This window comes from Lentzea sp. NPDC102401 (genome assembly GCF_044765805.1).
GTDB lineage: Bacteria > Actinomycetota > Actinomycetes > Mycobacteriales > Pseudonocardiaceae > Lentzea > Lentzea sokolovensis.
The window spans coordinates 1,034,244-1,091,914 of the sequence record NZ_JBIWKS010000002.1; the positions used below are offsets into that span (position 1 = coordinate 1,034,244).

The 57,671-nt window shown below is 69.5% G+C and carries 41 protein-coding genes (2 of these 41 cut by a window edge); 29 read left to right on the forward strand and 12 right to left on the reverse strand.

Annotated features, from left to right (window positions below):
* On the reverse strand, nt 1-1,719 hold the 5' portion of the coding sequence (locus ACIRG5_RS10285; protein ID WP_402902944.1) for an amino acid adenylation domain-containing protein. Its footprint begins 1,245 nt before the window's first position; the window shows 1,719 of its 2,964 coding nt (coding positions 1-1,719); it begins with the start codon at nt 1,717-1,719; its stop codon lies off the left edge, out of view.
* A gap of 184 nt (nt 1,720-1,903) precedes the next feature.
* Between ACIRG5_RS10285 and ACIRG5_RS10290 the strand changes: the two genes are divergently transcribed.
* Nucleotides 1,904-2,611, forward strand: a complete 708-nt coding sequence (locus ACIRG5_RS10290; protein WP_402902947.1) for a sulfotransferase family protein — start codon at nt 1,904-1,906, stop codon at nt 2,609-2,611.
* Here ACIRG5_RS10290 and ACIRG5_RS10295 read toward each other — a convergent pair.
* The 3 genes from ACIRG5_RS10295 to ACIRG5_RS10305 are packed head-to-tail and all read right to left on the reverse strand — an operon-like array spanning nt 2,592 to nt 7,911.
* A complete protein-coding gene (locus ACIRG5_RS10295) occupies nt 2,592-3,530 on the reverse strand; it encodes an acyl-CoA dehydrogenase family protein (protein WP_402902950.1) in 939 nt (312 codons plus the stop codon). The two genes, ACIRG5_RS10290 and ACIRG5_RS10295, sit on opposite strands and share 20 nt — an antisense overlap.
* Complete coding sequence (locus ACIRG5_RS10300) at nt 3,527-4,639, reverse strand: acyl-CoA dehydrogenase family protein (RefSeq protein WP_402902953.1); 1,113 nt, start codon at nt 4,637-4,639, stop codon at nt 3,527-3,529. The genes ACIRG5_RS10295 and ACIRG5_RS10300 overlap by 4 nt, the downstream gene beginning before the upstream one ends.
* Nucleotides 4,636-7,911, reverse strand: coding sequence for an amino acid adenylation domain-containing protein (locus ACIRG5_RS10305; RefSeq protein WP_402902956.1), 3,276 nt, complete (start codon nt 7,909-7,911; stop codon nt 4,636-4,638). The genes ACIRG5_RS10300 and ACIRG5_RS10305 overlap by 4 nt, the downstream gene beginning before the upstream one ends.
* 129 nt (nt 7,912-8,040) lie before the next feature.
* Here ACIRG5_RS10305 and ACIRG5_RS10310 point away from each other — a divergent pair, with 129 nt between their 5' ends.
* The 6 genes from ACIRG5_RS10310 to ACIRG5_RS10335 are packed head-to-tail and all read left to right on the forward strand — an operon-like array spanning nt 8,041 to nt 18,247.
* A complete protein-coding gene (locus ACIRG5_RS10310) occupies nt 8,041-8,862 on the forward strand; it encodes a GNAT family N-acetyltransferase (RefSeq protein WP_402902959.1) in 822 nt (273 codons plus the stop codon).
* Nucleotides 8,863-8,890: 28 nt separating this feature from the next.
* Nucleotides 8,891-13,984 (forward strand): MupA/Atu3671 family FMN-dependent luciferase-like monooxygenase, encoded by a 5,094-nt coding sequence (locus tag ACIRG5_RS10315; RefSeq protein WP_402902962.1) that lies wholly within the window; start codon nt 8,891-8,893, stop codon nt 13,982-13,984.
* On the forward strand, nt 13,977-14,183 hold the full coding sequence (locus ACIRG5_RS10320) for an MbtH family protein (protein ID WP_402902965.1): 207 nt from the start codon (nt 13,977-13,979) through the stop codon (nt 14,181-14,183). Before ACIRG5_RS10315 ends, ACIRG5_RS10320 begins: the two co-directional genes overlap by 8 nt.
* A complete protein-coding gene (gene cysD, locus ACIRG5_RS10325) occupies nt 14,183-15,091 on the forward strand; it encodes a sulfate adenylyltransferase subunit CysD (RefSeq protein WP_402902968.1) in 909 nt (302 codons plus the stop codon). Before ACIRG5_RS10320 ends, cysD begins: the two co-directional genes overlap by 1 nt.
* Entirely contained in the window at nt 15,091-16,893 is a 1,803-nt protein-coding gene (gene cysC, locus ACIRG5_RS10330) for an adenylyl-sulfate kinase (RefSeq protein ID WP_402902971.1), read from the forward strand. The genes cysD and cysC overlap by 1 nt, the downstream gene beginning before the upstream one ends.
* Nucleotides 16,894-16,912: 19 nt before the next feature.
* Nucleotides 16,913-18,247: a M20/M25/M40 family metallo-hydrolase gene (locus ACIRG5_RS10335; protein WP_402902974.1), complete on the forward strand. Its 1,335-nt coding sequence runs from the start codon at nt 16,913-16,915 to the stop codon at nt 18,245-18,247.
* Here the strand turns inward: ACIRG5_RS10335 and ACIRG5_RS10340 are convergent.
* Nucleotides 18,244-19,476 carry an MFS transporter gene (locus ACIRG5_RS10340; RefSeq protein ID WP_402902976.1) on the reverse strand — a complete coding sequence of 411 codons (1,233 nt, stop codon included), beginning with the start codon at nt 19,474-19,476 and terminating at the stop codon, nt 18,244-18,246. The two genes, ACIRG5_RS10335 and ACIRG5_RS10340, sit on opposite strands and share 4 nt — an antisense overlap.
* A 118-nt stretch (nt 19,477-19,594) precedes the next feature.
* Between ACIRG5_RS10340 and ACIRG5_RS10345 the strand changes: the two genes are divergently transcribed.
* From ACIRG5_RS10345 to ACIRG5_RS10400, 12 genes are all read left to right on the forward strand, one after another.
* The gene (locus tag ACIRG5_RS10345; RefSeq protein WP_402902979.1) at nt 19,595-22,135 is read left to right on the forward strand and encodes a penicillin acylase family protein; all 2,541 of its coding nucleotides are present in this window, start codon (nt 19,595-19,597) and stop codon (nt 22,133-22,135) included.
* A gap of 54 nt (nt 22,136-22,189) precedes the next feature.
* Nucleotides 22,190-22,615: a VOC family protein gene (locus ACIRG5_RS10350; RefSeq protein WP_402902982.1), complete on the forward strand. Its 426-nt coding sequence runs from the start codon at nt 22,190-22,192 to the stop codon at nt 22,613-22,615.
* Nucleotides 22,616-22,699: 84 nt separating this feature from the next.
* The gene (locus ACIRG5_RS10355) at nt 22,700-23,443 is read left to right on the forward strand and encodes a thioesterase II family protein (protein WP_402902985.1); all 744 of its coding nucleotides are present in this window, start codon (nt 22,700-22,702) and stop codon (nt 23,441-23,443) included.
* A gap of 77 nt (nt 23,444-23,520) precedes the next feature.
* Entirely contained in the window at nt 23,521-24,249 is a 729-nt protein-coding gene (locus ACIRG5_RS10360; RefSeq protein ID WP_402902988.1) for a 2OG-Fe dioxygenase family protein, read from the forward strand.
* Entirely contained in the window at nt 24,246-24,530 is a 285-nt protein-coding gene (locus ACIRG5_RS10365; protein ID WP_402902991.1) for a hypothetical protein, read from the forward strand. Before ACIRG5_RS10360 ends, ACIRG5_RS10365 begins: the two co-directional genes overlap by 4 nt.
* Nucleotides 24,530-25,072 (forward strand): hypothetical protein, encoded by a 543-nt coding sequence (locus ACIRG5_RS10370; protein WP_402902994.1) that lies wholly within the window; start codon nt 24,530-24,532, stop codon nt 25,070-25,072. The genes ACIRG5_RS10365 and ACIRG5_RS10370 overlap by 1 nt, the downstream gene beginning before the upstream one ends.
* Nucleotides 25,069-26,091, forward strand: a complete 1,023-nt coding sequence (locus tag ACIRG5_RS10375; RefSeq protein ID WP_402902997.1) for a BtrH N-terminal domain-containing protein — start codon at nt 25,069-25,071, stop codon at nt 26,089-26,091. Before ACIRG5_RS10370 ends, ACIRG5_RS10375 begins: the two co-directional genes overlap by 4 nt.
* Before the next feature lie 62 nt (nt 26,092-26,153).
* Complete coding sequence (locus ACIRG5_RS10380) at nt 26,154-29,567, forward strand: amino acid adenylation domain-containing protein (protein ID WP_402903000.1); 3,414 nt, start codon at nt 26,154-26,156, stop codon at nt 29,565-29,567.
* Entirely contained in the window at nt 29,567-30,271 is a 705-nt protein-coding gene (locus ACIRG5_RS10385; RefSeq protein WP_402903002.1) for a thioesterase II family protein, read from the forward strand. The genes ACIRG5_RS10380 and ACIRG5_RS10385 overlap by 1 nt, the downstream gene beginning before the upstream one ends.
* A gap of 64 nt (nt 30,272-30,335) precedes the next feature.
* Complete coding sequence (locus ACIRG5_RS10390) at nt 30,336-32,354, forward strand: condensation domain-containing protein (protein WP_402903004.1); 2,019 nt, start codon at nt 30,336-30,338, stop codon at nt 32,352-32,354.
* Nucleotides 32,341-37,518 (forward strand): amino acid adenylation domain-containing protein, encoded by a 5,178-nt coding sequence (locus tag ACIRG5_RS10395; protein ID WP_402903007.1) that lies wholly within the window; start codon nt 32,341-32,343, stop codon nt 37,516-37,518. The genes ACIRG5_RS10390 and ACIRG5_RS10395 overlap by 14 nt, the downstream gene beginning before the upstream one ends.
* Nucleotides 37,519-37,633: 115 nt before the next feature.
* A complete protein-coding gene (locus ACIRG5_RS10400) occupies nt 37,634-41,608 on the forward strand; it encodes an amino acid adenylation domain-containing protein (protein WP_402903009.1) in 3,975 nt (1,324 codons plus the stop codon).
* Nucleotides 41,609-42,289: 681 nt separating this feature from the next.
* On the opposite strand, the gene ACIRG5_RS10405 is transcribed toward ACIRG5_RS10400, so the two are convergent.
* Nucleotides 42,290-42,703, reverse strand: coding sequence for a hypothetical protein (locus ACIRG5_RS10405; RefSeq protein WP_402903012.1), 414 nt, complete (start codon nt 42,701-42,703; stop codon nt 42,290-42,292).
* Nucleotides 42,704-42,907: 204 nt separating this feature from the next.
* Nucleotides 42,908-43,204 (reverse strand): hypothetical protein, encoded by a 297-nt coding sequence (locus tag ACIRG5_RS10410; RefSeq protein WP_402903015.1) that lies wholly within the window; start codon nt 43,202-43,204, stop codon nt 42,908-42,910.
* 68 nt (nt 43,205-43,272) lie between these two features.
* Between ACIRG5_RS10410 and ACIRG5_RS10415 the strand changes: the two genes are divergently transcribed.
* Nucleotides 43,273-44,067 carry a hypothetical protein gene (locus ACIRG5_RS10415; RefSeq protein ID WP_402903018.1) on the forward strand — a complete coding sequence of 265 codons (795 nt, stop codon included), beginning with the start codon at nt 43,273-43,275 and terminating at the stop codon, nt 44,065-44,067.
* Between the two features lie 272 nt (nt 44,068-44,339).
* Here the strand turns inward: ACIRG5_RS10415 and ACIRG5_RS10420 are convergent, their stop codons facing one another.
* Nucleotides 44,340-44,888, reverse strand: coding sequence for a TetR/AcrR family transcriptional regulator (locus ACIRG5_RS10420; protein ID WP_402903021.1), 549 nt, complete (start codon nt 44,886-44,888; stop codon nt 44,340-44,342).
* A gap of 249 nt (nt 44,889-45,137) precedes the next feature.
* Between ACIRG5_RS10420 and ACIRG5_RS10425 the strand changes: the two genes are divergently transcribed.
* On the forward strand, nt 45,138-46,376 hold the full coding sequence (locus ACIRG5_RS10425; RefSeq protein ID WP_402903024.1) for a glycosyltransferase: 1,239 nt from the start codon (nt 45,138-45,140) through the stop codon (nt 46,374-46,376).
* A 190-nt stretch (nt 46,377-46,566) separates the two neighbouring features.
* On the opposite strand, the gene ACIRG5_RS10430 is transcribed toward ACIRG5_RS10425, so the two are convergent.
* Nucleotides 46,567-47,439: a MerR family transcriptional regulator gene (locus ACIRG5_RS10430; protein WP_402903027.1), complete on the reverse strand. Its 873-nt coding sequence runs from the start codon at nt 47,437-47,439 to the stop codon at nt 46,567-46,569.
* A complete protein-coding gene (locus ACIRG5_RS10435) occupies nt 47,436-47,726 on the reverse strand; it encodes a WhiB family transcriptional regulator (protein WP_402903030.1) in 291 nt (96 codons plus the stop codon). The genes ACIRG5_RS10430 and ACIRG5_RS10435 overlap by 4 nt, the downstream gene beginning before the upstream one ends.
* Nucleotides 47,727-48,028: 302 nt before the next feature.
* On the opposite strand from ACIRG5_RS10435, the gene ACIRG5_RS10440 reads away from it, so the two are divergent.
* The 7 genes from ACIRG5_RS10440 (at nt 48,029) to ACIRG5_RS10470 (ending at nt 54,657) form a co-directional block, all read left to right on the forward strand.
* On the forward strand, nt 48,029-48,622 hold the full coding sequence (locus ACIRG5_RS10440) for a lipocalin family protein (protein WP_402903032.1): 594 nt from the start codon (nt 48,029-48,031) through the stop codon (nt 48,620-48,622).
* Nucleotides 48,623-49,849: 1,227 nt separating this feature from the next.
* A complete protein-coding gene (locus ACIRG5_RS10445; protein WP_402903035.1) occupies nt 49,850-50,620 on the forward strand; it encodes a glycoside hydrolase family 16 protein in 771 nt (256 codons plus the stop codon).
* Between the two features lie 528 nt (nt 50,621-51,148).
* Nucleotides 51,149-52,123: a YHYH protein gene (locus tag ACIRG5_RS10450; protein WP_402903037.1), complete on the forward strand. Its 975-nt coding sequence runs from the start codon at nt 51,149-51,151 to the stop codon at nt 52,121-52,123.
* Nucleotides 52,124-52,514: 391 nt separating this feature from the next.
* Nucleotides 52,515-52,952: a hypothetical protein gene (locus ACIRG5_RS10455; RefSeq protein WP_402903040.1), complete on the forward strand. Its 438-nt coding sequence runs from the start codon at nt 52,515-52,517 to the stop codon at nt 52,950-52,952.
* Nucleotides 52,953-52,962: 10 nt separating this feature from the next.
* Nucleotides 52,963-53,547, forward strand: a complete 585-nt coding sequence (locus ACIRG5_RS10460; RefSeq protein WP_402903043.1) for a hypothetical protein — start codon at nt 52,963-52,965, stop codon at nt 53,545-53,547.
* Nucleotides 53,548-53,608: 61 nt separating this feature from the next.
* Nucleotides 53,609-54,217 carry a DUF1775 domain-containing protein gene (locus ACIRG5_RS10465; protein WP_402903046.1) on the forward strand — a complete coding sequence of 203 codons (609 nt, stop codon included), beginning with the start codon at nt 53,609-53,611 and terminating at the stop codon, nt 54,215-54,217.
* The gene (locus ACIRG5_RS10470) at nt 54,217-54,657 is read left to right on the forward strand and encodes a copper resistance protein CopC (protein WP_402903140.1); all 441 of its coding nucleotides are present in this window, start codon (nt 54,217-54,219) and stop codon (nt 54,655-54,657) included. The genes ACIRG5_RS10465 and ACIRG5_RS10470 overlap by 1 nt, the downstream gene beginning before the upstream one ends.
* Before the next feature lie 77 nt (nt 54,658-54,734).
* Here the strand turns inward: ACIRG5_RS10470 and ACIRG5_RS10475 are convergent, their stop codons facing one another.
* On the reverse strand, nt 54,735-55,877 hold the full coding sequence (locus tag ACIRG5_RS10475; protein ID WP_402903049.1) for a hypothetical protein: 1,143 nt from the start codon (nt 55,875-55,877) through the stop codon (nt 54,735-54,737).
* Between the two features lie 674 nt (nt 55,878-56,551).
* Here ACIRG5_RS10475 and ACIRG5_RS10480 point away from each other — a divergent pair.
* Nucleotides 56,552-57,328, forward strand: coding sequence for an IclR family transcriptional regulator (locus ACIRG5_RS10480; protein ID WP_402903052.1), 777 nt, complete (start codon nt 56,552-56,554; stop codon nt 57,326-57,328).
* 42 nt (nt 57,329-57,370) lie between these two features.
* Here ACIRG5_RS10480 and ACIRG5_RS10485 read toward each other — a convergent pair whose 3' ends face one another.
* On the reverse strand, nt 57,371-57,671 hold the end of the coding sequence (locus ACIRG5_RS10485) for a DeoR family transcriptional regulator (RefSeq protein ID WP_402903055.1). 641 nt of this gene lie beyond the right edge of the window; the window shows 301 of its 942 coding nt (coding positions 642-942); the start codon falls outside the window, past its right edge; it ends in the stop codon at nt 57,371-57,373.

Here is a 57,671-nt window from a genome sequence, read left to right on the forward strand (position 1 = left end):
CGAGGAGTGCGTCAGGATCACCGGCACGTTCGCGTCCTGGGCCATGTGCGCCACTCGGGACCGCGGGTAGCCGGGGTCGAGAGGCACGTATCCCGCACCCGCCTTGAGGATGCCGAGCGCCGCGACGATCATCAGCTCCGACCGCGGCAGCGAGATCCCGACCAGCTGCTCGGACCCGACTCCGAGGTCGAGCAGGTGGTGCGCCAGCTGGTTGGCGCGCGCGTCCAGTTCGGCGTACGTGAGCACGTGCCGGCCGGACACGACAGCGGTGGCGTCCGGAGTCCGGTCCGCCCACTGCTCGAACATCCCGTGCAGGGTCAGCGGGCCCTCGAACGGCGTGGTCGAGCCGCTGAGTTCCCGGGTGATCCAGGCGCTCTCGGCCTGCGTGATCAACGGCAGTGCCGACACGGGTTCGCCGGGCCGGGACACCCCGTGCCGCAGCAGCAGGACGAACGCGTCGGCCATCCTGGCCGCGGTGTCGCGGGCGAACAGGTCGGTGCTGAACTCCAGGCGCCCGTCGATGCCGCCGTCCGCGCCGGGCACGAGGTCCAGCGACAGGTCGAACCTCGTGGACACCGAACGGACCGGCAGTTCCTCGATGATCAGCCCACCGGCCTTCACGGGTGCCGGCGCCGCCGGGTGCAGCGTCAGCATCACCTGGACCAGCGGGGAGAGGCCGTCGGTGCGGTCGGCGCCGACGTCGGTGACCATCCGGTCGAACGGGTAGTCCTGGTTGGCACGGGCCGCGGTGCACGTCTGGTGGGCGGCCGCGACCAGGTCCGCGAACGCCGGATCACCGGACAGGTCCAGGCGCAGGGGCAGGACGTTCACCAGGAACCCGACCATCGGCTCGGTCCCGGCCGCGGACCGGCCGGGGACGGGGGAGCCGATCACCACCGCGTCCTGGCCGCTCCACCGCGACAGCAACGCGGCGAACGCGGCCAGCAGCACCGTGAACCGGGTCGTCCCTGCCTCGGCCGCCACGCCGCGGACGGACGCGACGAGGTCCGATGGCAGTCGGAAGGGTGTGGCGTCACCGCGCGAAGTCCGTGCGGCGGAACGGGCCTTGTCCGTCGGCAGCAGCAGTTCGCCCGCGCCCGCCAGCGCCGTCCGCCAGTGTTCTCGCTGAGCGTCCAGCTCACCGCGGTCGAGCCGGGCACGGTGCCACACCGCGACATCGCCGTACTGGACCGGCAGCTCCGGCAGCGGGGACGGCCGGCCGTCGCGGAAGGCTTGGTACAACGCGGTCAGCTCGGCGCGGATCACGCCGATCGACCAGCCGTCGCACGCGACGTGGTGCACCCTGAGCAACAGGACGTGGGCGCGGTCGTCGACGCGCAGCAGGCTCGCCCGCACCATCGGAGCGGTCGCCAGGTCGAACGCGGTGGCGGCCTCGCGGCGGCCGGCGTCGTCGATCGCCCGCTCGATGTCCGGTGCGTCCCTGATGTCCCGCACCGGCAACGGCACGGGCGCCGGCGGGCTCACCACCTGGTGGGGCGTGCCGGCCCGCTCGACGATGTTGGTCCGCAGCACCTCGTGCCGCCGCACGATCTCGTCCAGGCACCGGCTCAGGACTGCGATGTCGAGGTCGCCGGTGAACCGCACCGCGCCCGCGACCACGTGCGCCGGAGAGCCGGGGTCCACCTGATCGAGGAACCAGAGCCGTTCCTGCGCCGGCGAACACGGCAGCCGTCCGTCGCCGCGGTCGGCTCGCGGCACCCGGTGTCGCGATGACGGTGCGGCCGTCCGAATGTCTACTGTGGACTCAGCGTGCATGCGGCCGCCCTCCGACGTTCGGACCCGAGCATCGTGGCCGGGACGTGGCGTCCTCAAGTCAGGGACATGCCTGACTTATCCCGCCCGTGCGGCCCGGGAGAACGTGAGAATCCCAGGAAGGAGCGACATGATCATCGCCTTGTGGGCGGCCCCGCGATCCCGGTCGACCGCGCTTTTCCGTTCGATGGTCGAGCACGGCGGGCTCCTCGCCCTGCACGAGCCGTTCTGCAACATCTCCGACTACGGCTCCACCACCGTCGGCTCCCGCGAGGTGCACACCCACGCGGAACTGATCGCGGCGATCCGCGAGCTGTCCGCGACCCGCACGGTGTACTTCAAGGACACCACGGATCTCCGGTACGACGCGGTGCTGGCCGACCGCGGGTTCCTGGCCGAGGTGCGGCACACGTTCCTGATCCGCCGCCCCGACGAGATCGCGGCGTCGTTCTACGCGCTCAAGCCGGACATGGTGTGCTCGGACATCGGCCTCGAAGGCCTGTACGAGATGTACCAGGCCGTGCTCGCCGCGGGCGGGCGGACGCCCGTGGTGCTCGACGCCGCGGACGTGGTCGACGCGCCGGCGGAGATGCTCCGGGAGTACTGCGACCGCGTGGGGATCGCCTACCGCGCCTCGGCGACCACCTGGTCCTCCGGGGAGCGTGCCGAATGGGCGCAGTCCGCCCGCTGGCACAAGGGGGTCAGCGAAAGCACGGGATTCACCGCCACGTCGACGACGTACGCGGACACGGTGGACAACAACGAGACGCTTGCGGCGTTCAGCAGGCACCACGAGCCGTTCTACGAGTTGCTCGCGGCTAACCGCCTAGTGCCATGAGGAGTTCGGCGCGCAGGTCGGTCGCCGTGCCGTACCACTGGGCGTCGACCGCCGAGCGCCGGTAGAACACCTGGGCGTCGCTGCGTTCGGTCATCCCGTAGGCGCCGTGCAGGTGCACCGCCTCCTCCGCGCTCTGCCGGGCGACCGCACCGGCCAGCAACACGGCCCGCGCACCCGCCGCCGGGCTCGGCTCCGTGCCGATCAGCGCGAGGACGGCTTCGGCCTCGGCGTACAGCGCCGCCAGCCGGTACGCGAGTGCGGTGTTCTTCGCCAGAGGCTGGCCGAACGCCTTGCGCTCCTTCAGGTGCTCCGCGGTCAGCCGGATCGCGGCCTTGGCCGAGCCGGCGAGGTACGCGGCGTGCCGCATCCTGGCCCGCGCCAGCACTCCCGGGTAGTCGGCGGTGACGTCCTTGAGCTGAGCCGCCGCGTCCTGGATCTCGACGGTGTACAGGTCGCCGCGGCCGATGTCGTCCTGCCGGGACGTCCGCACGCCGGGCTGCTGTACGGCCACGAGTGCGGCCGTGTTCCCGCCGACGACGAGCAGATCGTCCACTTCGGACGCGAAAGCGACGAACCTCCGCACCGCGGTGACCCTGCCGTCCCGAACGGAGATGGGTGCGGGGGCGGCAGGGTTGTCGGTGCCCTTCTCCCTCAGGGCCAGAGCGACAGTGCGGCCAGGGGATGCGGGGAAGATCTCCGCGGCGGCCACGGTGTCCAGGAACGGGCTCTGGTACAGCGCGGCACCCATCAGCTCCGCGGCCCGCAGCACCTCCACTGTGGACTGTTCGGACTCGGTGAGCGCGGCCAGCACCTGCCGCCGGGCCTCCTCGTTCACCGGCGTGCTGTCGCCGCGCTGCCGTTCGCCCAGCCGGCGCAGCAGCGGGACGGTCTCGTCGTCGAACAGATCGCTCAGCGTCACAGCAGCCCCAGTTCACCGGTCGCGATGAGGTACAGCATGACTTCGGAGGTGCCGGAGGCGAGGCGGAGACTCGGCCCTGTCCGGTAGGCCGACTCGATGATCCCGTCCGCGGGTGCGGCACCGTCCCAGGAGGTCAGCACGGAGTCGAGGCCGTCGATCTCGGCCGCGGCCCGCAGGATCGGCCGGAACTGCTCGGAGGCGTACCACTTGGCCATGGCCGAGCCACCCGGTGCCGGCCGGTTCTCGGCGAGGTTGCGCACCTGCTGCCACGCCAGTGCGTGCGCCGCTGCCAGCCGCGCGTCGAGCTCGGCCAGTTCCGGCGACAGACGACCGGTGGCGCGTGCCCGCCCGATGACCGCGTCGAGCAGCACCCGCGCCTTGGCGTGGAAGTCGATGCCGGTGCGTTCCAGCAGCAGCAACGAGTTCATCAGGGTCCAGCCGTCGTGCAGTTCGCCGACAACGGAGTCCTCGGTGAGCAGCAGGCCGTCGATCGCGACCTGCGTGAACCGGTCGTTGCCCATCGACGGGACCACGGACACGTGCACGCCCGCGGACTTCAGGGGTACGAGGAACAGCGTGATGCCGTCCATCCCGACACCGCTGGAGCGGGTGCGTGCCGCGCACAGGGCCATGTCGGCGAACTGGGACTTCTGGTTGTAGATCTTCGTGCCGTACAGCCGCCAGCCGTCGCCGTCCTGCCGCGCCTCGGTCCGCAGCGCGGCGAGGTCCGAGCCGCACGAGGGCTCGGTGAACAGCACGGTGGCCATCCGGGTCCCGTTCGCCAGCGCGGGCAGGTGTTCCCGCTTCTGGGCCTCCGAACCGCTGTGCAGCAGGAAAGTACCGACGATGCCGATGCTCAGGGTGTGCAGGTCGTCCGGGACGCCCGCGTACAGCATCTCCTCGGTGAGCGCCGCCGCCTCGGCGGGTCCGAGGCCGAGGCCGCCGTACCGCTCCGGCCAGTGCGGGGCGAGCCAGCCGCGTTCGCCCAGCCAGGAGTAGACCGGAAGGCGGCCGGTTTCCGCGGTGGGTGGCAGAGCGCGCATCTCGGCGACCGCGTCCTGCACCCGTGGGGAGGCGAGGAAAGCGCGGACCTCTTCGCGGAAGTTCATGACGACTGCCGGTCGACGGCGGCCAGCAACTCGGCCAGCTCGTCCGGGGAGGCGGCCTCCAGCTCCCGTTCCTCCACCAGTGACGCGAGATCGCCGAGCGTGGCGTGCAGGAAGAAGTCGCGCAGCTCCAGCCGGACCCCGAAGTTCTCCAGGATCCTGGTGGCCACCTGGGTGATCTTCAGCGACGTGCCGCCGATCGAGAAGAAGTTGTCCTGCACCGTGATCGAGTCCGTGCCGAGCAGCTCCTGCCAGATCTCGGCGAGCGCGATCTCGGTGGCCGTCGTCGGCGGCGACGCGACCGGAAGAGCCGCTCCGGGCTTGGGCAGCTGGTTGCGGTCGAGCTTGCCGCTCGCCGCGCGAGGCAGCGACGGCAGCACGATGAACGTCGACGGCACCAGGTAGACCGGCAGCGACCTGGCCAGCTCTGCCCGCAACCCGGACGTGTCGACCTCCGCGCCGGAGGCACCCGCGACGTACGCCACGAGCTGGGCGTCGCTGCCGCTCCCGGACACCACCACGGCCGCGTCCTCGATCCGCGGCAACGCCAGGACGGCGTGCTCGATCTCGGCGGGCTCGACCCGCAGGCCGCGGATCTTGACCTGGTTGTCGATCCGGCCGACGAACTCGATGTTGCCGTCCGCGCGGCGGCGAACCAGGTCTCCGGTGCGGTACAGCCGGCCGCCAGACGTGCCGAACGGGTCCGGCACGAACTTCTCCGCGGTCAGGTCCGGCCGGCCCGCGTACCCGCGCGCCACACCCACACCACCGATCAGCAGCTCACCCGGCACGCCGACCGGCACCGGCTCCCCGAACCGGTCGACGACGTACGCCTGGTAGTTCGCCATCGGCACGCCGATCGGCGGCATCGCGTCGTGGTGCTCGTGCGGGCAGAGGTAGTCGACGCACGCCACCGTCGCCTCGGTGGGGCCGTACCCGTTGTGGAACATCCGGTTCCCGGTGTTCCAGGTGTTGACCAGCTCACCGGGGAACGACTCCAGGCCGACGAACAACGCCCGCAGGTCCGGCAGCGCGGCCGGGTCGAGCAGGCGCAGCACGGCCGGCGGCAGGTCGGTGACGGTGACCTTCTCGGACCGCATCAGCTCCGTCAGCCGCGCCGGGTCCAGCAGGTCCGCGCGGGGTGCCTGGACGAGCGTCGCGCCGCTGCACAGCGCGCCGAAGAAGTCGAAGAGACTCACGTCGAACGCCGGATTGGCGAACTGCAGCACGCGATCGCCGACGTCCAGGCCGAACAGCTCGATCACCGCGGGGGTGAAGCCCGCGATCGACCGGTGGGAGACCTGCACGCCCTTCGGCCGCCCGGTGGAGCCGGACGTGAAGATCACGTACGCGAGGTTGTCCTGGTGCACGGGGAAGTCCGGCCGCGAGTGCTCCCGCGCCGCGACGGCCGGATCGTCCAGGCACACCGCCCGCACACCCTCCGGCACGCCCCCGGCCAGATCCGCGGTCGTGACGACCACGGTCGCGCCGGCGTCGCCGAGCACGAGCTCACGCCGGGCGACGGGATGGTCGGGATCCAGCGGCAGGTACGCCCCGCCCGCCTTCAGGATGCCGAGGAACGCGGCCGGCAGCTCGGGGCCCCGCTCCAGCAGCACGCCGACGACCGTCTCCGGGCCGACTCCGAGCGAGGACAGGTGCCGGGCGAGCCGGTTGGCCCGTTCGTCGAGTTCCTGGTACGTCAGGGAAACACCGGCGAACCTGGACGCGACAGCGGTCGGTGCTCTGTCCACAACGGACTCGAACAGGTGGTGCAGGCAGCGCTCCGGCGGGCCGTACGACCTCTCCGTCCGGTTGGCGTCGACCACCACCTCGTCGTACTCGGCGTCCGTGAGCAGCCTCAGCCGGCCCAGCCGCAGCTCGGGATCGTCGAGGAACTGTTCGAGCGCGCGGTGGTAGTGCGCGAACAGGCGCTGGATCCGGGCGCGGTCGAACAGTTCGGTGGAGTACTCCGCCCACAGCCGCAGGCCGCTCCCGGCCACCTGGGTCACCTGGAACGCCAGGTCGAACCGGGCGGTGCCGATGTCGGGCGAGTACACCTCGGCGGTCAGGTCGCCGACCGTCGCGGACTCCGCGGACGCCTGCTGGAGGGTGAACGACACCTGGAACAGCGGGTTGCGGCTCGGGTCGCGCTCAGGACTCAGCTCGTCGACCAGCCGGCCGAAGGGCAGGTCCTGGTTGAGGTGCGCGTCGATCACGGTCCTGCCCGTGCGTGCCACCAGTTCCCGGAACGTCGGGTTTCCCGCGGTGGACGTGCGCAGCACCAGGGTGTTGGCGAAGAAGCCGATCAGCGGCTCGACCTCGGGCCGGGTGCGGCCGGAGAAGATCGAGCCCACCACGACGTCGTCCTGGCCGCTGTAGCGGGACATCACGGCGGTGAACGCGGCGAACGCGACGGTCAGCACGGTGGCCCGCTCGGTGACGGCGAACGAGGCCAGCTTGTGCGCCAGCGACTCCGGCAGCAACGCCTCTTCGATCGAGCCCGCCTGCGTGCGTTGCGCGGGCCGCGGCCGGTCCGTCGGCAGGTCGAGCGTGGGCAGGTCGTGCAACTGCTCGCGCCAGTACCGCAGCTGGTCCTGCGGCGCCTCGCCGGCCAGCCAGTCCCGTTGCCAGACCGCGTAGTCGGCGAACTGCACGGCGAGCGGGACGGCATCGACGGGCGCGCCGATCGCCCGCTGGTAGCTCGTGATCAGCTCGCGCAGGATGATGTCGACGGACCAGCCGTCCGTGGCGATGTGGTGCATGGCCAGCACCAGGACGTACTCCGCGGCGGTCACCCGGCCCAGCGCCGGCCGGCACACCGGGCCGGTGCTCAGGTCGAACGGCTCCCGCACGAGCGCTTCGACGTACGAAGGCACGTCGGCGGCGGAGATGTCCGTGACCGGGAGTGGGACGCGTTCGGGGGCGGGCTCGACCTCCTGGTACGGGACGCCGTTCTCGCTCGGGTAGCGCGTGCGCAGGATCTCGTGCCTGGTGACGACTTCGGTGAGCGCGCGTTGGAGCGCCTCCACGTCCAGGTCGGCCTTGAGCCGCAGCACCATCGGCGCGTTGTAGACCGGCTGGCCCTGCGACCACTGGTCGAGGAACCAGAGCCGCTGCTGGGCGAACGACAGCGGCAGCCGCCGGTCCCGTGCGGCGGGCTCTATCCGGGTGCCGCCTCCGTGGCTCGCGGTGTGCTGCCGGTTGCGCAAGGCCAGTACCGCCTTGCGCGCTTCAGCGAGTCCACTCGCCGCCGGTCGGGATGGCGGATTCGGCATGCTCGGCTCCTCGGCTGCGCGACAGACCAGCCTCCACCCTGTCCAGCCCGCCGGGGTGCGACGAGTCCGGCAATACCCCGACAGGCCTGGCGCACCCCTGTCGTGTCACGGTCCAGGGGGAGGTGTGGTGTGTCCACAACAGACACTCTGGTCGTCGCGCAGGTCGTCGCGCTCACCGATCGGCTGGCCGCCGACGTCGCCGCCGTGACCAGGCACGCCTACCGGGCCGGGGATCTGGTGCCGGGCCTGCCGGTCGCCGACGGCGCCAGGGAGACCGCGGACAGCGTGCGGGCCGACCTGGCCGCCGGACACCACCTGTGGACCGCGACGGCCGGTGGCCGCGTCGTCGGCGCGGTTCGCGCGCACAGCAGGGACTGGGTGGTGCGCCGGCTCGCCGTGTCGCCTGACGCCCGCCGGTTCGGCGTGGGCAGGCGGCTGCTGCGTGCGCTCGAAGCCGCCGCACGTGCGGCCGGAGCGTCACGGGTGGTGCTCGACGCGGTGGTCGAACGCGGCAACCCGGCGTTCTACGCCCGCGCGGGCTACCGGACGGTGCACCACTTTCCCGCCGACGACAAGCCGTTGTCCGAAGTGCACATGGAACTCCTGCTGGGCGAGCCGGTGCGAGCCCGTGACTACCCGGAGTTCGACCCCACACCGGGAACGGTCCGGTCCTGGTGGTCCGCGGACGGCGGCACGGTGTGCGTCACATCGCCCGCGCCCGACGGGGTCTCCGCCGAGGTGCGGCGACACCGTCACCTGGGTGTGTTGCGGGGCGTGGACTGGGCTCCGCTCTCGGATGCCCGGCCGCAGCGGCGCAGCTGGCCGCTGCCCGCCGCCGTGATCGGCTCGTTCGCCCAGCCCCGGCTGGACGAGCCGGAGTTCCTGGCGTGGTGGCGGGTAGGGGAATCCCCCGACTGGCCGACCCCTCCACCGGGTGGACAGGCTGCCTGAGTGTGGCCACGGAGCTTCGAGGAGCGCGATGCACGAGAGCACTGAGGAGCGGCTGGGCAAGCTGACAGCCGAGCAGCGTGCGGCACTCGTGGCCGAACTCCGGTCCAGGCGTGCGGCCGAACGCGAGACCGGCCGGATACCCGCTGTGGGCCGGGACGAGCCGTTGCCGTTGTCGTTCGCGCAGCAGCGGTTGTGGTTCATGCACCAGTGGGCGGACGGCAAGCCCATCTACAACACGCCGATGGCCATGCGCCTGCGCGGTGAGCTCGACGTGACCTTGTTGCGGCAGGCGATCTCCGCTCTGGTCGCGCGGCACGAGAGCCTGCGCACGCGCTACGTCAACACGCCCGGCGGCCCGCGCCAGATCATCGGCCCGCCTGCCGCGGACCTGCTCACCGTGTCGGACCTGCGGCCGTTCGAGGACCGTGAACGCCGCGCCGCCGACCTGCTGACCACGGCGGGGCGCCGCCGCTTCGACCTGGAGCGCGACCCGTTGCTGCGGGCGGACCTCGTGCGGCTGGCGGCCGACGAACACCTGCTCGTCCTCGCCCTGCACCACATCGCCACCGACGCCTGGTCCACCCAGATCCTCACCGGGGAACTGATCGAGCTCTACAGCGCCGCTCGCGAGGGCCGGCCCGCCGTGCTGCCTGATCTGCCGATCCAGTACGCCGACTACGCCGCATGGCAACACGGCGCTCAGGCCGCCGCGTCGCGCGAGTCGTCGATGGCGTACTGGCGAGAGGCCCTGGCAGGCCTGGAGACGCTGCGGTTCCCGGCCGATCGGCCGCGACCGGCCGCTCCGAGCTGGGCGGGCGACACCGTGCAGCACGTTCTGCCCGCCCGGTTGCACCGTGAGCTCCAGGCCCTGGGCGGCCCCGAACCGACCAGGGTGCTTCCCCTGGCGCTGGCGGCACTGGCCGCGGTGTCGGGCCGGTACACCGGGCAGGACGACATCGTCGCCGGAACGGCGTTCTCCGGCCGCACCCGGCCGGAGCTGGAGCAGCTGATCGGCTACTTCGCCAACACGGTCGTGCTGCGGATGTCCACCGCGGGCGACCCGAACTTCCGGGAGCTGCTGGCGCGGGCCAAGGACACCGTCTACTCCGCGCACCCGCACCAGGACGTGCCGTTCGACCAGCTGGTCAACGAGCTGCGGCCCGACTGGGACGCGGGCGCCAACCCGTTGTTCCAGGTGGCGTTGCTGCAGGTCGACGAGCAGCTCAAGGCGGCGCGGATGGGGGACGTGGAAGTCGAGGGCGTCGCGCTGCACACCGGCACCGCGCGCTTCGACATGACCCTCAGCGTCGCCGAGCGGTCCGCAGGAGGCGTCGAGCTGGGCCTGGAGTACGCGACCGAGCTGTTCGACCGCGACCGGATGCAGCGCTTCCTGCAGCACACCCGCCAGCTCCTGGAGTCCGCGGTCGCCCGCCCGGACGCGCGTCTGTCCGAACTGGACCTCCTGCCACTGGCGGAACGCGTGCGGCTGACCGTGCACTGGAACGACACCGAGGTGCCGGTCGCCCTGGAGACCGTCGACGAGGCTTTCGACGCCCAGGCCGAACGCACCCCGGACGCGATCGCCGTGGTGAGCGGGGAAGTCTCGCTGACGTACGCGCAACTGCAGCGCCGGGCGAACCAGGTCGCGCACCGGTTGATCTCCGTCGGCGTCAGGCCCGGCAACCTGGTCGGGGTCGCGGTGGGACGGTCGGCGGACACCGTCGCCGCCTTGCTCGGCGTGCTCAAGTCCGGTGCGGCGTACGTGCCACTGGACCCGAGGTACCCGGCCGCACGCCTCGGGTTCGTCCTCGAGGACGCGGCACCGGCGGCGGTCCTCGTCGACGCGGACAGCAGGGCCGCGATGGCGGAGCACGGCGTCACGCTGATCGACGTCGCGGACGTGGACGGCGAACCGGCCACCGCGCCCGAGGTCGCGGTGACGCCGGAGATGCTGTCGTACGTCTGCTACACCTCGGGCTCGACCGGGCAGCCCAAGGGCGTGATGGTCGACCACCGCAAGGTGATCACCCTGTACGCCGAGCTGGACCGCCGGATCGGAACCGACGAGCCCGGCGTGTGGCTGGCGGTCAGCAGCATCTCGTTCGACATCTCCGTGGTCGAGCTGCTGTGGACGCTGGCCAGGGGCTTCACCGTCGTGGTCGCCGAGGCGAACACGGACACCATGCTGGGCACCGCGCGGCCCGCGAGGAAGCTCGACTTCGGCCTGTTCTACTTCGCGAGCGACGACTCGAGCGCACCCGGCAGCGAGCGTTACCGGCTCCTGCTGGAAGGCGCGAAGTACGCCGACCGCAACGGTTTCAGCTCGGTCTGGACACCGGAACGGCACTTCCACGCGTTCGGCGGGCTGTACCCGGCGCCCTCGGTCGCGGCGGCGGCACTGGCCGTGGTGACCGACCGGATCTCGATCCGCGCGGGCAGTGTGGTGCTGCCGTTGCACAACCCGGTGCGCGTGGCCGAGGAATGGTCCGTTGTGGACAATCTGTCCGACGGACGCGTGGGCATGTCGGTCGCGTCCGGCTGGCATCGCAACGACTTCGTGTTCGCGCCGGACAACTACGCCGAACGCAAGAAGATCATGCTGGAGAGCGTCGAGACCGTGCGGTCGTTGTGGCGCGGGGAAAACGTCCACCTGCCCGCCGGCGAAGGCGCCGACGTCGAGGTCCGCCTCCGGCCGGCTCCCGTGCAGTCCGAGCTGCCGATGTGGCTCAGTGCCGCGGGCAGCCCGGAGACGTTCCGGGCGGCCGGGCACGCCGGCCTCGGCCTGCTGACGCACATGCTCGGCCAGGACCTGGAAGCGCTCGCCGAGAAGATCGCCGTCTACCGGGAGGCCTGGCGGGAACGCCACGGCGCCGACGGTGGGCACGTGGCGTTGATGCTGCACACGTTCATCGACCCGGACGGCGACCGCGCGCTGAGTGTGGCGCGCGACCCGTTCATCCAGTACCTGAGCACGTCGCTGGACCTGTTGCGCGGCCTGGCCAAGCAGATGGGCCTGGAGTTCGAGACGCTCGGCGAGGACGACCGGCTGGCGCTGCTGGAGCACGCCGCCGACCGGTACATGGACTCCGGTGGCCTGTTCGGCACGCCGGAGCAGTGCGTGCGGTTCGCGGAGCGGCTCGCGGAGCTGGGCGTCGACGAGATCGCCTGCCTGATCGACTTCGGAGTCGGGACCGACGACGTCCTCGCGTCCTTGCCGCACGTCGACACCGTCCGCCGGGCTTTCACCGGCGCCAAGCGGGACGCCGGTCTCGCGGCGCAGATCCGCGCGCACGGCGTGTCCCACCTGCAGTGCACTCCCACGCTCGCGGGGCTGCTCGCCGGGGACGCGGACGCGGCGGAAGCCCTGGGGTCGTTGAAGGTGCTCTTCGTCGGCGGTGAGGCGCTGACCGGCGACCTGGCCCGCAGGCTGGGCGAGATCACCCCCGCCGAGCTGCACAACATGTACGGCCCGACGGAGACCACCGTGTGGTCGACCGCGGACCGCGTCGCGGGCGAGGTGACCATCGGCACGCCGCTGGCGAACGAGACCGCCTACGTCCTCGACCGCCGGCTGCAGCCGCAACCCGTCGGCGTGGCAGGGGAGTTGTTCATCGGCGGGGACGGCGTCACGGCCGGGTACCACCGCAGGCCCGGCCTCACCGCTGACCGGTTCGTCCCGGATCCCTTCGCCGGTGGGGGCAAGCGCCTCTACCGGACGGGCGATCTGGCCAGGTGGCGTGGTGACGGCAGGCTGGAGTTCCTCGGCCGGGTGGACGACCAGGTCAAGATCCGGGGACATAGGCTGGAGCTCGGCGAGATCGAGGCCGCGCTGCTCGGCCATCCGGAGGTCCGCTCGGCCGCCGTCGCCGCCTGGGGCGAGCCCGGTCGCCATTACCTCGCGGCCTATCTCGTGCCCGAGAGCGGCACGCGGCCGGGCGACGCGGACCTGCGGCGGCATCTGCGCGACGTGCTGCCGGAGCACATGGTTCCGGCGCGATACACCTGGCTCGACGCGTTCCCCTTGACGCCCAACGGGAAGGTCGACCGCAAGAGGCTGCCCGAACCGGGCGCGGCCGCCCAGGACGTGCGGTACGAGCCGCCTGCCACGCCGGCGGAGGAGATCCTCGCCGAGATCTGGCAGGAGGTGCTCGGCACGGGACCGGTCGGCGTGCTGACCGGGTTCTTCGACCTCGGCGGCAACTCGATCTCCGTGGTCCTGGTGGTGGACAAGGCGAACCGGCGTGGTGTGCCGATCACGGCGCGCCAGCTGTTCCAGCACCAGACGATCCGTGAGCTCTGCGGAGTCGTCACCGCCGGGGACGCCCTTGCCGGAGCCGGATCGATCGTGACGCTGAACGAGTCCGGCACGTCGGCACCGTTGATCTGCCTGCACGCGAGTACCGGGTCCTCGTTGCCGTACGTGCCGTTGAGCAAGCACCTGGGCGACCGGCCGTGCTACGCCATCGAGCTGCCCGAGGACGCCCGGCGGGACGTGCCGGAACTGGCGCGCCGGTACGCGGCGGTGATCCGGCAGCGGTGGCCGGAAGGCCCGTACCACCTCGTCGGGTGGTCGCTGGGCGGGAGTCTGGCCGTGGCGGTCGCCGCCGAGCTCGGTGACGTCCGGCTGCTCGCCCTGCTCGACACGGTCGCGCCCGAGGTCCCCGGCATCCCGGTCCCGCTGCCGCTCGCGGTGGACGGGTTCGTGCGCAGCGTGGCCGGGGCGTCGGGCCTCGACGTGACGCTGGACGTCGCCGAGCTGAGCGCTCTCGAACCCGGCGCCCAGTACGAGAAGGCGCTGGACTCCCTGGCGGCGGCCGGGTTGCTGCCGGACGGGCAACGCGACGAGATGCTGGCCAGGGCGAAGACGTTCGTGGACCTGACCACGGCCGTGTCGGTGTGGCAGCCCGCGCGCCACCGCGGTGTCGTGGACCTCCTGGTCCCTGATGACTCCAGCACCACTGCGGCAGGCTGGGAGTCCTTTGTGGACGGCGAGGTCCGGGTCACGGCCGTGCGGGGCGACCACTTCAGCATGATGCAGCCCGCCAACGCTGGTGAGCTGGCGGCGGTCCTGCGTTCGCTGGCAGTACTGCGTGAAACCGAGATGGAGGTTGGAAATGCGTGACGAGGACGAGGACGACATCCGCTACACCGTGGTGGTCAACCACGAGGAGCAGTACTCGATCTGGCCGACGTACCGCGAGGTGCCGTCGGGGTGGCGCGAAGTCGGCGTGACCGGGACCAAGAGCGAGTGCCTCTCGCACGTCGAGACCGTCTGGACGGACATGCGGCCGTTGAGCCTGCGTCGCGCGATGGGTGCGTAGTGGCCGTCACGGAGGACTACGTGCTGTCGCACCTGGACGCGGTCGAAGCCGAGGCGGTGCACGTCCTGCGCGAGGTGGTCGCGACCGTCGAGCGGCCGGCACTGCTGTTCTCCGGCGGCAAGGACTCCATGGTGATGCTGCACGTGGCGGCGAAGGCGTTCTGGCCGGCGCCGGTGCCGTTCCCCCTGGTGCACATCGACACCGGGCACAACTTCGACGAGGTGATCGAGTTCCGCGACCGGGTCGTGCGCCGGACCGGCGTGCGACTGGTCGTGGGCAGGGTCCAGGACGACATCGACGCGGGCCGCGTGACCGAGGATCCCAGTGGTCGCAACCGCCTGCAGACCACGACCCTGCTGCGGACCATCGCGGAACACAGGTTCGGAGCGGTGTTCGGAGGTGCCCGCCGCGACGAGGAGAAGGCCAGGGCCAAGGAACGCGTCTTCAGCCTGCGCGACGACCACGGCCAGTGGGATCCCCGCAACCAGCGGCCCGAGCTGTGGAACCTCTACAACGGCCACCACCGCAGGGGTGAGCACCTGCGGGTGTTCCCGCTGTCGAACTGGACCGAGCTGGACATCTGGTCCTACATCGCACGTGAGCGCATGGACCTGCCGTCGATCTACTACGCCCACCGCCGCACGGTGGTCGAGCGCGACGGAATGTTGCTGGCACAGACCAGGTTCCTGCACCCGGTGACGGGAGAGGAACCGTACGAGGCCACCGTCCGCTTCCGCACGGTCGGCGACGCCACCTGCACCGGTTGCGTGGAGTCCACAGCGGACACACCGGCCGCGGTGGTCGCGGAGACCGAGGTCACGCGCGTGACCGAACGCGGCGCGACCAGGGCCGACGACCGGATCTCCGAAGCAGGCATGGAGGACCGCAAACGGGAAGGGTACTTCTGATGGAGCCCCAGCTGTTGCGCCTGGCCACGGCGGGCAGTGTGGACGACGGCAAGTCGACGCTGATCGGACGGCTGCTCTACGACGCGAAAGCGATCTTCGCCGACCAGTTGGCGTCGATCGAGCGCGCCAGCGAGGCCCGTGGCGCGGCCGTGGACCTGGCGCTGCTGACCGACGGACTGCGCGCCGAACGCGAGCAGGGCATCACCATCGACGTGGCCTACCGGCACTTCGCCACGCCGCGGCGCCGGTTCATCATCGCCGACACCCCCGGTCACCTGCAGTACACCCGCAACATGGTCACCGGCGCGTCCACCGCGGACCTCGCGCTGGTCCTGGTGGACGCGCGCAAGGGCCTGCTCGACCAGTCCCGCAGGCACGCGTTCGTCGCGAGTCTGCTGGGCATCCCGCATTTGGTCGTGTGCGTGAACAAGATGGACCTGGTGGACTGGTCGGCCGACCGGTTCGCCGAGATCCGCGCGGAGTTCGAGCAGTTCGCGTCCAGGCTCGACGTCGCGGACGTCACGTTCATCCCGGTCTCGGCGTTGCACGGGGACAACGTCGTGCACCGCGCCACGCAGATGCCTTGGTACGAGGGCACTCCGCTGCTGCACCACCTGGAGAACGTGCACATCGCGTCCGACCGCAACCTCGTCGACGCCCGGCTGCCCGTGCAGTACGTGGTGCGCCACGGTGACTTCCGCGGCTACGCGGGCACCATCGGTGGTGGCACGTTCCGGCCGGGCGACGAGGTCGTAGTGCTGCCATCCGGTGTCACCTCGACGATCTCGGCCATCCACCGGCCCGGCGGCGGATCGTCGCCGTACGCGTTCGCGCCCCAGGCGGTGACCGTGCGGCTGGCCGACGACGTGGACGTGCGCCGCGGTGACATGATCTGCAAGCCCGGCAACCGGCCCGAGATCGGCAGGGACGTCGAGGCCATGGTCTGCTGGCTAGGCGACCGGTCCTCGCTCACGCCAGGCTCTCGGTTGCTCGTTCAGCACACCACGCGCGAGGTTCGCGCGACGGTGCGGACCTTGCGCTACCGGCTGGACATCACCGCCCTGCACCGTGACGAGTCCGCGGAGTCGTTGTCGCTCAACGAGATCGGGCGCGTCACGCTGCACACCCACGCGCCGCTGGCCTACGACGTGTACCGGCACAACCGCGCGACCGGCGGCTTCGTGCTCATCGACGAGGCCACGAACGACACCGTCGGCGCCGGGATGATCCTGCGTCCCGCGGCGCCTTCCGTCGTCTGGCACCGGACCGAGGTGACTCGCGCGACGCCGGGCTGCACGGTGTGGCTGACCGGCCTGTCGGCCGCGGGCAAGTCCACGATCGCCGCGGAGGTCGAGCGCCTGCTGATCGCGGCGGGCCGGCCCGCCTACCTGCTGGACGGCGACAACCTGCGGCACGGACTGAACTCGGACCTGGGCTTCAGCGCCGAGGACAGGGCGGAGAACGTCCGCCGGGTCGGCGAGGTTGCGAGGCTCTTCGCCGACGCCGGTGTGGTCGCGATCGTCGCGCTGATCAGCCCGTACCGCACCGACCGCGACCGGGTGCGGGAAAGGCACGACGAGACCGGGCTGGCGTTCCGGGAAGTGCACGTCGACACCCCTCTCGAGGTGTGCGAGTCGCGTGATCCCAAGGGGATGTACGCGCGGGCTCGCCGAGGCGAGATCACGGGCTTCACCGGCGTGGACGACCCGTACGAGCCTCCGCGGCACCCTGAGCTGGTGCTGCGGCCGGCCGACGGTGACGTCCAGGCGCTCGCCGCCCGAGTGGTGGACCTGCTCAGCTGACGAGGAAGGACGCACATCCATGTCGTTCGCCAACGATCCGGTGCCGCTGCTGCGGGATCTGATCAGGATCGACACCACCAACCCGCCCGGCGCGGAGACCGCCGTCGTCGACCACCTGCGGCGGCTGATCGCCGGTACCGACGTGGACATCAAGGTGCTCGGCCCGGATCCGGAGCGGCTGAACCTGGTCGCGCGGTTCCGCGGCCGCGGTGAGGCGCCGCCGTTGTTGCTGCACGCGCACTCCGACGTCGTGCCGGTGGACGGCCAGCAGTGGACGCACCCGCCGTTCGAGGCGCGGATCGTCGACGGGCACGTCTGGGGGCGCGGCGCGATCGACATGAAGGGCGGCATCGCGATGATGCTGTCCGCCCTGTCCCGCCTGGCGGCCGCGGGGGAGCGCCCGGCGGGTGACGTCGTGCTGGCCGTGGTGGCCGACGAGGAGGCGGGCAGTGCGGTCGGCGCGCGCTATCTCGTGAACGAGCACCCCGAACTGTTCCACGGCGTCGAGTACGCGATCGGCGAGGAGGGCGGTGCCGGCATCGACCTGACCGGCCACCGGTTCCACCCGATCGTCGTGGCGGAGAAGCGTGCCTGCTGGCTGCGCGTGACCCTGCGCGGACCGGGTGGTCACGGCTCCCGGCTCACACCACCGGACTCGCCGATGGCGCGGCTGGGACGGCTGCTCACCGCGTTGACCGGGACCCGGATGCCGCGTCACCAGACCTCGGCCGCGGACCGCATGCTGGAGGTGCTCGCCGGCGCCTTGCCGGCACCGCTCTCGGAGCACGTGGCGCGCTACCGGGAGGACCAGACGGGCGACCCTCGCCCCGACGGGCTTCCGTTGCGGGAGGCCCTGCGGCTGGACTCGGTGCTGCGGCACACCGCGAACCCCACGATCGTCCGGACGACCGAGAAGATCAACGTCGTGCCCAGCGAGATCACCGTCGACCTGGACGGCCGCATCCTGCCGGGCGGCTACACCGTCGAGGACTTCGTCGGTGAACTGCGGCACCTCGTCGGCGAGGACTTCGAGCACGAGCTGCTGCTGGAGGGCTCGATGGTCCGGCCGGAGCGGATCAGGCAACCGGAGTTCGGCGGCTTCTACGACACCATGGCCGAGATCCTCGCCAAGGCCGACCCCGACGCGATCCCGCTGCCCATGGTCTCGCCGGCCTCGACCGACGCCCGGTTGTTCGCCCAGCTCGGCATCCGTTGCTACGGCTGGCTTCCGCTGAAGCTGCCGGCGGGCACCGACTACCGCGGCCTGCTGCACACGGTGGACGAACGCGTCCCCCTCGACGCGCTGGAGTTCGGCACCAGCTGCCTCACCGAACTGCTGCGCTCCTACCGCTAGCCGAGTTCGCGGATCGTGCGGACCGGCCGGCTGGCCGCCGGGATCGCGGAGAGCAGCAACAGGATCGGCGTGACGAACAACGTTGTTCGCGCGCCGATCCCGTCGACCAGGAAGCCCGCGGCCACGGAACCCAGCGACAGCATGCCGAACGCGAACAGCCGGTAGCTGGCGTTCATCCGCGCGAGCAGCTCGGTCGGTGTGGTCTTCTGCCGCACGGTCACCGCGACCACCGTCCCGCCCGCGGCACCGGCCGAGCCGAGGAAGTAGGCGAGGCCGCCCAGAACCACGTCCGCCTGACCACCGCCGATCAGGGGCAGCAGGAAGTACGACGACGTGGAGAACACGAGCACGACCAGCATCGAGTGCCCGTAGCCGAGCCGCCTGATCAGGGCGGGAGCGCCCAGCGCGCCGGAGATGCCGCCGAGCCCGCCGAGCACCATGATCAGGCCGTACGCCCCCGAGCTGTGCCCGAGCTCGCGCACGAAGTAGATCAGGAACGCCACGGTCGTCATCGCGGTGGCGGCGTTGTAGATCCCCGCGTGGACGGCGAGCGCCCGGACCGGCGGGTTGTGCAGCACCGCACGGAGCCCCTCGGCCAGTTCACGCCGGAGGTCGCGCGGCGGCCGCGCAGGGACTTCTTCGCGGTGGCGGATCAGCAGCAACGCGTTCGCCGAGGCCAGGTACGACAGCCCGTCGAACACGAGCGTCGCGGCCGGGCCGAACAGGCCGCTGAGCCAGCCCGCGAGGCCTGGCCCGCCGGTCGCGCCGGCGGCCTGGCCCGCCAGGACCCTGCTGTTGGCCGACGCGAGCGCCTCGCCCTCGACGAGCACCGGCAGGTAGCTGGTCGCCGCGATGTCGTAGACGACCGTCATGGTCCCGCCGAGCACCGCGATCACGTAGAGCAGCGGCAAGGTCAGCCCGCCGAACAGGGCCAGCACCGGCACGGTCATGACCAGCACGAACCGCACGAGGTCCGCGGCGATCATCACCGGCCGTTTGGCCCGCCGCTCCAGCCAGACACCCGCCAGCAGCGGCAACAGGAAGAACGGGCTCAGGTACAGGCCCTGCAACAGGCCGACCTGCGTGCCGGATCCGTCCAAAGTGGTCACGACGAGCAGCGGCAGCACGAACTCGGTGATCCGGGAGCCGAACTGGGACACCACGTCGCCGGCCCAGAACCGGCGGAAGTCGCGTCCGGACCTGGGGCGCACGGCGGTATCGGTAACCACCTCGCGAGCGTGGCACCCGCGCGTACGCGGGTTAAGTCAGGAGAACCCCTCTCTTTGCCCGGCGCGCGAACGTGGCGATGCTCCACGAGTGGTAGATGTGTCGAGCACCCCGGACACCGTGACCGACGCCGTTCCGCAGGCACGGCCGAGATCGAAGTGGCCGCGACGGCTGCGCGTCACCGCGTGGTGCCTCGTGGTGCTCCTGGTCGTGGTGGCGTCCGCGGCTGGCCTGGTCGTCACGTGGACGGTCCGGCACTCGTTCCCGACCACCGATGGCGAACTGGCCGTGCCAGGCCTGCAAGCGCCGGTCGAGGTGCTGCGCGACCAGTACGGCGTGCCACAGGTCTACGCGGACAACTCGCACGACCTGTTCCTGGCGCAGGGGTACACGCACGCGCAGGACCGGTTCTGGGAGATGGACATCCGTCGCCACATCACGGCCGGCCGGCTCGCCGAACTGTTCGGTGAGTCGCAGGTGGCCACCGACTCGACGGTGCGGACGATGGGCTGGCGCCGGGTCGCCGAGCAGGAGTACGGGATGCTCTCGGCGAGCACGCGCGACTACCTGCAGGCCTACGCCGACGGCGTGAACGCCTATCTGGCCGAGCACACCGGTTCGAAGCTGAGCGCGGAGTACGCGATCCTCGGGCTGCTCACACCGGGCTACACGCCGGAGAAGTGGACACCGGTCGACTCGGTGGCCTGGCTCAAGGCGATGGCGTGGGACCTCAGCAGCACGATCACCTCCCAGTCCCGGCACGCGATGCTGTCCGCGAGCCTGCCCGCGGACACCGTGGCGAGGCTCTTCCCGGAGTACGACTTCAGCCGCTGGGAACCCAGCGTGCGGGCCGATCCGAACGCGACCGTGCCGCAGAGCGCCGGACGTGACGAGAAGGCGGACATCGCGGCGGCCGTGACCGACGTCGCCGACGCCGCGAGCTCCCTCGACGCGGTGCTCGGGCCACGGGGCAAGGGCATCGGGTCGAACGCGTGGGTGGTGTCCGGCAAGCTCACCGCGTCCGGCAAACCGTTGCTGGCCAACGATCCCCACCTCGGGCCGCAGATGCCGAGCATCTGGTACCAGATGGGCCTGCACTGCCGCTCGATCGGCAAGGACTGCCCGTTCGACGTCAGCGGCTTCACCTTCTCCGGCATGCCCGGCGTGATCATCGGGCACAACCGCGACATCTCCTGGGGTCTGACGAACCTCGACCCGGCGGTCGTCGACCTCTACCTGGAACGCGTCAGCGACGGCACCTACGAGTACGACGGCGCGCGCAGGCCGCTGGAGACCCGGCAGGAGGTCATCGAGGTCGCCGGCGGCGAACCCCGGACGATCACGGTCAGATCGACCGGGCACGGCCCGTTGATGTCCGACGTGATGGACCGGCTGAAGTCCGTCGGCACGCAGGGCCGTGAGCCGGGAGTCGAGCCCGGCGAGTACGCGGTGGCGCTCAAGTGGACCGCGTTGCAGCCGTCCCGGACCGTGGACGCGGTGTTCGGGCTGGCCACGGCCCACGACTGGAACTCGTTCCGCGAGGCCGCGTCGCTGTTCGCCGCGCCGTCGCAGAACATGCTCTACGCCGACCGCGCGGGGCACATCGGCTTCCAGGTGCCCGGTGTCATCCCGATCCGGAAACAGGGCGACGGGCGCTTCCCGGTGCCCGGCTGGACCAGCGCCTCGGAGTGGAGCGGGTACATCCCGTTCGAGAAACTGCCCAGCGCGCTGGATCCGGCCAGCGGGTACTTCGTGAACGCCAACAACGCCGTGACCGACCCGTCGTACCCGTACCTGCTCACCAAGGACTGGGGTGACGGCAACCGCAGCCAGCGGATCACCGACCTGATCAAACAGGGCGGCAAGCTGGACGCGGCGGCGATGCAGCGGATCCAGCTCGACACCCGCAACGGCAACGCGGCCAACCTCACCCCGTACCTGCTCAAGTCGACCGTCGAGGGTGACACGGCCAAGGCGCAGGACCTGTTGCGCGGCTGGGACTACACGCAACCGGCCGACTCCGCCCCGGCCGCCTACTTCAACGCCGTGTGGCGCAACCTGTTGCAGCTGATGTTTCTGGACAAGCTCACGAACGCCGCGCCCAAGGTCGACGTGGACGGCGGTGGCCAGTGGTTCGAGGTGGTGCGCAGCCTGCTGGAGCGCCCGGACGACGACTTCTGGCACAACAGCGGGCGCGGCGTGAACGGCAGGGACGCCATGCTGAGCACGGCCATGAACGACGCGAACAAGGAGCTGCGCGAACGGCTCGGCGACGACCCGGCCGCGTGGAAGTGGGGCGACCTGCACCAGCTGACGGTGCAGAACAAGACGCTCGGCACCGGCCCCGCGCCGATCCAGTGGTTGCTCAACCGCGGGCCGGACGGTGTCGCGGGCGGGCCCGCCACGGTGAACGCGACGGGCTGGAACGCCAAGAAGACGTACGACGTGAACTGGGTGCCGTCGATGCGGATGGTCGTGGACCTGGCTGATCCGGACGCGTCCCGGTGGATCAACCTCACCGGCGCGTCCGGCCACGCCTTCGCCGACCACTACGACGACCAGCTGCCGCTCTGGCGCCGCGGTGAGACCACCGCGTGGCCGTTCAGCAGGCAGGCCGTGGAAGCCGCGGCGAAACAACACCTCACCCTGAAGCCGGCCTGAGCTTCGTGGGACGGTGTACGTGCACAGGGATGTCTGACGAAGAAGGGCTTGTGCATGACGAGCAGGTTGGAATGGACGACCATCGACAGCGCGGACCCGCGGTCGCTGGCCGAGTTCTGGTGCGGCGTCCTGGGGTACGTGGTCTACGAGGACAAGAAGGGCGAGGTGGTCGAGATCGGCCCCGACCCCGAGGCGTCGGACGAGCAACGTCTCGGCGACCTGCGCGACGGGCCCGCCGTGGCCAGCCTCGCGTTCGTCCGTGTGCCGGAAGCCAAGGGCGGCACCAAGAACCGGATCCACTTCGAGATCACCCCGATCGACAGCGACCAGGGGGCCGAACTGGACCGGCTGCTCGCGCTCGGTGCGTCCAAAGTGGACGTGGGACAGGGTGAGGGCCGGTCCTGGGTCGTGCTGGCGGATCCGGAGGGCAACGAGTTCTGCCTGGCCCGCAGCCTCGCGCCGGGCGAGTTCGACCTTTAGCGGTGCGGGGGTCGCCACCACCGGGCCCCCTGTCGGGAACGTCACCGACTTGTCGAGGTACCCGGACCGGGTGAATCTCGACCTGTGACGGAATGGCTGCGGTATTTCTCGCCACCGGGGCGGGCAAAGGCGAGGTTGTTGTGCTTACCGCCCGGTGGCGGGTCCGCTCAGCTCTACCAGCGGTGGCCCGCGAGCCTGGGACCCGACGTCGAGGTCGTCGCGGTCGAGCTGCCCGGTCGCGGCAGCCGGAGCCTGCAGCCCCTGATGACGGACATGGCCTCGCTGGTGTCGACCCTGGTCACCGAGACGGCCGGGCTCGACGACCTGCCGCTCGTGGTGTTCGGCCACAGCATGGGCGGTCTCGTCGGCTGGGAACTCTGCCGCAGGCTGCCACGACCGCCGCAGGGCCTGGTCGTGGCCGCCGCCGCGGCGCCCACCCGCCTGCACTCTCCGAGATGGCGCAGCGAGACCACGGACGACGGCCTGCGTGAGCTGATCACCCGCTCCGAGGGCCTTCCTGGCCAGGCCCCGCTCGATCCGCTGTTCCTGGAGTACTTCCTGCCGGTCCTCCGCGCGGACCTCACACTGGCCAACACCTTCGAACCGGAACCGTTGCGACCGTTGCGATGCCCGTTGCGGGTGTACCGGGGATCGGCGGATCCGCTGGTGGGTGAGGAGGAAGCGGACGCGTGGCTGGCGGAGACCGAGGGCGACGCGCGTGTCCACGTCTTCGACGGCGGCCATTTCTTCCCCCGTGACAACCCCAGGGTGATGCTCGCGCAGCTGCGCGCGGATGTCCTGGCGGCCGTGGAGGTGCCGTCGCTGTGACGTTCGCAGCACCTTCCGCGGCAGTGTCCGGGGAGTCCCACCGCGCCCGGATCCGGGCCGACCACCAAGGAGGGCCAGTGCCCGAGAACGTTCGCACATCCGGGCCCGCCGCGGCGGACCTCGTCGCGGGCCTGGCCGGCGACGGCTTCGCCCGGCTGTCCGGCCAGGACTTCGCGGTCGACACCGGCGGCGCCGCGTTCCGGGACTTCCGCGCCGGGTGGGAGGACCTCGTCCTCGACGGCGCGCTGGTCGACGGCGGCAGCTACCGGTACCGCCGGTACGGCAGGCTGGCCGCCGTGCCCTCCGGTGCGGGCTTCGAGCTGACACCGTTGCCGCACAGGACGTTCCGCCAGGACGGCATCCCGATGTGGCGGTCGAACGATCGCCTGTTCGCCCCCATCGAGCCGGCGTTCCTGGACGACCGCTGCCTGCGCGAGATCATCACGACCGACCTCTCGCTCGCCGCACAGGTGCGATCCAGTCCGGAATGGACGGTGGGGCTGCACATGATCCGGATCGTGGCCGTGGCGGGCGAACCAGGACTGCCCACACCCGAGGGACGGCATCGCGACGGGCACTCGTTCGTCGGCATGCACCTGGTGCGCAGGGAGAACAGCGCGGGCGGGGAGTCGGCGATCTACCGTGACGGTCTGCCGGACGTTCAGTTCACCCTGCGGGATCCGCTGGAGTCCGTGCTGGTCGACGACACGGCCATCTGGCACGAGGCGTCGCCGATCTCGATCCTGGACCCGGCCGGTGGGCGCACCGTGCGGGACATGCTCCTCGTCGACGTCAATCCGGCATGACCGCCGTCAAGCTCACGTTCAGCCCGTGCGACCACCCGCTGGACGGCAGGCTCCTCGAGGTCGTGCCCGGTCGTTACGACTGGATCCACTTGGACCTGTCGGAGACGGTCGCGGAAGCGACTGTGTGGCTGCACTACCGCGACGCCGTCGATCCGGAGTTCCTGCGCTCGCAGCCCGGCACGTCGATCGCCAGGATCGGGGTGCCCCGGCGCGGCGAGCTGCTGGCCGTGGAACTGCCGGTGCTACCGGGCGTCCGTCTGGTGGGGACAGCGCTGACGTGATGCGACCGATCTCCCTCGTGCCGCACCTGAACAACACCGGACTGACCGATGTGGACGGTCTCGGCGGCGGCGGTTTCAACATCTGGGGCAACACCTTTCCCGCCAGCGAACTCCCGCCCGCCGGCGGCACGGCGGTCGTCGGCGAGGTGCCGTTCCTGTTCCCGGTCGCAGGCGTGGACAACGTCCGGTGCCGCGGCCAGCGCGTCGAGATCCCGCCGGGCCGCTGGGACTGGGTGCACGTGCTCGGCGCCGCCGAACGCCGGACCGAGGACCTGCTGGAGGTCTGCTACGCGGACGGCTCGGTGCGCGGGCAGTGGCTGCGGATGTCCGACTTCTGGCCGCAGACCGAGCCCCGGTTCGGCGAGGTGCTCGCGTTCCGCTGCCGGCACATGCACTATCCCCGCCACGTGCAACGGACGACGTCCCCCAGCATCTGGGCGCAACGCGTCCCGCTGACGGTCCCGTCGGACGTCGTCGCGCTCGTCCTGCCGGACAACCCGGCGTTGCACGTGTTCGCTCTCACCCTGCAGGCGGCCGAATGAAAGTCTCGCTACCGGGCGTCTCGCACTGGCGCCACGACCTCGGTCACTGCCTGCACGCCACCGCGGGCGTGCTGCTCGGCTTCCACGGCGCGGACCCGCTGGACCTGCTCGGCGCGGCATGGGGTTTCGACTACCGCGGCGGCGACATGCGTCGCGAGGAGTACTACTTCCCGTGCTGGCAGGGATCGTTGTTCGCCAGTCTCGCGCCGTACCACGAAGTCGCCTCCACGTGGCACCCGCCGTCCTCGCCCGAACAGGGCTGGGAGGAGGTCCGGGCGCGGTTGCTGGAGGGCACACCCGTCGCCGTGGCCGCGGACAACTACTTCCTGCCGTTCCGCCCGGCCTACCAGGACGTGCACACCAACCATCTGCTGGTGGTGTACGGGTTCGACGACGCCCGCGGCACGGTGTCGGTGTGCGATCCGGTGCCACCCCGGTTCCGCGGCGAGATCTCGATCGAGGAGCTGACCGCGGCCCGCGACTCTGCCAACCCGGTCCGGCACAGCCGCGACATGTTCTTCACCGCCAACCCCATCGGCAACCGCTGGCTGGACGTGACCGTGACGGGCCGCCGGGGCCCGGCGGACCGCGACCACCTCCGCGAGATCATGACGGCGAATCTGACCGGCTGGGAAGGCGTGGCCGACGGTTCGTCCGACTACCGCGGTCTCCCTGGCCTGGAACGCTTCCTGCGCGAGGCGGCCGCCCGTCTCGGCGACGGCGACGCGTCGGTCGTGGACGAGGTGTTCGTCGTGGCCGGTGTCGCGCTCGCCGTGACCGGTCTGCACGGCGACTACCTGGCCTCGGCTGCTCGTCGTCTCGGCGAGCCCGGGTTGCTCAAGCTCGCCCGCGAGGTCGACCGGATCGCCCATCACTGGTCCGCCGTCCGCATCATCGTCGCCACCGGCCGCGACGACCCCGCCACCGCCGGCCGTGGCCTGACCGGCCGCACGACCGCGCTGCTCGCGGACCAACTGGCCACAGTGGACCGAATGGCCGCGGTCGTCGCGTCGATCTGACACCGGGAGTCGGGAGAATCCCCGTCTTCCCAGCACGGCCGCGCGCACCCGATCCTGCGTGAATGGCTGACGTGGTGGGCGAGTACGACGCAGAGGACATCGACCTGGAAGAGGTTCTGCGTGGCCTGACGCCGGAGAAGCGGATGCTGGTGGGCGCGGAGCTGGCACGCAGGGCCGCGGCCGCGGCGGCCATTCCCCGCGCGGCGCGGACAGGTGATCCGCTGCCGTGCTCGTTCGCCCAGGAACGGCTGTGGTACCTGGACCAGGCCGATCCGGGATCGGTCGCCTACGTCGTGCCGGCGGCGGTGCGGTTCACCGGCAGGCTGGACATCGGCGCGCTGCGCCGGTCGCTCGACGAGATCGTGCGGCGGCACGAGGTGCTGCGGACGACGTTCACCGAGAAGGACGGACTGCCCGGCCAGGTCGTGCATCCCGCCGAGCCGTTGACCATTCCGCTGGTACAGCTGGGCGCGCTGTCCAGGGAGGCAGCGGAGGCCGAGGTGCGCGAGCGCTACCAGCAGGAGGTCCGCCTGCCGTTCGACCTCGCGCGCGGCCCGCTGATCAGGGCCAGCGTCCTGCGGGTCGCCGACGACGAGCACGTGCTGCTGCTGAGCACGCACCACATCGTTTCGGACGGCTGGTCGCTCGGTGTCCTTCAGCACGAGCTGACGACGCTGTACCGGGCGTACGTGGCCGGCGAGCCGTCGCCGTTGCCGGAACTGACCGTGCAGTACGCGGACTTCGCGGTCTGGCAGCGAGGCCGGCCGGACAACGGTCAGCTGGCGTACTGGCGTGAGCACCTCGAGGGTGCGCCGGTGCTGGAGCTGCCCGCGGACAAGCCTCGTCCCGCCGTGCGAACCTCGCACGGCGCATCGGTTCCCCTCGACCTGGACGCGGACACCGTCCGCGCCGTCGAGAAGCTGGCCGACGCCGAGGAAGCGACGCAGTACATGGTGCTGCTCGCCGCGTACGCCCTGCTGCTGCGGCGATGGAGCGGCCAGCCGGAGATGATCATCGGCTCGCCGATCGCCAACCGCGTGCACGTGGACGTCGAGCCGCTGGTCGGGTTCTTCGTGAACACCCTCCCGCTGCGCATGGACACCTCGGGGGATCCGACCTTCCGCGAGCTGGTCCGTGCCGCGCGCGCGAACTGTCTCGCCGCGTACGCCAACCAGGACCTGCCGTTCGAGAGGATGGTCGCCGAGACCGTCGCGGACCGGTCGGCGGGCACCGTTCCGCTGGTGCAGACCCTGCTGGTGCTGCGGAACGTGCCGATGTCCGCGCTCGAACTGCCCGGAGTGCGGGTCGAGCTGCTGGACCTGCACACGGAGTCGACCAAGTTCGACCTCTCCCTCGACCTCGTGCCGGCCGCGGACGGTGGCATCGCCGGTCGCGCCGAGTACAGCGTGGACCTGTTCGAGGCCGGCACGGTGCGGCGGATGATGACGGCGTTCGGCCTGCTGCTGGAGGCCGGGCTGCGCGAGCCGGACACCCGGATCTCGCGGTTGCCCATGGCCACCGAGTCCGAGCGCATCCGCATGGTGGCCGAGTTCAGCGGTGGCGGCTCGGCGGCACCGGCGGCGACCGCGGGCACGCTGCACGGCCTTTTCGAACGGCAGGCAGACCTCGCGCCCGACGCCGCGTCGGTGGTGTTCGGCGAGCGGACGCTGACCTACCGCGAAGTGGACGAACGAGCGAACCAGCTCGCCTGGTTCCTGCGCGCCGAGGGGGTCGGGCCGGAGCAGCTGGTCGGCGTCTCGCTGCCGCGCTCGGAGCTGATGATCATCGCGGTGCTCGGCATCCTGAAGGCCGGCGCGGGATACGTGCCCCTCGATCCGGCGTATCCCCGCCAGCGGGTCGGCTACATGGCGGAGGACGCCGGGGCGGCGCTCGTGCTGACCCACTCCTCGGTGGCCGACGAGGACCGCATGAGGGTGAGCGACGACGTCCCCGGTCCTCGGCTGGTGTGCCTCGACACGGAGGCCGCCCGCCTGGCCGAGTGCCCGAAGGAACGCCCCGAAGCCGTTGTCACGGAAGCGAATCTCGCCTACGTCATCTACACCTCCGGCTCCACCGGCCGCCCCAAGGGATCGGCCAACGAACACGGGCGGGTCGCCAACACGCTGCACGGCGTGAACGGGGCCTATGGGCTGGAACCCGCGGACCGGATGCTGGCGATTTCCTCGCTCAACTACGACATGTCCGTCTACGAGGTCTTCGGCACGCTGGCCGCGGGTGCGACGATCGTCGTGCCCGGCGACATCGTGACCACCGACCCGGAGCAGCTGCTGGAGTTGTTGCGGCGGCAGCGGGTGACCGCGTGGAGCTCGGCGCCGGCGTTGCTCGACATGCTGGTGAACCACACGTACGGGCGGCAGGGCATGGCCGGCGTCGCGCTGCGGGTGGTCGGTCTCGGCGGCGACCGGATGCCGCCCGCCCTGCCAGGCCGGCTGGCCGAGCTGGTGCCCGGTGTGCGCCTGCTCAACCTCGCGGGCATGACCGAGGTGTCCTACTGCAGCACGTCCCACCCGGTGACGGGGCGGAGCCCGGCCGGGGTGCCGTGGGGCAGGCCGCTGCCCAACCACCGGCTCTACGTGCTCGACCGGCACGGCGTGCCGGTCCCGGCCGGCGTGGCGGGGGAGCTGTTCATCGGAGGAGCCGGTCCCGGCCGCGGCTACTGGCGGCGCCCCGGACTGACCGCCGAGCGGTTCGTACCGGACCCGTTCAGCCCCGAGCCGGGCGGCCGCATGTACGCCACCGGCGACCACGCCCGCTTCCTCGCCAACGGGGACCTCGACTTCCTCGGCCGGCTCGACCTCCAGGTGAAGATCCGGGGGTTCCGGATCGAGCTGGGGGAGATCGAGAACGCGCTCTCCGGTCACCCCTGCGTGAACGAGCCGGTGGTGCTGGCCTACACCGACTCCGTCGGCGAGCGCAGGCTGGCGGCCTACGTGACACCGCGTACGGATGATCATCCGTCGGCGCACGAGTTGCGCTCCTACCTCGCCGAGCGACTGCCGGACCACATGGTGCCGTCGGCCTACGTGGTGCTGGACAGGCTTCCCCTGCTGCCCAGCGGAAAGCTCAACCGCGCGGCGCTGCCGGAGCCGGGGGCGGGCAGTTCCCAGAGCGCGTACGCCCCGCCTGCCGGGCAGCTGGAGCAGGTGCTCGCCGAGCTGTGGTCCGGACTGCTCGGGGCGCCGCGGGTCGGTGCGGCGGACGACTTCTTCGAGCTGGGCGGTCATTCCCTGTTGGCCACCCAGGCGGTGTCGAGGATCAGGGAGCTGTTCCGCATCAGGCTCGACATCCCGGGTTTCCTGGCGGCGCGGACGGTGCGCGCGCTCGCTGCCCACATGCGGCAACTCGGTGCCACCGAAGGCGTCGACGTCGACACGATCGCCGAGCTCGTGCTGGAAGTGAGTGCGTTGTCCGACGAGGAGGCACGCAGCGAGATGCAGGACGGGACGAGGGCTTGATGAGCGGCATTCCGTTGGTGTGCGTGCCTTTCGCGGGTAGTGGCGGCGCGTTCTTCCGGTCGTGGCGTTCGGTGGCCCCGGCCGGTGTGGAGATCGTTCCGGTGCGGTTGCCCGGTCGCGAGCGGCGGATCCGGGAGGAGCCGTACCGGGACGTCCACGTGGCGGCCCGAGGAGTGTTGCCACAGATCGTGGAGCAGATCGGGGAAGGCGGCCCCGTCGCGCTCTTCGGTCACAGCCTGGGCGCCGTCCTCGCCTACGAACTGGCGCACCTGCTGGCGGACACGACACAGGCCGAGGTGGTGAGCCTGGTCGTCAGCGGCTCGCCGGGGCCGTGGACGCAACGCGCGCGGCGTGCCACCGGCCTGCCCGACGAGGAGTTCGTCGACCGGGTCGCCGAGCTCGCCGGGCACCAGGACGGCGCACTGGCCGACCCGGAGGTGCGCCGGATGGTCCTGCCGACGTTGCGGGCGGACGTGGAGATGCACGAGAACTACCGGCCCAGCGGGGACATCCCGCTGGCGGCTCCGATCACCGCGATCCGGGGGACGCACGACGCGCTGGTCCCCGCCGAGCTGGCCGGCGAGTGGGCGAAGGCGACGAGCCGCGGGTTCACGGTGAGGGAGCTGCCCGGCGAACACATGTACCTCCTGAACTCCGCGGAACAGGTGCTGCGCGTGGTCGGCGAATCGTTCGGCGGGCGATGAGGACGTGCCCTGTCGGGGGACTCACCGACTTGTTGGCGGTGCCCGGCAGGGCAAGCGTGATCACGTGACCTCACTTTCGGCGGACCAGCTCCGGTTGCTCCAGCGGCGACTGGACGCGGCGGGTGTCGGCGCCACGCCCGCGCCGATCCCGCGCCGGCCGGCAGGGGAGACGCGCAGCCCGGCATCCCATGCCCAGGAACGGCTTTTCTTCTTCGAGAAGATGAATCCCGGCAGCGCGCTCTACGTGGTCGCCGGTGCGCTCAGGATGCGCGGCGAGCTCGACCTCGCCGTGCTGCGCGACACGGTCCGCCTTCTGGTCGGCAGGCACGAGGCGTTGCGCACGGGGCTGGAGATCGACGCCGACGGCGGTGTGGTCCAGGTCGTGCATCCTCAGGAGACCGTCGAGGTCGAGCTGCCGGTCCGCGGTGTCACCGAGGCCGAGCTCTGGCACGAGGCCCGACTCGCCTGCGCCCGGCCGTTCGACCTGGCAGGGCCGAGTCTGTTGCGCGCCGTGCTGTTCCAGGTCGGTCCGGCGGAGTGGTACCTGGTGTTGTGCGTGCACCACATCGTGGTGGACGGCTGGTCTCTCGGGATTCTGCTGGAGGAGTTCGCCGTCGTGTACGGCGCTCTGTGCGGCGGAGGGCGACCAGAGTTGCGGCCGCTGCCGATTCGCTACGCGGACTTCGCCTCGTGGCACCGCGATCGCGTCTCGGGCGACGCGCTCGCCGGACAGATCGAGTACTGGCGCGGGCAACTCGCCGGTGTGCGGCCGTTCGAGTTGCCTCCTGATGGTGTGCCCGGACGGCCGTTCGCGGGCGGAGACGTGCCGCTGACGGTGCCGGCGGACCTCGTCGACGGCATGCGGCGGCTCGGTGAGGCCGAGGGGGCCACGCTGTACATGGTGCTGGCCACCGCGTGGGCCGTGGTGCTGTCGCGGTGGGCGGATCGCGCCGACGTGGTGTGGGGGACCGCGATCGCCGCGCGGACCAGGACCGAGCTCGAAGGGCTCGTAGGATTCTTCGTGAACACCCTGGCGTTGCGGGTGGACGTGCGCGCGCCCCTGACCTTCCGGGAGTTGCTCGGTCGCGTGCGCAAGACGTGCCTCGACGCGTACGCGCACCAGGAACTGCCGTTCGACCAGTTGGTGAAGGCGATCCGGCCGGACCGGGACACGACGGGCCGCACACCGATCGTCCGGCACCTGCTGGTGCTGCACAACACCCCACCGGCCAGGGCTCAGCTGCCGGGAATCAGCACGGAGGTGCTGCCGGTGCACACCGGCACCGCCAAGTTCGAGCTGGAGATCGAGCTGTCGCCCGCGGCCGACGGCGGACTGACCGGGTTCGCGGAGTTCGCCGCGGACGTGCTGACGGAGTCCTCGGCCCGACGGCTGCTGGTGTCGTTGGTCGAGGTGTTGCGCGCCGGGATCGCCGACGCCGACTGTCCTGTGTGGAGGCTGCCGCTCGCCGCGGCCGAGGAACTCGATCCGGCCCGTGCGCACCTGCTGGACCGGTCGCTGGCCGAGGTGCCGGTGGGCGTGGTCGGGCAGCTGTTCGTGAGCGGATCCGAGGCCGGCCAGGGATTCGCGGGAAACCCCGCCCGCACCGCGGAGTGCTTCGTACCGGACCCCTCCGGATCGGGCACGCGGTTGTACGCCACAGGAATCCGGGCTCGGCGGAACGCGTCGGGGGCACTGGAGTTCCTCGCGCCGCCGGCCGAGCCGCGGCAGGTGGTCGCTGAACGGGTCGAGCCGCAACCGGACAAGGTTTCCGCACGCACCGAGGTCGAGCGCGTGATCACGCGGATCTGGTCGGAACTGCTGGAGGCGGAGGACGTCGGCGTGCACGACGACTTCTTCGACCTCGGTGGGCATTCGCTGCTCGCCGTGCGGATCCTGCACCGGATCCACGCGGCCTGTCACGTGGAACTGGACCTGGTGGACTTCTTCGAGGCGGGCACCGTCGCCAACGTGGCCGGCCTGGTCGAGAAGGCAACGCCCGCCAAGCCGGCGAGATCCATTCCCAAGCTGGACCGCGCGCGGTTCCGGGCGGATGAGGACAGGAGTGACCATGGGGCGCACTGACGCCGCTGATCTCGTCGGACTGCTGGTCGCCAGGGCGACCGGGCGACCCGAGGCCGTCGGCTACGTGTTCGCGGACGGCGACGGCGCCGAACTGGCGCTGACCTATCGTGAACTGGATGCCGCCGCGCGCGGTGTCGCGGCCCAGTTGCAGTCCACCGGCGTGAAACCGGGTGACCGGGTGATGCTGCTGTACCCACCCGGTGCCGGCTACGTCACCGCCTTCTTCGGCTGTCTGTACGCCGGAGTCGTCGCCGTTCCGGTCTACCCGCCGACCACCCGCGCCGGAATCGCGCGGGTTCTCGCCGTGGCCGCGGACTGCGACGCGACCGTCGCCATGACCGACGAGGCCAGCCTGCCCGCGGTGCAGGCGCGCATCACGGACCGCTCCCTGCGCTGGCTGGTGCCCACCGCCACGGACGCGGACTGGTCGAGGCCTTCGCTGACGCCGGACACCATCGCCTTCCTCCAGTACACCTCCGGATCCACGGCGACGCCGAAAGGCGTCCTGCTGAGCCACGGCAACCTGCTGCACAACTCGGCCGTGATCGCCGACGTGCTCGAACCGGACGAGGACGCCCGCGGTGTCAGCTGGTTGCCGCCCTACCACGACATGGGCCTGATCGGCGGGATCCTGCAACCGCTCTACAGTGGATTCCCCGGCCTGCTGATGTCCCCGCTGGCCTTCCTGCACCACCCCGTCCGGTGGCTGCGGGCGATCAGCGAGTTCGGTGCGACAGCGAGTGCCGCGCCGGACTTCGCATACGCGGAATGCGTGCGCCGGGTCAGCGACGAGGAACTGGCCGGGCTCGATCTGAGCCGCTGGCGGCAGGCTCTCGTCGGCGCGGAACCGGTGCGTGCCCAGACGTTGCACGCGTTCGCTGAACGGTTCGGTCCGGCAGGGTTTCGCGCGGAGGCGTTCCTGCCCTGCTACGGCCTCGCGGAAGCCACGTTGTTCGTCACGGGCGTCGCCTCGTCGGCGCGGCCGACGGAGCTCACGGTGGACCGCGCGGAGCTGGCCGGGGGCAACGCCGTGGCTGCCGAGTCCGGGGCGACGCTGGTGGGCTGCGGTACCGCCAGGGGCGCGGACCTCGTCGTCGTGGTGGACCCGGCCACCGGCGCGGAGTGCCTGCCGGGTCAGGTCGGCGAGGTCTGGGTCAGCGGCCCCACGGTGGGCGCGGGCTACTGGTCGAACGACGACGAGACCCGGCGCGTCTTCCACGCGCGACTGTCCGATGTGGACGGTGACTGGCTGCGCACCGGGGATCTCGGGTTCCAGCGGGACGGTGAGCTGTTCGTGACCGGACGGCTCAAGGAGCTGATCGTGGTCCGGGGCGCCAACCACTACCCGGCCGACATCGAGCTGTCCGCGGCGAGCGCCGACCAGGGCCTGGCCGCCGGAAGGGCCGCCGCGTTCGCCGTCGACGACGGCGAGACCGAACGCGTCGTGCTGGTGCACGAGGTCGCCAGGGGATTCACCCACGACCAGCCGGCCGAGGTGGCCGAGGTGATCCGCGCGGTGCGGGAGGCCGTCACCAAGGACCACCTGCTGGAGCTGTCCGACGTGGTGCTGGTGCGGCCGGGCTCGGTGCCCAGGACCTCCAGCGGGAAGGTTCGCCGGACCGAGTGCCGGGAGCGGTACCTCGCCGGGACGCTGCAGGTTCTCGCCACCGAGCCGGTTGCGCCTGGCACGCCGATCGAGCCGGCCGGCGACCGCGAAGACCCGATCGTGCGGCTCGTCGCCGAGACGCTCCAGCGCGCCCCCGCGGCGCTGCACCTCGATCGGCCGCTCGTCGGGCAGGGGCTCGACTCCCTGCGCGCCGTCCGCCTGCGGGCCACGCTGATGTCCGAGCACGACACCGATGTCGAGCTGGAGTGGCTGCTGAGCGAGGCGACTCCGGCCGCGGTGGCCTCCGCGTCCCGAGGCACTCGCGAGAACCACCCGATTCCCCGGCTCGCCGACGGTGTGGCGGCGCCGGCGTCGTTCGGGCAGGAGCGCCTGTGGCTGCTCGACCAGATCGGAGCGGGAGCCGCGTACCACATCGCCGGCCGGGTCGACTGGGACGACGAGCCGGACGTCGAGGCCCTGCGCGCCGCGCTCCGTGCACTCGTGGCCCGGCATGACGCCTTGCGCACCGGATTCCGCCTGACGTCCGACGGTCGCGTGGAACAGGTCGTCCACGGCGAGGTCGACTTCGACCTGGACGTCCGGCAGGTGCGGGACGAGGCGGCTCTGGGCGAGGCGTGTTCGCGGTTCGCGGACCAGCGGTTCGACCTCGCCACACCCCCGTTGTTGCGGACGACGTTGTTCCACGTCACCACCTCCGGGCAATGGGCGCTCGCACTGTGCGTGCACCACACGGTCGCCGACGGCGAGTCGATGGGCGTCCTGGCCCGGGAGCTGAACGCACTGATCACCGGTGATCTGTTGCCCGAGCTGCCGGTCCGGTACGTGGACTTCGCCGCATGGCAACGAGATCAGGCCTCCGGTGACGCACTGGCAGCGCAGGCGGAGCACTGGCGGGAACGACTGACCGGGGCTGTGCCACTGGAGATTCCGGCCGACGTGCCCACGGGTGCCGCGCGTTCGTTCGCCGGAAAGGCGCTGCCCTTCACGGTTCCCGCCGAGCTGGTGACGAAGGCGCGGCGGCTGGCCGCCGCCGAGCAGGTGACACCGTTCATGGTCCTCGCCGCGGCCTGGGCGGCGGTGTTGTCACGGTGGTCCGGTCAGAAGGACGTGGTCATCGGCACGGTCACCTCGGGCCGGTCGCGCCCCGAACTGTCCGGAGTGGTCGGTTTCCTGGCCAACACCGTGCCGTTGCGCGTGGATCTGGGGGGCGAGCCGACGTTCCGCGAGCTGCTCGGCCGCATTCGTGAGACGTGCCTGGCCGCCTACACGCACCAGGACCTGCCGTTCGACCAGGTCGTCCGCCTGGCTCGCCAGGACCAGGACGTCTCCCACCGGTTGTCGGTCGTGCGCAACATGTTCGTGCTCCGCGAGGACCTGCCCCCGGTGGCTCCGGCGGGCCGGGTCACCCAGCTGTACACGGCGACGGCGCAGTTCGACGTGCGATTCGAGCTGGCGCCCACGGCCGATGGCGCACTGACAGGTCTGCTGGAGTACTCCACCGACGTGCTCGGCGAGCTGACCGCGACCGGCCTCGGATCAGGGCTGCTGGAGGTCCTGCGCGGGGGGACGGCCGACGCCGGGCAGCGCGTGTCACGACTACCGGTCATGTCCGCCACCGCGTCGTCCAGCACCGTCTCGATGGGGGACGGCGGTCCGGCGTGGACGGGATTCGACTCGGCGGTGAGCTGGTTCGAATCGGTGGTGGACCAGTGGGGGGACGACATCGCGGTGGTCGAGGACGGCGGCGACCAGCTGTCGTTCCGGGACGTGGAGACGCGCGCGAACCAGCTGGCCCGGTGGTTGGGCCGCCAGGGCGTCGGGCGCGGCTCCCGGGTGGGCGTCTGCCTGGAGCGTCGGCTGGACCTAGTGGTGGGGTTGTGGGGCCTCTGGAAGGCGGGGGGCGTGTACGTGCCTCTCGATCCGGAGAGCCCGGCCGAACGGCTGGCGGGAATGATCGCCGACGCCCGTCCGGTCGTCGTGCTGACCTCGCTGGCGTCGCGGCACGCGGTGCCGCCGGACAACGGCTCGGTGTGTCTGGACGACCCGGTGGTCCGCGACGAGGTGGCTGCCGAGCCGACCTCCTCGCCGGGGACGCCGGTCGGCCCGCACGACCCGGCGTACGTGCTGTTCACGTCCGGCTCGACCGGAAAACCGAAGGGCGCCACGAACACCCACGGTGGACTGGTGAACCGGCTGAAGGCGTACCAGCCCCGGCTGGGACTGGACGACGGCCACGTGCTGCTGATGAAGACACCGATCGGGTTCGACGTCTCGGTCCCCGAACTGGTGTGGCCGCTGGTGCACGGGGCGCGGATGGTGCTGGCCCAGCCGGGAGGACATCGTGATCCGGCATACCTGCACAGCGTCCTGGACCGGCACGGTGTGACCGTCTGCAACTTCGTGCCGTCGATGTTGCGGCCGTTCCTGGAACACGAGCACCCCGGCGGGCATCCGGCGTTGCGGCTGCTGGTGTCCGCCGGTGAGGAACCCCCCACCGCGTTGGTCGAGGACTTCCTCCGGGCTTATCCCGGCGTGCGGTTCGTGAACACCTACGGGCCGGCGGAGTGCGTGGTCGAGGTGCTCACGTACGAGGCCGGCGGTCCACTCGGCGCGCGAGTGCCGCTGGGGCGGCCGCTCGCGGGCACCACCTTGTTCGTGCTGGACCAGTGGTTGTCGCCGGTGCCGCAGGGCATGGTGGGCGAGTTGTTCGTCGGCGGTTGTCAGGTGGGACAGGGCTACGAGAACCGGCCGGAGCTGACGGCCGCGCGTTTCGTGCCGAGCCCCTTCGGAGACGGCGAGCGGCTGTACGCGACGGGCGACCGCTTCCGGTGGACCGACGATGGGCTGCTGGAGTTCTGGGGGCGCAACGACTTCCAGGTGAAGGTGCGCGGTCAGCGGGTGGAGCTGGGCGAGGTGGAGGTGGTGTTGCGGGACTGCGAGGGCGTGGCCGACGCCGTCGTCGTCGCGGTGCCCGACCGGTACGGCGACAAGTTCCTCGCGGCGTATCTCGTGGCGAAGTCCGAGCGGCCCGACGGCGACCGGCTCCGCGCGGCGCTCGGCGAGAAGCTGCCGAAGCACATGATCCCAGCCGTGTTCACCTGGCTGGACGCCATTCCGCTGTCGCCCAACGGAAAGGTCGATCGGAAGGCGTTGCCGCCGGTCGCCCTGGAACGCAGTGCCGAGACCCCGTACGTCGAGCCCAGAGACGCCCTGGAGGGCCGGCTGGCCGAGATCTGGGCGGAGGTTCTCGGTGTCTCCCGCATCGGGGTGCGGGACAGCTTCTTCGATCTCGGCGGGCATTCGCTGCTCGCCACCAGGGTGGTCAGCCGGATCAGGGCGGCACTGCGGGTCGAGCTGCCGCTGACGGACCTGCTCACGGCCGACCCCACGGTGGAGCGTCTCGCCGAACGGGTCCGGGAACGCGAGGTGCAACAGGCGTCCAAGGCGGATCTCCGCGAGGTGCTCGCCATGGTCTCCACGTTGTCGGACGAGGAAGTGGCCGCACGGCTGGCCACGGACCAGGGGAACGCCGGATGAGTGAACTGTCGCAAATGGACGGTGGAAGTGTCGGGAGCTTGCCGGACTTGCCGGCGGCCCGGCGACGTCAGGACGATGCCGGAAACACATCGGACCGGGCTGTCTGGGGTGAGCGATGACCGGGCGATCACTTGAGCTGGCGGCGGAGCCGGCCTCGTCGTTCCAACGTGGACTGTGGTTCCTCGCGCAGATGGATCCGGGCAGTCCCGCCCACAACTTCTCGGCTGCCTGGCGGCTGACCGGAGATGTCGGCCCCGCGGCGCTGGCAGCCGCCTTCTCCCGGCTCCGGTCGCGTCACCAGGCCCTGCGCACGCGGTTCGCCGACGTGGCCGGAACACCGGTGCAGGTGATCGACGACCCCGCCGGGGACTTCGCACTCACCCACGAGGTGGCGGATTCGGAGAGCGAGGCCGTCGAGATTCTGCGGGCCAGCGCTCAGGTGCCGATCGATCTGGCCAACGGCCCGGTCCTGCGCGTCACTCTCGTGCGGTGCGGCACGGACACCTGGTTCCTCGGCGTGGTGGTGCACCGGATCGCCTTCGACCAGCGGTCCGAGCACCTGCTGATCCGCGACCTCACCGCGCTGTACACGGCCCAGGAGCTGCCACCTCTCGCGGCGCGCCCGGCCGGCCGTGCGGGCGGCCGCGAAGAGGCACGGCGGTACTGGGAGAGCCGGCTGGCGGAGTGCCCGGCAGGACTCGATCTGCCCAGGCTCGGGCAGGACGGCGGTGGTCCGCTGTCCCACGGCGTCGAGGTCTCCGCCGGAATCGTGGACGCCGTCGCCCAGCAGGCCGGCTGCCCGGCGAGCACCGCGCTCCTGGCGGCCTGGACGCTGCTGTTGCACCGGTACAGCAGGCAGTCCGACATCATGATCGGCACGAGCTCGCCGGACCGCGATGGCGACGAGGACATCGGTTGCTATCAGCAGATCCTTCCGCTGCGCCTCGACGTGACCGGCGATCCGGCGTTCCGCGAGCTGGCCGAGCGCGTGCGCGGGACCCTGCGCGAGGCCGCGGCCCACCGCGAGCTCGGGTTCGACGAGATGGTCCGGGTGGCCAGGCCGAGCCGCAGGGGCAGGGGAGACTCCCTGTTCGACGTGTGGTTCGAGGCTTCCGACGACGACACGGTCCTCGCGTTGCCCGGCGTGAGTGCCGAACAGCTCGCGCCGGCCCCGGAAGCCAGGTATCCACTGGCGCTCACGGCTCGCCGCACGGGTGACGGGTGGCGGTTGTCGTTCGACTGTGCCGAAGGAGACCTTTCGGCCACCACGATCGCGGCGATGGCACGGCACTTCGAGCGGCTGCTCACGGAGATCGCGGCCGGCACCGAGATGCCGGTGTCGCGGATCCCGTTGCTGGACAACGAAGAACGTGCCGCACTGATCGCCGAACGCAGCATGGGACCTGTCCAGCCCGTGCCGAACACGACGTTGCTCGACCTGTTCGAGACGCAGACGGCGTCCACACCGGACAGGATCGCGGTACGCCTCGGCGAGACCGGGATGAGCTACGCCGAACTCGACGCGAGCGCCAACGCACTGGCCCACCGCCTGCGTGCGGCGGGCGTCAGTCCGGACGTCCGAGTCGCGCTGTACCTGGAACGCGGCCTGGAGATGGTCGTCGCGGTGCTGGGAGTGCTGAAGGCCGGTGGCGCGTACGTGGCCATCGACCAGCGCAACCCGAAGGACCGGATCAGCGCCGTGCTGTCCGAAGTGGATGCTCCCGTGGTGCTGACGTTCGACCGGTTGCGGCACCGGCTGCCTTCGACCACGGCCGAGATCTGGCCGGTGGACGGCATTCACGCGCAGGGTGGAGCGCCGGCCGGTCCCGGCAGCGGCCTCGACCCGGAGAACGTGGCCTACGTGACGTACACGTCGGGGTCGACCGGAGGGCCGAAGGGCATAGCCATGCCCCATCGCGCCGTGGTCAACCTGCTCTCCTGGCAGGCAGCCCACTACGGGATGAGCCAGGACGACCCGCCGCGCACGCTCCAGTTCGCGTCGTTGGCGTTCGACGTCTCGGTGCAGGACATGTTCTCGACGTGGATGGTGGGCGGCGAAGTCGTCCTGATCTCCGAGGACGAGCGGCTGGATCTCGCGCGGCTGCACGGAGTTCTGGACTCGCAGCGGGTCAGACGGCTGTTCATCCCGGCACCCGCCCTTCAGCAGGTGGCGGCGGGCTATCGGGAGGCCGGCGCGGCACCGGCGGCGCTGCGCACGATCATCTCCGGATCCGAACAGTTCATGGCCACCCCGGACGTGCGGCAGCTGGCCCGTGTTCCCGGCATGTCCCTGCACAACGAGTACGGGCCGTCCGAAACCCATGTCGTCACGTGCTACGACCTGCCGCTGTCCGACGACCAATGGCCGACGCCGGTGCCGGTGGGCGCGCCGATCGCCAACGCGGGCGTGTACATCCTCGACGAGCACGGGGAGATCCTCCCGGACGGAGTGATCGGCGAGATTCACATCGGTGGCGCGGGACTGGCTCGCGGCTATGTCGGCAAACCCGGCATCACGGCCGAGCGGTTCGTGCCCGACCCGTTCGCGGCGGGGGACGGGCGGCGCATGTACCGGACGGGCGACCTGGGCCGGTGGCGGCCTGGAGGCGAGCTGGAGTTCCTCGGCCGGGCCGACTTCCAGGTCAAGATCCGCGGCTTCCGCGTCGAGCTGGCCGAGGTCGAGAGCGCGCTGGAAAGTCATCCCCAGGTCAGCGAGGCCGTCGTGCTGGTGCGGGAGGCCCCGGCCGGTGACGCCAGGCTGGTCGGCTACGTGAGTCGCGTCGGCGGCGATGACCCGGATCTGGGGCAGCAACTCCGCGCCCACGCGGCGACCAAAGTGCCCGACTACATGGTGCCCTCCAGCGTGGTCGTGCTGGAGAAGCTGCCGCTCACGGCGAACGGCAAGATCGACCGGCGCGCGCTGCCCGCACCTCGATGGGACTCGCCCGCGCGGTCCTCCCGCGTGGCGCTGAGCACCTCCACCCAACGACGGCTGGCCGAGATCTGGTCGGACGCGCTGGGCGTCGCGGAGATCGGCGGCGACGAGGACTTCTTCGACCTGGGCGGCCATTCGCTGCTCGCCGCCGAGGTCCTCGCCGAGGTGCGTTCCTCGTTCGCGGTGGACGTCCCGCTGCACGCGCTTTTCGAGTACCCCACGATCGCCGAGTTCGCCGAGGTGGTGGAGAAGGTGGCAACAGCCGTTGAGCCCGTTGCGAGCCGACGACAAGGAGGCACGTCCGTGACACTGTCAACCGAACTGTCCAGGCAGTACGCCGAGGACGGGTACTTCCTGCGCGAACGGCTGTTCACGGCGGAGGAACTCGCGGTCCTGCGCGACGAGTCCGAGGCGGAGTTCGGCCGCCCGGGTCCACATAGGACGATGGAGGAGGACTCCGGGAAGGTCCGGGCGGTGCACGGCGCGCACCTGACGAACCAGGTGTTCCACAACCTCGTCCGCGACCCGCGTCTGCTCGGCCCGGCGACGGAGCTGCTCGGTGGCGACGTCTACATCCACCAGTTCAAGATCAACGCAAAGCACGGGCTGGGCGGCGGCATCTGGGAATGGCACCAGGACTTCATGTTCTGGCAGCGCGAGGACGGCATGCCGAAGCCGGACGCGCTGAGCGCCGTGGTGTTCCTGGATCCCGTGACGGAGTTCAACGGCCCCCTCTACCTCGTGCCGGGATCGCACCGCGACCTCCTCCCGGTCACCTTCGACGCGGAGGAGGACTGGGCCTCCACGCTCTCGGCCTCGCTGAAGTACCAAATCGAGCAGACGGCCCTGGGCGACGTCATGACCGAGCACGGGATCGTCGCCCCCCTTGGCGACGGAGGCTCGGTGCTGTTCTTCCACGGCCAGCTGCTGCACGGATCGCCGCCCAACATGTCCGCGACGAGCCGCAGACTGATGATCATCACGTTCAACGCGGTCCGCAACGCCCCCAGTCCGCAGGACCAGACCCGTCCGGAGTTCCTCTCCGCGCGGGACACGACACCGTTGCGGCCGGTCGGCCCGTCCGGTCCTGGTTGGACGGACCTGACCGCGGTCGGCGCCGTTCCGGGGACGGGTTCTCCGGACCCGTTGTCCTGAGCGACCGAAGTACGACAGGACAGGAGAGGCCGTCCACGTGACGGCCTCTCCTCGTGGGCTGTCGTCCCGATGCCGACCTGTATTCACAGTTGCTTCAGTGTGTACCAAACTAAACCTGCCACGTCACGTGCGTCATCACTGACCTGCTGCCACAACAGAACTTCCGCGATCGCGGTCGACGGCTACTTCGTTTCTCCAGGTTTCGAGCGGTGGCGGAAGCGGTCCGATGACGCCGGATTTCAATGCAGAACGAGACTCCCGGATATCCAGGCGCGTCGAGGGCCGGCCGGAGCTCGCCTGTCAGGTGCTGGTCGAAGAACGCGTTCACATACGTCCGCGTGATCTACTGAGTGCGTGCCGCGGTGTTCCAAGGGCGGTACTTCGCGGGGCGTGGAAATTTCGTGCGAGCCAGCCGTTGATCGTCAGCGTCCCGAATGATTCAGGAGCCTGGCTAAGCACGCCTGTGTCCTCGGTAGTGAACTTTCTGGATCGAAATTGGGCGAGTTCAATCGTTCGATGCAGGACCGATGCTCCTGGCGTGTCATGCGATGTCGTTCGGGGTGGCGCCCGCGCTCCGCACCTTGGTGGTCGCGTCGCTGTTGGAGACTCGACGGTCGACGCCACCCCGAAGGCAGTCAGTCACCTGTGCACGACCCTGATGTCAGGGAGACGTCGAGCGGATCAGACGCCCAGCCTGGTCCGCGTGCGCTGCAGAGCAGCCCTGGAACTCTGGGCGGCCGCGGTGGCCTGGAAGGCAGCCCAGGTGCCGATGGCTTGGCGCATCACCGTGATGGTGGCGTTCTCGACAACCCAGTTCTCCAGACGCCTGATGCCCGGACCGAGCTGCCCTGCCGAGGCTCCCGAGACGACACACGCGGTGAGCAGGTCGGTGATCGCCAGGTCGGTCTTCGGCTTGTCCGGCGTGATCTTCAGTGACACGTAGGTGCCCGCCACACCACCCAGGCAACCGCCCAGGATCGCCGCGACGACAGAACCCGTACCTCCAGTGACCGCCGAGACGGCAGCCGTCGCGAAGGTGGTGACGGCGAGTGCGACGGCGATGCCGGCGAGCTGCGCGAGCACCTGCTGGCCCACCGCGGAACCGTAGCCAGGTTGCGCCCCTTGTGCGGCTCCATCTTCTGAGCGATGCAGTCCTGGGTTGCGATCCCGCGAAGGTCGCTGTAAGCAGGCTGGCGAACCGCAACGCTTCTCGGGTGGCTGGACCGAGGAAGTCCAGCCGGTCGGTGATCGCCGCCCTGCCGGAGTCTGTTCCGGGTATGTTCACTCCTGGTTTCCTCGTCAGCCGACGGCAACAGCATCGGCGGGATTTTCGTATTTCGACGGAACGAAGCGGATAAATTGTTTCTTCTGGCTGGCTGAGATTGCGACCGGCTTGCAGGCGCGGCTATCCGTGATCTCCTGAATCCATCGGTTCGGTGATCGGGCTCTGAGGAGCTGTTGGTCCGCAACGTGCGGCAACTCGCCAGTAGGTTTCGTTGGAGCGGGAATGGCGAGCGGAAGCGGCGGCCCGGTCGCAGTGGGGCGCGGACAGGTGATCTTCCGCTGTGACTTGCTGGTTTTCGCTCCGGTCGTCATGCAACCGGCCTGCCGGGCCAGCACCCTGGAGATGTCATGGTGCGTGGCCGGCCGAGCGGAGGAATGTCGTGCTCTCGATCACGAGATCAGGTTCAGGTGTCGAACTGCGCTGGCGGGTACTGCTCGTCGTGCTGGCCTTGGGGCAGGTCCTGAGCCCACTCGTGATGTCGGTGCTGGGTGAAGGGGAGTTCCAGACGTCGAACCGCGCCGGTGAGCCTCCGATCGTTCCCGCCGGCTACGCGTTCTCGATCTGGGGCCTCGTCGAGGCGCTCTGCCTCGCCTACGCGGTGTGGGCCCTGGTCACCCGAGCACCCGGTCACCAGTTGCGTGACCGGCTCGCGCGGCCGTTGTCGGTGGTGTTCGCCGGGTTCACCCTGTGGCTCATCGCCGCCGAGGTGGAACCGGTGTGGTCGACGGTGGGCGTCTTCGTGGTGATGGTGATCGGTTTGCTCAAGGCCGTGCAGATCGCGCTCGGCGCACGTGCCGAGATCGGGCAGTGGGCGCGGGCGCCGAGGGTGCTGCTGTGGTCGACGCTGGGTGTGTACACCGGCTGGAGCAGTGTGGCGATCTGGGTCAACCTCACGACGGCACTTGCCGAAAGTGGAGCGCCGATCAACGGCACCGCCGGTGTGGCGGGTCAGTTCGCGATCCTGCTGGGAGCGACGGCAACCGCGGTCGCGTTGTTGTGGCGCACGTCCGGTCTGCTGTCCTACGGACTCGCAGTGGCCTGGGCGCTCGTCGCTGTTGTGATCGCCGCAGCCGAAGCACGAGAGCCCGTGTTGTCTGTGACAGCGGCGGTAGCGCTGGTTCTCGTCGCGGCGTCGACCGCGTGGTTCCGCCTGCGTCGGCCCGCTCTGGCCTGACCAGAAGTCCACCCAGACAAAGAGTCCTTCGTGGCCACCTGCCGGTCCCGCTCTCCTTGATGGACTGCCAGGCCGTGGTCGCTCGCGTTCGCGAGGACGACGAGCGCGGCGACGGGTCCGAAGGTCTTCTCGTCGAACCCACGACGCCGGGGCCGTCGATCGGATTGCCGCGCTTGGTGTGGATCGAGGGAAAGGAGTGGATCTTGGCGGAGGCCGGCTTCTTGGCGAGATCGTCAACGTGCGATGCGAAGCCGGACGCGGACCGCAGTTACTTAGCCGCCAGAAGTCCGGCGGGACGCGCCGCGGTGGAGGAGGTCGACCAGGGAGTCGAGCCATGGGCCTGTGGGGTCGGCGTGTTCGAGGAGTACTCGGTGCATGATCGCGCCGACCAGGCTGAAGATCACTTGTTGGGGGTCGGTGTCTTCGTGCCATTCGCCGCGGTCACGGGCACGTGTGGCGATGTCGAACACCGGTGACGCCTGCTCGGTCATCTCGCGTGCGGCGAGGGCGGCGATGTCGCTCGCGGCTCCGGTGCTGACGGCGGCTCGGGCAAGGGCGGTGCCTTCGGGGCTGGACAGGAACTCGGCGATGGGCTTGGCCAGGGCGTGCAGGTCGTCGCGCAGGTTGCCGGTATCAGGACTGTCGGCGAAGTCGGTGCGCAGTCCGTCCATTGCGGCGGCGACGAGCGCCTCTTTGGTTGGCCAGCGCCGGTAAACGCTGGTCTTGTTGACCTCGGCACGATGTGCGACGCGGTCGATGCTCAGTTTTTCCAGTCCGTTCTCGGCCAGTTCGGCGCGCGTGGCCGCGAGTACGGCGGCCACGACGGAGGCGCCTCGTGGACGTCCTGCGTCGCGGCGGCTCGACACGTCTGGGCCATCGCTCATCTTCTGCTCCGATCCTGCTGCCTGCTGTGGCGGTCGCTGCCGCAGCGCGGTCGACCAAGCGGGTTCCTCGCCATCATCGCAACTCGGGGTTGCATCCTGGGCGTGCTGGTCGACAAGGACGTGTGCGGGAGCCCGCCTCGCCTTCTCACGTAGTATTGCAACACAAAGTTGCAATGGAGGTTGTTCATGCGGATCTGCATCGTCGCCATCGACACCCGTGGTGGCGTCCAGCCCTACGCCGCCCTGGCCGGAGGGCTGCGGCGCGCGGGGCACGAGGTGCGCATCGTCGCCCCAGAGGACTTCACCGGCTGGTTGACGGGCATGGGGCTGGACGCGGTGCCGCTGACCGGACGGATGGATGACGCCGCGCGTGCGGCGGCCGGGGCGCGGTTCTCCGGCGGTGTTGTCCCCAGAGGAATGCGTGAGCAGTTGGTTCAGCAGTCGTTGCTGCACGCTCGCGAACTGCTCGACTACGCCGCGGGCAGCGACGCGGTGCTGGGGGGTGTGGGTGGCGGGGTGCTGGGGGTCGATGTCGCAGAACGTCTCGGTGTGCCGTTCGTGCATGCGCACCTGCAGCCTGTGGGCGCGGTGTCCTCCGCGCTGCCCGGTGTGCTGACGCCCTGGATACCGGGCTGGACCGGGGCGGTGGGCAACCTGGTCGGCTCGGCGATCACCGAGTCGGCGCTCACCCTGCCCTTCCGCGCTGTCTCCCGCGCCGTCCGCACCGAGGTGCTCGGCCTGCCCCGCCGCCGTTCCCGGCCGCGCCAGGCTCCGCTCTCGCTGTACGGGCTCAGCAGGCACGTCGTCTCCGCACCGGCGACCTGGAACCTCACCGGCTACTGGTTCCTGCCAGAGGACCGGACCTGGGCCCCGCCGGTGGAACTCGAAAGGTTTCTGAACGCGGGCGAGGCTCCCGTCTGCATCGGATTCGGCAGCATGATCGGCGCCGATCCCGCCGCGACCGCCCGGTTGATCACCGAGGCAGTCCACCAGGCGGGGGTGCGGGCGGTGCTGCTCACCGGATGGGGTGGGATGAGTGACATCGCCACCACCGACAACGTGTTCGTCATCGACCAGGCACCGCACTCATGGCTGTTCCCCAGGGCGCGGGCGGTGGTGCACCACGGCGGCGCCGGCACCACGGCGGCAGCCCTGCGTGCCGGCGTCCCCTCCGTGGTCGTGCCGCACGGAGTCGACCAACCCTTCTGGGCGAAGAGAATCGCCGATCTCGGGGTGGGCCCGCGACCACTGCCGCGGTCCACGCTGTCCGTCCACTCACTGGCCGCCGCACTCCACGCCGCTGTCACCGACGACCGCATGCGTACCCGCGCCGCGCTTCTCGGCGAACGGATTCGCACCGAGGACGGCATCACCGCGGCCGTCGACGTCCTCACCCGCGTTCTCCCTCCGGCGACACCAAGGTGAGAAAGCGCCAGAACCACACCGAGAGTCATGACAGGCCAAGCTGCCGTCGCAGGCGGCCACGACCAATTCACACACCGGCTCCATTTCGCCGAGCCGCCGGCTGATGACACCTGCTTCGCTGGGGGATCAGCGGCTCAGGTCCGGCCGGTGAGGCGAGTACGTCCCGGCGAGTGGCGTTCGAGGCTGTTGTTCACCGTTCCGGGCGTGCGTAGGTGGCGACGAGCTGGACCGCCTCGGACAAGGTGACCGGGCGGTGCGCGAACGGTGGCAGCACCGTGCTCTGCCAGCCGGAGCCGGCGACGAGGAGTATCGAGCCGGAGAGGTTGTGCAACTCCTCCAGGGGGACCTGGACAGCGAGATCGGTGTGGTGTGCCCAGATGACCGTGATCCTGGGTTTGAGTCGTGCGACCGCGTTGCGCAGTGCGGCGGCGGGGACGCGCGCGCCGAGGTTGCGCCAGGACAGGTCCTGTTCGGACAGTGCCGCGCCGAGGGCTTCCAGTGCGAGTACGTGTTGTTCGTCCGGCGCGCAGGACAGCAGTGCCGCGAGCAGGTCGGGTCTGGCTGAGCGGGGCACGCCGCGCAAGGCCTGCAGCACGCTCGCGCTGGCGAGGTGTTCGACCTCGATACCGCTACCGCTTTCAGCGATGTTCTCGCCGAGTTCGACCAGGCACGGTGCCAGCACCGACTCCCAGGCGGGGATGACACCGTGGTCGGCGACGAGCTTGGCCGCCAGGTCGGTCATCAGCGGCTCGTCCAAACGTTTCGCCGCGATGATGAACCTGTGGTGCGCGGCCGTCACCTCCTCGTCGGTCAGGAGACGCTCCGGCTTTGGTGGCCTGCTCGGAGTCTCCCGGTGGGCCAGCTCCGCGGCAGCCGCGGGAGAGATGCCCTGGCCGGTCAGCGCGACCATGCGGAGCAGCACCTGGACGTCGGCGTCCCGGTAACGGCGGTGCCCGCCGTCGCTGCGCAGTGACGGGCCGAGGCCGTAACGGTGGTCCCAGGTTCTCAGTGTGCTGGGAGCGATGCCGAGCATGGCCGCGACGGCGCGTGGTGTGTAGGTCATGCCCTGCGTCGTGCCTGCTGGGACAGGATCGTCCGCAACTCGCTCTCGCCGAGCCCGCCCCACACGCCAAAGGTCTCCTGAACCTGCAATGCGTGTTCGCGGCACTCCCGCATGACCGGGCAACGCTGGCAGATCGCCTTCGCTGTCGCTTCACGCCGCTCCCGTGCGGCGCCTCGTTCGTTGGGGGTGTGGAAGAAGTAAGTGCTGTCCATGCCGCGGCACAGACCGGACAGCTGCCAGTCCCACGACTCGGTGACGGGACGTGGCAGGCGGGAGAGTTCGGGCATGACGCACGTCCTTCGTGAGTTGATCGACCGGACGCAGACTAGCCCAAAATCGACTCAGAATCGTTTCAACCTGACGTGCGATCCGGTGAGACGCTGGTCGCAGAGACTGTCGCGGCGAGACGACCAACGGCTCACCTGACGAGTCACGCGACATCGACGAGGTTCGGTGATTCGCAAAGTGCCGACAGGCATTGCGGTGTTCTGCTCGGCTGGATGGCGGTCGAGCTTCTGCCGTCATGCAGAGCGCCAGCGGCCGCCATAGCGTTGAGGGCGGTTACGTGAACACGGCGAAAGGTGATCTCATGCGCTTGACCGCGGCAGCGGCAGCCATCGTGCTCGGGCTCTTCCTGGTTCCCGCACCGGCGTCGGCACAGGCCACCGGCGCCGACGTCCGTCCGGTGCGCTCGGTCGACCTCGAGCGCTATCAGGGCCGCTGGGTGCAGGTGGCGGCGATTCCCCAGCCGTTCCAGGCGCAGTGCGTCCGCAATGACAACGCGGTTTACACCCTGTTGCCGGAGGGGCAGGTGAAGGTGGTCAACTCGTGCACCCGTGAGGACGGCGGCATCACGTCCCTGGAGGGCAGGGCTCGTCAGGAGGGTCCTGATTCGACGTCGAAGCTGCAGGTCTCGTTCGCCAGGACCGCGGACGGGTGGAACTTCGATCGGCCGGGGACCTACTGGGTGATCGGTCTCGATCGCGACTACCGCTGGGCGGTCGTGGGTGCCCCGGACCGCATGTCGGGGTTCGTGCTGGCACGCACTCCCACTCCGTCCAAGAAGGACATCGCCGGTATGGCCACGGCACTGCTGCGCAACGGTTACGACCTTTGCGACTTCAAGGTCACGGCGCAGGACGGCGGTGCGCCGAAGCCCATGTCGCTCTGTCCTGGGCAGTAGCGGCCAAGACGGAGAACCCTTGTGGTGCACGACCTCATCGATGACCGGCCACGTCGTTGTGATCGGTTACGGCGCAACGTCGATGACCGCGTTGCGGCGCCCGCATTCACCTGGCGGCACCGTCGAACTCGTTGTAGTGGACATGGACGCTGTGCGGGCCGAGAAGTACGTCCGCGTAGGTCATCCGCCATCGGCGGGTAATTGCTCACCATCCGGCATGATCTCGGCCCTGGCTCGCGCGGGGTTGCCCTGGCAGCGGCTTCTGGTGTGCCCGGATGCGGTGCCGAGGTGGCATCGGGACCTTGTGAAGCGTCGCCATTGACGGCCATGCCAGTACGAGCGTGAACCGGGCGCTCAGCGCTGTCGCTTCGATCCGCCGCTTGGATGCTCATCAAAAGCTCTGCCTACCTCGTGCTGATTGGATGAGGTAGGCAGGACGGCAGGACGTGCCGGGAGCGCAACTGGCGGGGGAGGCTTGCCCGCGAACTCGGCCGCCTCGGTTTCGCACCTGGTTCCTTCCAAGGTCTGCTCCTTGCCGCGTCCGTTCCTCGGCACCACGTCCTTCGGCGGTGCCTGGTGACCACGTGCCGCCGGCGACCCGGTGTTGTGGAGCAGTCCTCTGGCGTCCGGTGTGGCCGGGGCCTTGGCCGAACCTTCGGCGGACAGCCCCGATCTGTTTCACTGAGCGGCACTTGCGTTGTTTCCGGTTTCTGCTCTGGCTAAGTTTCTCCTTGCATTGCAGGCATGCCTGCTGGACCTGAAGGCGTTCCCGGAAACGATGCTGCGAACGGCTGCGGCCGCGTTCCGTTCCGGACGCCGGTCCATTTCGCGCGGCCTGATTCTTTTCATTGTCTGTGGCAAGCCTTCAGTAGTTCACCGCTGGTCCTGGATGTCTTTGCGCAAGGCGCATGTTCCGACAGGGCCTGATCTGTGGTGCGTCGTGCTGGAGCTCGGCCATGAGTCAGTGAACTCGCTGAGGTGAGCAGTTCCGAAACAACCATCCCTTGACATGGGAGCGCTCCCATCGCAGTATCTAACTGCGAGCTCCTAAACGGCTCGCGTCCGTCCGGTCACTTTCTGGGTTGATGAAGAACAAGGTGGCCAATTCCTCCTTGTCGACGCGGTAGCGATCTCTGAAGCGGCCTGGTCGTGCTTCTCGTGGTTCTCTGTCGCGCCCGCCCTTCGTATCGCCGAGCACTGACGACCGGAATCACCCCGGAGGTACTTGTGGTCAGCTTTCGCTCTCGTGTCACCGCTGCGCTCGCAGCCGTCATTCTCGGACTGGTCGGCGTCGCCGTGTCGCCGGCGGTCGCCGATGCCGCCCCGCTGCCCATCGGCGGCAACTTCACCGACAACTTCGACTGGTGGGACACCGGCCGCTGGCAGAAGGCCGACGGGTGGACCAACGGCAGCATGTTCAACGTGGGCTGGCGCGCTGACCACGTGGGGTTTCAGGGTGGCGCCATGGGTTTGAGGCTGGACACCACGCCCTGCCCCAACGGCTGCTCGGGCAGGCCCTACGCCTCCGGCGAACTGCGGACTGCGAACTTCTACACCTACGGGCGCTTCGAGATGCGGATGAAGGCGGCGAAGTCGAGCGGCGCCGTCAGTGGCTTCTTCACCTACACCGGTCAGACCGACGGTCAGCCCTGGGATGAGATCGACATCGAGATCCTGGGTAAGAACCCGACCCAGATGCAGACCAACTACTTCACCAACGGCACCGGCAACCATGAAACGATCATCAACCTCGGCTTCGACTCGTCGGCGGGGTTCCACGACTACGCCATCGAGTGGCGCCAGGGCCGCATCCAGTGGTTCGTCGACGGCCGCCTGGTCCACACGGAGAACGGTTCTCGTGGTCCGCTCCCCACTCACCCGCAGCGCTTCATGGCGAACCTGTGGGCGGGAACCGGTGTCGACGGCTGGACCGGTCCGTTCAACTACACCGGCCCGTTGAACGCCGTCTACGAATCCGCCAAGTACACCGCCTTCTGACGCCGGACAGTCCTGTCCCGCGACGAACTCCTGCCGTCGTCGACAGGTGAACCCGCCTCGGAGGCGACGGCGGGAGCGACAGCCGGCCCGCCCACTCGAAGCCCTGACTCCGAGTGGGCGGGTCGACTGTCGCTGTGGGACGTCCTGCGGGCCGCCCCGCTGTCCGAACGGAGGGGAACCGTGCCCGAGTGACAGCTGACGGTCGGAATCCCGAACGGACTCAGAGCCCGGTCGGCTGCTCTGCGCGGCCGACGTGGTCAGGGTTCGGGTGGAGGGTCGCGCGCGGGGGAGAGGCTGGACGACCTGATCGACGTGTTGAGCCTTGACCAGGCAGCTGAATCAACCGGAATATGGGACTTTCGTGATCCGATTCGCGCCGGTCCACGGTGCTTCGCTGATCCCGGGGAGGGATTCGATCGCAGTGCGCACTCTGCCTCCATGTGAGACGGTCACCCGATTGAGTTAGTTTTCGTGCCCGAATGCGGTGGTTCAGGTTTTCTACAGCTTGGGCGCTTATTGTCTCCAGCTATGCTCCTCATCTCCTCCGCCGGCAGGCGTGTCGGAACCGCGCTTTTCGGTTCTGTTCTTCTGATTTCCGCCTGCTCGCCCGTTCAACAGAACTCCGCGCCGCCACCGAGCGGTTCCACCGTCTCCACCGCGCCCGCTGGAAATAATGCGGTCCCAGCGTGGTCCGGGGTCATCGATCCGAAGTCGATTCCCCTCGGTGACGGCAAGTTGAGCACAGCGCCGGTGAACGGGTCCCTGTTCTCGTGCAGAACGAAGTTCAACGGTGGTGGGGCACAGGTCGTCGGGCCGTGGATCGACATGGAGAAGAAGACGTGGGATTCGACGGCCAAGGTCCAGGTCTCTGGCAGCAACACCTGGCCTCAAGCCAGGTACAGCGAAGCGGTCGACGGCGACTTCAGGGTGCTCAGGACGAACAACCTGCCAACGGAACAGGTCACCGGCAACTTCCCTGTCGCGAAGGATGACCCCGCCTACCAGTACGATCGCAACCCGAACAGCATCGGTGAGAAGTCGGTCGAGATCAAGCTGTCCCTCAATCCTGCGTCCACCGCTGCCGGCTGCGTGGACCAGGGCGCGATCGGCATCCTCAAGAACGGGGTTTTCCTTTTCAACGCGGTGGATGCGTCAGGGCGGGACGCGGCCGCCCATGAAGCCCAGGACAAGTGCGACGGGCATCCTGAGGGCTCAGACTCGTACCACTACCACAACATCCCGTCGTGCCTGTTGGCCGCCGCGCCTTTGGCGGGGTCGACACTGGTCGGTTTCGCGCTCGACGGATACGGCATCTACATCGAGCGCGATGTGAACGGACACCTTCCGGGCAATGCTGATCTCGACGAGTGTCACGGTCGTACCAGCACTGTGACGTGGAACGGCAAAGAACAGTCGATCTATCACTACAGTGCGACGTTGGAGTACCCGTTCGTGGTGGGTTGTTACCGCGGAACGCCGATTCCGACCCCTGACGCCGACTGAGGCCAGTTTCCGCTGCACAAGAAGAGCCTGGTCACCGCGCTCGCGGTGACCAGGCTCTTCTTGTGCAGCGGCGTCCTTGCCCGGTCAGGTGCAGCTGGTGCCAACAGTCTGACGGCCGCCTGTCTGCTTCCTGACCTCGCGTCCAGCGGATCTGACCGTACACATCATCCACTTTTCACGCGCGAGGAGAAGTTTCTTCCGATATCCCCCGGCTGTTTCGCTGGGCGGCACATCCGTTGTGCATGGGTTACGTCGCGTTTAATGTTTCTTTCAAGCCGCTCTCCCACCCCTTTGGCGGCGCAGATTGCAGTTCAGTGGCCAGGAAAGTCGTTTGCGACCGTAAGCATCGACATGGCTCGCGTGGCTCTATTCGAAATGCTTTCGAGAGGAGTTGAGAATGAAGATCACATGGTCACGCAAGCTGTTCGCCGTGGCGGCGGCCAGCCTCGTGATTTTCGGGGTCGTCCCTGCCGGCACGGCCCAGGCTGTCCAGAGCTGCCACTGGTCGTTCACCACTGGTAAACACGGTTGCTCCGGCTCCAGCAGTGTGCGTTCCAGTGGTGACGTCATCGCCGCCAAGATCTTCTCCGGAGTCGAGTACTCCGGTGACGTGCTGACGCTGTGGGTTCCCAGGCCGTGCTCGGGAAACACGTACGGCCTGACACTCACCGGCTCTGTCTGGGAGAAGTCCGTGAAATCCGGTCAAGCCTGGTCGACCTGCAAGTTGTGGCTCTTCCAGAGCAACGGAACGAAGTACGGCCCGTTCACCGGAAACCATCCGGACTTCACCTTCGCGTCTGCCTACATCACCAAAATCGGCATTAGCTGAGAGGCTGAGGATGATCAAGACAAGCACGATCCTGACCGCGCTTGCATTGGCTGTCGTGGGATTCTTCGTCACCGTTCCTGCTGCGAACGCCACTCATGCGGGCTCACCGACCTCGCAGCAGTTGCTGGGCAAGTGCGGGTCGGCGGACTACTGCCAGTTCAAGCCCAGTGGGGCCATCGCCGTCTTCAACGAGTCGTACAAGCTCGCGGGCAGTTCGACGAACTGCACGAATTTCAACCAGACCAGGGTGATCCGGTACGAGTCCACCACCGGTGCGACCGACTCGTGGGGGATCGAGATCGCGGCCAAAGCCGAGCTGAAGAAGATCTTCGAGGTTTCGGTCAAGGTCAGCTACAGCCACACGTGGAGCTGGAGCGATACGACCGCGAACGAGATTCGCCAGGACGTCGGCGCGTACGCGAAGGTCAACATCTACCTGGCCAAGCAGAAGTCCAAGGTCAGCGGCACGTGGGAAATCCACTTCGGTTCCACGTACTACGGCCACTACTACTGGTACGTGAACGGCTCGGTCACGGGTCAGGTCGCGGGCCAGCCGTGGGACGTGAAGTCCGTCCAGGCCACGGCCAACTGCTGATTTCAGTCGGATGTGGGGCTCCGGCGCCGCCGCCGGAGCCCCCTCTTCTTCGGAGACTCACATGCTGATCAGATTGTTGGCCTGCGTGGCCGCCTTGTTCGCGCTGGGCGCCGGTACCGCGGCCGCCCACGTGACCGTGCAGGTGCCGGACAGCATTCCGGAGAAAGGCGGGTACGGCACCGTCGTGGTGCGCGTGCCGAACGAGGAAACTTCCGCCACCGCCAAGCTCGAGCTCACGCTCTCGCCCTCTTACGGGATCACGACCGCACGCACGCGACCTGTCCAGGGCTGGGACGCGTCGGTGCTGCGCGGTCCTGGCGGAGTCGTCACCTCGGTCGTGTGGACCGCCCGCCCAGGAAGTGAGATCCGCGGCGGTGACGAGTACTACGAGGACTTCGGCCTCACGTTGGGGCCGCTGCCGGCCGACGCCGACCGGATCGCTCTGCCGGCCACTCAGTTCCTCTCCGACGGTGGCACCGTGGGGTGGGACGACCAGCCAGATCGCCCGGCCCCGGCTCTGGAACTGGCCGAGCCGTCCACGCACGACCACCACGGTGGGGTCGCCCTCCCGCCCGACGTGCCGTGGGTCGCGGTCATGAGCGGGGTGGGCGTGGGTCTGGCGCTGGCCATCGCCGGGTTCTTCATCCTGCGCCGCAAGGAGATCTCGTGATGCGGGCACTGGCCGTCGTGGCCGTGCTGTTCCTGTGCGTCGTCTCACCTGCCCCGGCCTCGGTGTCTGCTGCGTTGGTGGCCACGAGTCCGCGTGCCGACTCGACATTGTCCGTTGCGCCTCAGTACGTCCGGTTGACCTTCGACCACAGCATCGCCGGTGGTGGGCCGTATTCGATCAGCGTGACCAAGGGTGACGAGGTGTGGTCCGAGCCGATGATCGGTGCCGACGACACCGTGATGACCGTGCCGATGCGCCCTTCGATGCCTGCGGGCGAGTATCTGGTCAGCTATCAGCTGACGCCGCCGGGAGGGCAGGCTGTGACGGGGCAGTACCGGTTCTCGGTGTCCACGTCCACGACACCGGTGTGGGTCTGGATCGCGGTCTTCCTGGTCGTCGTCGGCGCACTGGGGACAGCGTATCGACTGGCTCGCCGGTGACACCTTCCTCTTTTCCCGCAACGGGTTGATGGAGATCGCTGGAATCCGGGGCCCAGTTCTCCGATCGCGACGCAGGATCAGCTGACGCCGTTGGCGATCGCCCGCATGGTCTGTGATCTGAGGCCGGAGAATCGCGCGTGTTCCAGCCTGGCCGTCCAGTCGAGTTCGTCCACAGCGGCCTCGTGCCGCTCCTGGATGACCGCGCACAGCAGTGTGTCGTCGCCGCGACGCGCGAGCTCCAGGAAGACACGAGTGGTCTCGGCTTGGAGCACGAGCGTCTGGGTTCTCTGCGCGAGTCTCGTCAGAGCTCGGGCCAAGCCGTGCCAGTGAAAGCGATTCCGTGAGTCGAGGTCCCCTTCAGCCAGCGCCAAGCGCAGCTGACACAGGCCCCACATTATCTCCGTTGTGGCGGCGACCGTGTCGAAAGGGCTGATGTGACCTGTCACCGGTGCGGACCGAGCCAGGTCAGCAACTTCGGCCGACTCTCCGATCGCGATTTTGGCGAAGCAGATGTGTGACAGATAGAGGCTCAGAATCTTGGGCGGCCACCCCATGTCGGCCGGCGTCCCAGTGTGGATCTCGACGCCGATCCTGCCGTGCAGTTCGACGACACTGCGATAGAGCTCGACGGATTTCGACGGCCGGCGCTGTTCCAGGCTGATGGCGAGCTGGCATCGGCGGGTCATCAACAGGGAATGCAGGAACTGGGCCAGTGCCGGCTGCAACAGTGCGGCCGGCTCGGTTTCCAGCGCGTCGACCAGATGCGACACCAGCTGATCGCTCAGCTCGGTGAAGCCGATCATTCCCGCGCCGATCGCCGCGGCCACGAACGTGGACATCTGATCTGGTCCGGCCGGCATCTCCTCGGCCGCGGCGAGTACCTCGTCCAATCTGGACACGGCGACTTCCACGTTCCCCAGGAAGAAGGCGGCGGCAATCCCGTACCCCAGCACCTTTGCCTTGGCGGCGTGGTCGTCGTCGTTCTCCGCCGACCTCAGCACCAGACGACACGCTTGTTCGGCATCGGCATACCGCACGAGAACAACCATTGTGGCGCAGTAGATGTACATCAGTTCACGCCAGCGCGCCCTGGCCGCGGCCGTGACCGGTTCCGGCCCGATGTCCGATATCAGTTCGAGCACCTCTGTGAACTCGCAGGCATCCAGATGTCGCCACAGCTTGGTAATCAGGGGATCGTCCGCGAAACCGGTCGTGAACACGAACAGATTCTCTGTCACTTCGAGTCGACCCGCAACAGCTGTTCCGTCACGACACAGTGAGATATCGTGTGCAAAAGATAGCCGCCATGTCCTGCAATCGTAGCCGAGGCCGGTCGAAGCATGCGGTTATGCGCATATGCCCGCGCTTTTCTCGGCTCGGCTGGAAAACACGGTGCGGGGCGCAGGTCGCTCCGACGCTGTGGACTTCGCCCCTGCGGCGCGTCTCGCGACAAGGCCCTCCACCTGGTGCCGGTCGGGCCGGAAACCCCTCCTGAACTGCGGAGCGTCGCGATGCCCATTTGTGACCGATGCATGTGAAACGGGCGGTTTTCGGAAGCGAAACGCCGTTACCTCTCCCGCCGCGCCTCTGCGTCGAACCCGCTCGAACAGGCGTCGTCACCTCGCCATGAGCCACCAAGCCGCCTCTATCTGCGGAGACGTCCCGTGTCCTGGCGGCTTCAGCTAAACGTCAGGTTTGTGTGGTTGAGCAACCGGCCGCACACAAGTTTTCCAAACAAGACGTACACAAAGGTGCTTGACGCATCGGAAACCCCGTACTTACAGTTTCGAAAGTTGATATCGGAAGCGAAACCCCTGCTTGCAGGCCTGGCTGGCGCGATCTGTGAAGCAGTTCGCGGCCGCCCGCGACTTCGGGGCAGATGGAGGTGCGTGCAGTGGTGGATGAGCTGAAGGCGGCGCGCGAGCCGGGGCAACCGATGCTGGAGCGGGCGTTCCGGGTGCTGCGGACGTTGGGTGCCGCGGACCGGCCACTCTCGCTGACGTCGCTGAGCGCGAGATCGGGTCTGCCGAAGTCGACGGTGTTGCGGATGACGCGGACCCTTGTGGGGCTCGGGATGCTGGAGCGGTGCACGGAGGGCTGGTACACGATCGGGCTGGGCCTGTGGGAGCTGGCCACACAGGCTCCTCGAGCCGAGGAGATTCGTGCGACGGTTCTGCCTTCCATGTGGGAACTGCACACGACGATCGGACAGCACGTCGTGCTGGGCGTACTCGACGGAACGGAGGCGGTGGTGATCGAGCGGTTGTCCGCACAGGGGGCGGTCAAGACGTTGTACCGCCTCGGTGGCCGTCTTCCGCTGCATGCGACGGCAGTCGGGCAGTGCCTGCTGGCCAACGCTCCGATCGGCCTGCAGGAGCAGGTTCTCGCCGGCAGGCTGGTGACGGCGCCGGAGAACGAAGCGATGTGTTCGCAACGCCTGAGAACACGGCTGGCCGCCGTGCGCAACGACGGCGTGGCGGTGGTGAGCCATGTGATGCCGGAGGGCCACACCGCCGTGGCCGCACCGGTGCTGGACGGGCAAGGCCGGGTGAGGGCGGCGCTCGCCGTCATCGTTCCGTCGCCCGGCTGCAACGTGGTGGCTCTCCGCGCTGCGGTCACCGCTTCATGTCATGCGCTCAACCGCGCCATCCGGGACCTTCCCCGTCGATGACACCAGGCTTCCGTGCACGGCGTTTGTGAAAGATCCGCTGTTTCACCCGGTGACGAAGGTGCGGAGCCCAGCGGCGCGCAGCGAGTCGGCAACTGGGTCAGGCAGGCGCCTGCTGGTGATGCACGCGTCGACGTGTTCGAGTGAGCAGGCGAGGTGTGTGCCAGGCGCGTCAACGGTTCCGGGTGGGATGACGACGACGCCTCGGCGTGCGGCGAAGGCCGTGCGGCGGCGAGCGAAGGCTTCGGATTCTGTGTGGGCCAGCAGGCCGTCGACGCTGATTCCAGCGCAGCTGAGTATGGCCAGATCGGCGAGGACGTCGGTGTCCTCATCGGGCACCACCCGG

Coding starts and splice junctions, on each gene's coding strand:
- ACIRG5_RS10290 (WP_402902947.1), top strand. CDS start 1,904: ATGATCATCGCCTTGTGGGCGGCCCCGCGATCCCGGTCGACCGCGCTT.
- ACIRG5_RS10300 (WP_402902953.1), bottom strand. CDS start 4,639: ATGAACTTCCGCGAAGAGGTCCGCGCTTTCCTCGCCTCCCCACGGGTG.
- ACIRG5_RS10305 (WP_402902956.1), bottom strand. CDS start 7,911: ATGCCGAATCCGCCATCCCGACCGGCGGCGAGTGGACTCGCTGAAGCG.
- ACIRG5_RS10315 (WP_402902962.1), top strand. CDS start 8,891: ATGCACGAGAGCACTGAGGAGCGGCTGGGCAAGCTGACAGCCGAGCAG.
- ACIRG5_RS10320 (WP_402902965.1), top strand. CDS start 13,977: ATGCGTGACGAGGACGAGGACGACATCCGCTACACCGTGGTGGTCAAC.
- cysC (WP_402902971.1), top strand. CDS start 15,091: ATGGAGCCCCAGCTGTTGCGCCTGGCCACGGCGGGCAGTGTGGACGAC.
- ACIRG5_RS10335 (WP_402902974.1), top strand. CDS start 16,913: ATGTCGTTCGCCAACGATCCGGTGCCGCTGCTGCGGGATCTGATCAGG.
- ACIRG5_RS10350 (WP_402902982.1), top strand. CDS start 22,190: ATGACGAGCAGGTTGGAATGGACGACCATCGACAGCGCGGACCCGCGG.
- ACIRG5_RS10365 (WP_402902991.1), top strand. CDS start 24,246: ATGACCGCCGTCAAGCTCACGTTCAGCCCGTGCGACCACCCGCTGGAC.
- ACIRG5_RS10370 (WP_402902994.1), top strand. CDS start 24,530: ATGCGACCGATCTCCCTCGTGCCGCACCTGAACAACACCGGACTGACC.
- ACIRG5_RS10375 (WP_402902997.1), top strand. CDS start 25,069: ATGAAAGTCTCGCTACCGGGCGTCTCGCACTGGCGCCACGACCTCGGT.
- ACIRG5_RS10380 (WP_402903000.1), top strand. CDS start 26,154: ATGGCTGACGTGGTGGGCGAGTACGACGCAGAGGACATCGACCTGGAA.
- ACIRG5_RS10385 (WP_402903002.1), top strand. CDS start 29,567: ATGAGCGGCATTCCGTTGGTGTGCGTGCCTTTCGCGGGTAGTGGCGGC.
- ACIRG5_RS10395 (WP_402903007.1), top strand. CDS start 32,341: ATGGGGCGCACTGACGCCGCTGATCTCGTCGGACTGCTGGTCGCCAGG.
- ACIRG5_RS10400 (WP_402903009.1), top strand. CDS start 37,634: ATGACCGGGCGATCACTTGAGCTGGCGGCGGAGCCGGCCTCGTCGTTC.
- ACIRG5_RS10410 (WP_402903015.1), bottom strand. CDS start 43,204: ATGACGACCGGAGCGAAAACCAGCAAGTCACAGCGGAAGATCACCTGT.
- ACIRG5_RS10425 (WP_402903024.1), top strand. CDS start 45,138: ATGCGGATCTGCATCGTCGCCATCGACACCCGTGGTGGCGTCCAGCCC.
- ACIRG5_RS10430 (WP_402903027.1), bottom strand. CDS start 47,439: ATGACCTACACACCACGCGCCGTCGCGGCCATGCTCGGCATCGCTCCC.
- ACIRG5_RS10435 (WP_402903030.1), bottom strand. CDS start 47,726: ATGCCCGAACTCTCCCGCCTGCCACGTCCCGTCACCGAGTCGTGGGAC.
- ACIRG5_RS10440 (WP_402903032.1), top strand. CDS start 48,029: ATGCGCTTGACCGCGGCAGCGGCAGCCATCGTGCTCGGGCTCTTCCTG.
- ACIRG5_RS10450 (WP_402903037.1), top strand. CDS start 51,149: ATGCTCCTCATCTCCTCCGCCGGCAGGCGTGTCGGAACCGCGCTTTTC.
- ACIRG5_RS10460 (WP_402903043.1), top strand. CDS start 52,963: ATGATCAAGACAAGCACGATCCTGACCGCGCTTGCATTGGCTGTCGTG.
- ACIRG5_RS10465 (WP_402903046.1), top strand. CDS start 53,609: ATGCTGATCAGATTGTTGGCCTGCGTGGCCGCCTTGTTCGCGCTGGGC.
- ACIRG5_RS10470 (WP_402903140.1), top strand. CDS start 54,217: ATGCGGGCACTGGCCGTCGTGGCCGTGCTGTTCCTGTGCGTCGTCTCA.